The organism is uncultured Chloroflexus sp., from assembly GCF_937951745.1.
Classification (GTDB): domain Bacteria; phylum Chloroflexota; class Chloroflexia; order Chloroflexales; family Chloroflexaceae; genus Chloroflexus.
This window is the reverse complement of record NZ_CALFBQ010000056.1, coordinates 1-57,671: the sequence shown is the minus strand read 5'-3', so window position 1 is coordinate 57,671 and position 57,671 is coordinate 1. Positions and strand designations below refer to the sequence as shown.

At 57.4% G+C, this 57,671-nt stretch carries 49 protein-coding genes and 3 tRNA genes (1 of these 52 running past the window's edge); 24 read left to right on the top strand and 28 right to left on the bottom strand.

All coding sequences use genetic code 11. The annotated features are described in order from the left end of the window. The 6 genes from Q1A59_RS13605 to Q1A59_RS13580 form a co-directional block, all read right to left on the bottom strand. Nucleotides 1–1,156, bottom strand: partial view of a 2-oxoacid:acceptor oxidoreductase subunit alpha gene (locus Q1A59_RS13605; protein ID WP_299645123.1) — the 5' portion only. Its footprint begins 668 nt before the window's first position; only the first 1,156 of its 1,824 coding nucleotides appear in the window; the start codon lies at nt 1,154–1,156; its stop codon lies beyond the left edge, outside the window. 129 nt (nt 1,157–1,285) lie between these two features. After that, complete coding sequence (locus tag Q1A59_RS13600) at nt 1,286–2,029, bottom strand: peptidylprolyl isomerase (RefSeq protein WP_298402110.1); 744 nt, start codon at nt 2,027–2,029, stop codon at nt 1,286–1,288. 507 nt (nt 2,030–2,536) lie between these two features. Next, nucleotides 2,537–3,436, bottom strand: a complete 900-nt coding sequence (locus tag Q1A59_RS13595) for a UV damage endonuclease UvsE (protein WP_298402109.1) — start codon at nt 3,434–3,436, stop codon at nt 2,537–2,539. Between the two features lie 560 nt (nt 3,437–3,996). After that, nucleotides 3,997–5,220, bottom strand: coding sequence for a tetratricopeptide repeat protein (locus Q1A59_RS13590; RefSeq protein ID WP_298402108.1), 1,224 nt, complete (start codon nt 5,218–5,220; stop codon nt 3,997–3,999). A 66-nt stretch (nt 5,221–5,286) separates the two neighbouring features. Then, nucleotides 5,287–6,039: a ribonuclease PH gene (gene rph, locus Q1A59_RS13585; protein WP_298482526.1), complete on the bottom strand. Its 753-nt coding sequence runs from the start codon at nt 6,037–6,039 to the stop codon at nt 5,287–5,289. A gap of 70 nt (nt 6,040–6,109) precedes the next feature. Continuing rightward, a complete protein-coding gene (locus Q1A59_RS13580) occupies nt 6,110–6,709 on the bottom strand; it encodes a DNA-3-methyladenine glycosylase (RefSeq protein ID WP_298402106.1) in 600 nt (199 codons plus the stop codon). A 368-nt stretch (nt 6,710–7,077) separates the two neighbouring features. Here Q1A59_RS13580 and selB point away from each other — a divergent pair, with 368 nt between their 5' ends. Both selB and Q1A59_RS13570 read left to right on the top strand, forming a co-directional pair. Beyond that, nucleotides 7,078–8,925 (top strand): selenocysteine-specific translation elongation factor, encoded by a 1,848-nt coding sequence (gene selB / locus Q1A59_RS13575; protein ID WP_298402105.1) that lies wholly within the window; start codon nt 7,078–7,080, stop codon nt 8,923–8,925. 107 nt (nt 8,926–9,032) lie between these two features. Next, nucleotides 9,033–10,217: a zinc-dependent metalloprotease gene (locus Q1A59_RS13570; RefSeq protein ID WP_299645122.1), complete on the top strand. Its 1,185-nt coding sequence runs from the start codon at nt 9,033–9,035 to the stop codon at nt 10,215–10,217. A gap of 54 nt (nt 10,218–10,271) precedes the next feature. Here Q1A59_RS13570 and ligA read toward each other — a convergent pair whose 3' ends face one another. Then, the gene (gene ligA / locus Q1A59_RS13565; RefSeq protein WP_298402103.1) at nt 10,272–12,317 is read right to left on the bottom strand and encodes an NAD-dependent DNA ligase LigA; all 2,046 of its coding nucleotides are present in this window, start codon (nt 12,315–12,317) and stop codon (nt 10,272–10,274) included. Between the two features lie 500 nt (nt 12,318–12,817). Between ligA and Q1A59_RS13560 the strand changes: the two genes are divergently transcribed. The 3 genes from Q1A59_RS13560 (at nt 12,818) to erpA (ending at nt 15,420) form a co-directional block, all read left to right on the top strand. Further along, on the top strand, nt 12,818–13,030 hold the full coding sequence (locus tag Q1A59_RS13560; RefSeq protein ID WP_298402102.1) for a hypothetical protein: 213 nt from the start codon (nt 12,818–12,820) through the stop codon (nt 13,028–13,030). A gap of 65 nt (nt 13,031–13,095) precedes the next feature. After that, complete coding sequence (locus Q1A59_RS13555; RefSeq protein WP_298402100.1) at nt 13,096–14,859, top strand: heme o synthase; 1,764 nt, start codon at nt 13,096–13,098, stop codon at nt 14,857–14,859. Between the two features lie 114 nt (nt 14,860–14,973). Further along, complete coding sequence (gene erpA, locus Q1A59_RS13550) at nt 14,974–15,420, top strand: iron-sulfur cluster insertion protein ErpA (protein WP_298402098.1); 447 nt, start codon at nt 14,974–14,976, stop codon at nt 15,418–15,420. 27 nt (nt 15,421–15,447) lie between these two features. On the opposite strand, the gene Q1A59_RS13545 is transcribed toward erpA, so the two are convergent. The 7 genes from Q1A59_RS13545 to phnD form a co-directional block, all read right to left on the bottom strand. Continuing rightward, nucleotides 15,448–16,080, bottom strand: coding sequence for an FmdE family protein (locus Q1A59_RS13545; protein ID WP_298402096.1), 633 nt, complete (start codon nt 16,078–16,080; stop codon nt 15,448–15,450). A gap of 198 nt (nt 16,081–16,278) precedes the next feature. Continuing rightward, the gene (locus tag Q1A59_RS13540; RefSeq protein WP_298402094.1) at nt 16,279–19,533 is read right to left on the bottom strand and encodes a molybdopterin-dependent oxidoreductase; all 3,255 of its coding nucleotides are present in this window, start codon (nt 19,531–19,533) and stop codon (nt 16,279–16,281) included. Between the two features lie 41 nt (nt 19,534–19,574). Further along, nucleotides 19,575–20,717, bottom strand: a complete 1,143-nt coding sequence (gene nrfD, locus Q1A59_RS13535; protein ID WP_298402092.1) for an NrfD/PsrC family molybdoenzyme membrane anchor subunit — start codon at nt 20,715–20,717, stop codon at nt 19,575–19,577. Between the two features lie 11 nt (nt 20,718–20,728). Beyond that, on the bottom strand, nt 20,729–21,685 hold the full coding sequence (locus tag Q1A59_RS13530; protein WP_298402090.1) for a 4Fe-4S dicluster domain-containing protein: 957 nt from the start codon (nt 21,683–21,685) through the stop codon (nt 20,729–20,731). Nucleotides 21,686–21,966: 281 nt separating this feature from the next. Beyond that, the gene (locus tag Q1A59_RS13525) at nt 21,967–22,608 is read right to left on the bottom strand and encodes a response regulator transcription factor (RefSeq protein WP_298402089.1); all 642 of its coding nucleotides are present in this window, start codon (nt 22,606–22,608) and stop codon (nt 21,967–21,969) included. Next, on the bottom strand, nt 22,583–24,061 hold the full coding sequence (locus Q1A59_RS13520; protein WP_298402087.1) for an ATP-binding protein: 1,479 nt from the start codon (nt 24,059–24,061) through the stop codon (nt 22,583–22,585). The genes Q1A59_RS13525 and Q1A59_RS13520 overlap by 26 nt, the downstream gene beginning before the upstream one ends. Continuing rightward, complete coding sequence (gene phnD, locus Q1A59_RS13515) at nt 24,058–24,981, bottom strand: phosphate/phosphite/phosphonate ABC transporter substrate-binding protein (protein WP_298402085.1); 924 nt, start codon at nt 24,979–24,981, stop codon at nt 24,058–24,060. The genes Q1A59_RS13520 and phnD overlap by 4 nt, the downstream gene beginning before the upstream one ends. 238 nt (nt 24,982–25,219) lie before the next feature. Between phnD and Q1A59_RS13510 the strand changes: the two genes are divergently transcribed. Next, nucleotides 25,220–26,176: an arsenic resistance protein gene (locus Q1A59_RS13510; RefSeq protein WP_298402083.1), complete on the top strand. Its 957-nt coding sequence runs from the start codon at nt 25,220–25,222 to the stop codon at nt 26,174–26,176. A gap of 22 nt (nt 26,177–26,198) precedes the next feature. On the opposite strand, the gene Q1A59_RS13505 is transcribed toward Q1A59_RS13510, so the two are convergent. The 4 genes from Q1A59_RS13505 to Q1A59_RS13490 form a co-directional block, all read right to left on the bottom strand. After that, nucleotides 26,199–26,954, bottom strand: a complete 756-nt coding sequence (locus Q1A59_RS13505; RefSeq protein ID WP_298402081.1) for a sulfite exporter TauE/SafE family protein — start codon at nt 26,952–26,954, stop codon at nt 26,199–26,201. A 257-nt stretch (nt 26,955–27,211) separates the two neighbouring features. Next, nucleotides 27,212–28,267 carry a permease gene (locus Q1A59_RS13500; RefSeq protein WP_298402080.1) on the bottom strand — a complete coding sequence of 352 codons (1,056 nt, stop codon included), beginning with the start codon at nt 28,265–28,267 and terminating at the stop codon, nt 27,212–27,214. Nucleotides 28,268–28,511: 244 nt separating this feature from the next. Further along, nucleotides 28,512–28,745, bottom strand: coding sequence for a thioredoxin family protein (locus Q1A59_RS13495; protein ID WP_298402078.1), 234 nt, complete (start codon nt 28,743–28,745; stop codon nt 28,512–28,514). Between the two features lie 2 nt (nt 28,746–28,747). Next, nucleotides 28,748–29,110 carry a helix-turn-helix transcriptional regulator gene (locus Q1A59_RS13490; RefSeq protein WP_299645121.1) on the bottom strand — a complete coding sequence of 121 codons (363 nt, stop codon included), beginning with the start codon at nt 29,108–29,110 and terminating at the stop codon, nt 28,748–28,750. A 528-nt stretch (nt 29,111–29,638) separates the two neighbouring features. On the opposite strand from Q1A59_RS13490, the gene Q1A59_RS13485 reads away from it, so the two are divergent. Further along, nucleotides 29,639–30,067 carry a MerR family transcriptional regulator gene (locus Q1A59_RS13485; protein ID WP_298402074.1) on the top strand — a complete coding sequence of 143 codons (429 nt, stop codon included), beginning with the start codon at nt 29,639–29,641 and terminating at the stop codon, nt 30,065–30,067. Between the two features lie 39 nt (nt 30,068–30,106). On the opposite strand, the gene arsJ is transcribed toward Q1A59_RS13485, so the two are convergent. Beyond that, a complete protein-coding gene (arsJ, locus tag Q1A59_RS13480; protein ID WP_299645120.1) occupies nt 30,107–31,411 on the bottom strand; it encodes an organoarsenical effux MFS transporter ArsJ in 1,305 nt (434 codons plus the stop codon). Then, a complete protein-coding gene (locus Q1A59_RS13475; RefSeq protein WP_298402070.1) occupies nt 31,408–32,415 on the bottom strand; it encodes an ArsJ-associated glyceraldehyde-3-phosphate dehydrogenase in 1,008 nt (335 codons plus the stop codon). The genes arsJ and Q1A59_RS13475 overlap by 4 nt, the downstream gene beginning before the upstream one ends. A 201-nt stretch (nt 32,416–32,616) precedes the next feature. Between Q1A59_RS13475 and minC the strand changes: the two genes are divergently transcribed. From minC to Q1A59_RS13445, 6 genes are all read left to right on the top strand, one after another. Beyond that, nucleotides 32,617–33,279 (top strand): septum site-determining protein MinC, encoded by a 663-nt coding sequence (gene minC / locus Q1A59_RS13470; protein WP_298402068.1) that lies wholly within the window; start codon nt 32,617–32,619, stop codon nt 33,277–33,279. 9 nt (nt 33,280–33,288) lie between these two features. Next, on the top strand, nt 33,289–34,089 hold the full coding sequence (gene minD, locus Q1A59_RS13465) for a septum site-determining protein MinD (RefSeq protein ID WP_299645119.1): 801 nt from the start codon (nt 33,289–33,291) through the stop codon (nt 34,087–34,089). 15 nt (nt 34,090–34,104) lie between these two features. Continuing rightward, nucleotides 34,105–34,380 (top strand): cell division topological specificity factor MinE, encoded by a 276-nt coding sequence (minE, locus tag Q1A59_RS13460; RefSeq protein WP_298402064.1) that lies wholly within the window; start codon nt 34,105–34,107, stop codon nt 34,378–34,380. A gap of 184 nt (nt 34,381–34,564) precedes the next feature. Further along, nucleotides 34,565–35,719, top strand: a complete 1,155-nt coding sequence (locus Q1A59_RS13455; RefSeq protein ID WP_299645118.1) for an AI-2E family transporter — start codon at nt 34,565–34,567, stop codon at nt 35,717–35,719. A gap of 10 nt (nt 35,720–35,729) precedes the next feature. Next, complete coding sequence (gene era, locus Q1A59_RS13450; RefSeq protein ID WP_299645117.1) at nt 35,730–37,136, top strand: GTPase Era; 1,407 nt, start codon at nt 35,730–35,732, stop codon at nt 37,134–37,136. Between the two features lie 229 nt (nt 37,137–37,365). Then, nucleotides 37,366–38,814 (top strand): serine/threonine-protein kinase, encoded by a 1,449-nt coding sequence (locus tag Q1A59_RS13445; RefSeq protein ID WP_298402058.1) that lies wholly within the window; start codon nt 37,366–37,368, stop codon nt 38,812–38,814. Between the two features lie 45 nt (nt 38,815–38,859). On the opposite strand, the gene acs is transcribed toward Q1A59_RS13445, so the two are convergent. The 4 genes from acs to Q1A59_RS13425 all read right to left on the bottom strand — a co-directional run bounded on the left by acs (nt 38,860) and on the right by Q1A59_RS13425 (nt 45,028). Beyond that, entirely contained in the window at nt 38,860–40,794 is a 1,935-nt protein-coding gene (acs, locus tag Q1A59_RS13440; RefSeq protein WP_298402056.1) for an acetate--CoA ligase, read from the bottom strand. A 218-nt stretch (nt 40,795–41,012) separates the two neighbouring features. Beyond that, nucleotides 41,013–42,911 carry a propionate--CoA ligase gene (gene prpE / locus Q1A59_RS13435; protein WP_298482534.1) on the bottom strand — a complete coding sequence of 633 codons (1,899 nt, stop codon included), beginning with the start codon at nt 42,909–42,911 and terminating at the stop codon, nt 41,013–41,015. Between the two features lie 126 nt (nt 42,912–43,037). Beyond that, nucleotides 43,038–43,859 (bottom strand): universal stress protein, encoded by an 822-nt coding sequence (locus Q1A59_RS13430; protein ID WP_298402052.1) that lies wholly within the window; start codon nt 43,857–43,859, stop codon nt 43,038–43,040. 8 nt (nt 43,860–43,867) lie between these two features. Continuing rightward, the gene (locus tag Q1A59_RS13425; protein WP_298402049.1) at nt 43,868–45,028 is read right to left on the bottom strand and encodes a hypothetical protein; all 1,161 of its coding nucleotides are present in this window, start codon (nt 45,026–45,028) and stop codon (nt 43,868–43,870) included. 94 nt (nt 45,029–45,122) lie between these two features. Here Q1A59_RS13425 and Q1A59_RS13420 point away from each other — a divergent pair, with 94 nt between their 5' ends. Beyond that, on the top strand, nt 45,123–45,611 hold the full coding sequence (locus Q1A59_RS13420; RefSeq protein WP_298402047.1) for an MOSC domain-containing protein: 489 nt from the start codon (nt 45,123–45,125) through the stop codon (nt 45,609–45,611). 69 nt (nt 45,612–45,680) lie between these two features. Here the strand turns inward: Q1A59_RS13420 and Q1A59_RS13415 are convergent, their stop codons facing one another. Then, a complete protein-coding gene (locus tag Q1A59_RS13415; protein ID WP_299645116.1) occupies nt 45,681–46,553 on the bottom strand; it encodes a universal stress protein in 873 nt (290 codons plus the stop codon). Nucleotides 46,554–46,578: 25 nt separating this feature from the next. Next, nucleotides 46,579–47,055: a hypothetical protein gene (locus Q1A59_RS13410; protein ID WP_298402042.1), complete on the bottom strand. Its 477-nt coding sequence runs from the start codon at nt 47,053–47,055 to the stop codon at nt 46,579–46,581. A 193-nt stretch (nt 47,056–47,248) separates the two neighbouring features. Here Q1A59_RS13410 and Q1A59_RS13405 point away from each other — a divergent pair, with 193 nt between their 5' ends. The 7 genes from Q1A59_RS13405 (at nt 47,249) to Q1A59_RS13375 (ending at nt 55,079) form a co-directional block, all read left to right on the top strand. Further along, nucleotides 47,249–48,502 carry a glucose-1-phosphate adenylyltransferase gene (locus Q1A59_RS13405; RefSeq protein WP_298482536.1) on the top strand — a complete coding sequence of 418 codons (1,254 nt, stop codon included), beginning with the start codon at nt 47,249–47,251 and terminating at the stop codon, nt 48,500–48,502. Between the two features lie 35 nt (nt 48,503–48,537). Continuing rightward, on the top strand, nt 48,538–49,779 hold the full coding sequence (locus Q1A59_RS13400) for a glucose-1-phosphate adenylyltransferase family protein (protein ID WP_299645115.1): 1,242 nt from the start codon (nt 48,538–48,540) through the stop codon (nt 49,777–49,779). A 147-nt stretch (nt 49,780–49,926) separates the two neighbouring features. Further along, the gene (locus Q1A59_RS13395; protein WP_298402036.1) at nt 49,927–51,114 is read left to right on the top strand and encodes a class I SAM-dependent rRNA methyltransferase; all 1,188 of its coding nucleotides are present in this window, start codon (nt 49,927–49,929) and stop codon (nt 51,112–51,114) included. 41 nt (nt 51,115–51,155) lie between these two features. Further along, nucleotides 51,156–52,364: a glycosyltransferase family 4 protein gene (locus Q1A59_RS13390; RefSeq protein WP_298402034.1), complete on the top strand. Its 1,209-nt coding sequence runs from the start codon at nt 51,156–51,158 to the stop codon at nt 52,362–52,364. Nucleotides 52,365–52,405: 41 nt separating this feature from the next. Next, nucleotides 52,406–53,500 carry a chorismate synthase gene (aroC, locus tag Q1A59_RS13385; protein ID WP_298402032.1) on the top strand — a complete coding sequence of 365 codons (1,095 nt, stop codon included), beginning with the start codon at nt 52,406–52,408 and terminating at the stop codon, nt 53,498–53,500. Next, nucleotides 53,493–54,095, top strand: coding sequence for a hypothetical protein (locus Q1A59_RS13380; RefSeq protein ID WP_298402030.1), 603 nt, complete (start codon nt 53,493–53,495; stop codon nt 54,093–54,095). Before aroC ends, Q1A59_RS13380 begins: the two co-directional genes overlap by 8 nt. Nucleotides 54,096–54,110: 15 nt before the next feature. Then, on the top strand, nt 54,111–55,079 hold the full coding sequence (locus tag Q1A59_RS13375) for a prephenate dehydrogenase/arogenate dehydrogenase family protein (RefSeq protein WP_298402028.1): 969 nt from the start codon (nt 54,111–54,113) through the stop codon (nt 55,077–55,079). Between the two features lie 200 nt (nt 55,080–55,279). Here the strand turns inward: Q1A59_RS13375 and Q1A59_RS13370 are convergent, their stop codons facing one another. Both Q1A59_RS13370 and Q1A59_RS13365 read right to left on the bottom strand, forming a co-directional pair. Continuing rightward, on the bottom strand, nt 55,280–55,543 hold the full coding sequence (locus Q1A59_RS13370; RefSeq protein WP_298402026.1) for a hypothetical protein: 264 nt from the start codon (nt 55,541–55,543) through the stop codon (nt 55,280–55,282). Continuing rightward, nucleotides 55,540–57,090, bottom strand: a complete 1,551-nt coding sequence (locus Q1A59_RS13365; protein ID WP_299645114.1) for a hypothetical protein — start codon at nt 57,088–57,090, stop codon at nt 55,540–55,542. The genes Q1A59_RS13370 and Q1A59_RS13365 overlap by 4 nt, the downstream gene beginning before the upstream one ends. Nucleotides 57,091–57,385: 295 nt before the next feature. On the opposite strand from Q1A59_RS13365, the gene Q1A59_RS13360 reads away from it, so the two are divergent. The 3 genes from Q1A59_RS13360 (at nt 57,386) to Q1A59_RS13350 (ending at nt 57,649) form a co-directional block, all read left to right on the top strand. Then, nucleotides 57,386–57,475: transfer RNA gene (locus tag Q1A59_RS13360), tRNA-Leu, on the top strand. Between the two features lie 7 nt (nt 57,476–57,482). After that, nucleotides 57,483–57,557 (top strand) — tRNA-Val (locus tag Q1A59_RS13355). Between the two features lie 16 nt (nt 57,558–57,573). After that, nucleotides 57,574–57,649 (top strand) — tRNA-Phe (locus Q1A59_RS13350). Nucleotides 57,650–57,671: the final 22 nt, after the last annotated feature.

Sequence of the window (57,671 nt, the reverse complement as noted above, 5' to 3'; positions counted from 1 at the left end):
TCCCCAGATCAAGATCACTCAGCACAAAGACCGGCGTTTGCAAATATTCGGCCAGATCGAAGGCAAGCTGAGCGTCGCTGTAGCACTCTTCCATCGTGCCCGGCAGCAAGACCACGTGGCGCGTGTCGCCGTGCCCCAGATAATAGACCGCAAGCAAATCACTCTGCGCAGTGCGGGTCGGCAGGCCGGTCGAAGGGCCAACCCGCTGCACATCCCAAATCACTGCCGGAATCTCGGCAAAAAAGCCAAGCCCGGCGAACTCGGTCATCAACGAGATGCCCGGCCCAGAGGTAGCGGTCATCGCACGTGCGCCGGCCCAACCTGCGCCGATCACGATTCCCAGCGCAGCAATCTCGTCTTCGGCTTGGACGATAGCGCAGGTGGTGCCATCGTCAGCCGGGCGCAGACGCGGGAGATAGCTCTCGAGCGATTCAATCAAGCTGCTGGAAGGGGTGATCGGGTACCACGCCACCACACCAACGCCGCCGGTAATTGCGCCGATTGCGGCGGCAGTGTTGCCGTCGATCAGCATCATTCCGGTGGTGGCCTGCATCCGGGTGACCCGGAAACGGTGATAGGCTGGCGAGGCGGTGTTGGTGGCCCACGCCTGCGCTGCCCGGATCACAGCCAGATTCAGCGCGATTGCCGATGATTTGCCGCGGAACTGGTGTTGCACGGCTTTGGCCAAAGCGGCATCTTCGATGCCTAACAACGCTGCCAATGCGCCGACGTACACCATATTCGCAGCATACGGGCGCAGGTGTTGGCTCACTCCCACCTGATCGAGGATCTGGCGCACGGGGAGCGCGACCGGGCTAATGTCAGCGCGCTGTGGCTGCCATGGCCCATCAGCCGGATAGAGACAGATCCCGCCCGCTGGTAATTGAGCGAGATCATCGTTGGCCGTGCGCGGGTTAAACGCCACCAAAATCGGCGTCGTGGCGGGGCGAGCGGTATAACCGGCTTGGCTCACCCGTAGCGTATACCACGTCGGTTCACCTTGGATGTTGGAAGGAAAGAGGTTTTTGCCAGAAACGGGAATGCCCATCTGAAAGATGGCCCGCATCAGCACCATATTCGCCGTCTGGCTGCCGGAACCGTTTACCGTAGCGGCAGTGATGGCGAACTCGTTGACAATCGGTTGGGGGGATTGCATAGCCTCCTCGCAGCGCAAGCTCGACATTGAGCGATAGGGGTATTATACGAGGGAGAGGCAGGTTGTGGCAAGGAGCGGCGTTGCTTGGCAACGCCGCTCCGGGAGAGGCTTGACGCTGCTTGCGTTTCGCTATGACTCGGTAATCGTGATGCCCAGAATCGTCTCACCCGGCGTCGCTAGATCGGCTGGATTGCTCGGATCGCGCAACGGGATGCCGTCAACGATCTCTTGGCCCTGAATGACGCGGCCAAAGATGGTGTATTGCTCGTTGAGCCATGGGGCTGGCGCGGTGGTGATGAAGAACTGCGAGCCGGCACTGTTAGGGTCAGACGAGCGGGCCATAGCGACGATGCCGGGTTGGTCGAAGAGAATTTTATCGGTAAACTCAGCCGGAATTGAGTAGCCGGGGCCGCCGGTGCCATCGCCGCGCGGATCGCCGCCTTGGGCCATAAAGTTCGGCAGCACGCGATGCCACGTCAACCCGTTGTAGAAGTTCTGGCGGGCGAGGAAAACGAAATTGTTGACCGTCTGCGGGGCAATGTCGGGCAATAGCTCGATCACAATCTCGCCGCGGGGAGTATAGATGGTCGCAGTGTACTTCTTGGCCGGATCGATCGTCATTGGCGGTGGGCTGTTGTATTGGTAGGTGGTCGCGGTTGGCATAACCTGCCTTGCGCTTGCTGCCGGCATGGGCGCAGCGGTAGGCGCAGCGACGGTTGGGAGCGGCGGTGTGGTTGGCGCTGGCGCGGCGGCTGGCGGCGCTGCCCGGCTGATCAACAAACCGGCGACGAGGCCAAGGATCAGTAGCAGAATGGCGATGGCTACAATGCCAGCCAATGGGTTAGGGGCTGAAGATGGACGTTGTGTGCTCACAGTACACCTCAATGCAATCTGCGTCTGTCGCAGGCATTATACTGGCGAGTAGGCAGGCGTGACAAGTGCCGTAATCTTGAAGGCAAGACTTCTATCATTGTGCGGGGCGTGGGCTTTTGTCATTGCGAGGGGTGCGAAGCCCCCGTAGCAATCTCCTGCTTTAGCTGAAGATATGCCTGAGTGGATCACTCTCGCGCAGACCAATAGCTTGCAAGTCCTCTTCTGACCAGCGGGAGGAGGGGAAAGGGGGCAACCGGATTCCGTCGTAGGTGCAGCGTGAGCAAAGGCGCGGAGGACGATCAACGCAAAGACGCGAAGAGCGTAAAGGGTTGGGGAGCGGGTAAGGATCTTTCCGCCTCTCCACTCCTCTCTCCCACCGCACGGTGGGAGAGGGGGGCCGGGGGTGAGGGCCAGCAGCCTGCGCAGCGGGCTTCGTAAGCGTAGTTCCCATTGATATCATACGTTCTGCCCGTCCTTATTCTCTGCTGAGAGGGCAGGAAGGTTACTTCACCCCACCCGCTCGGCCCATTCCGGCGCAGAGCGCGCGAGGTCGTGGCGCAAGCGCAGCAGCGCTAAATCGCCGGCTTTGGCTTCGATCATCAGATCGAATGGCGGTAAGCCACGACTGGCCGCGAGCAGCTCGATGGCGTCGCGGGTAACGATAAAATCGGCGTGCTGGCCGGATCGGGGCGGCAGCACCCGCGTCGTGCCGTTGCGCCCCGGCAAGAGGTAAGCTTCGCTGCGTTGGCTGCTTAGATGCACTTCGGGACGCACATTGCGCGGCCATGTGGCAAGGCAAAGCCCCAATGCAACGGGCAAGCTCCACTGATCGGGGTTGTGCAACTGGAAATGGAGGTAGTCGAACACGATGGGCGCGCCGGTGCAGGTAGCTAGCCCAAGCAGGGCGCGTAACGAGGGGCCGGTAGTGGTGTGCTCGATGGCGGTGCGCCAGTGAGCATTGGCCGATAGGGCTGACCAACGGCGGGTAAATCGTTCGAGTGCGGGATCATCGCCGGCGCCAGCATGGATTACGAGGGTGTGGTTCGTTGTGTTGGGCTGATCGAGTGCCGCCAAGAGTTGTGCCGCGCCTTCAATGGCAGTGATTGTGCCGGCAGCCGTAGCTTCATCGGGATGGCTAAGACTCAGCGCTGGATCGAGGTGGATCCCAAGTCGCAAATTGAGTGCCGCAATCCGATGGCCGAGCAGCTCGATCTGCGCTTGGCAATCTGCCAGATCGGCCGCTGTGATGGGGCACGGCAGGGCAAAGCGGTAGAACCGGATGGCATAGCGTTCAAGGTGGCCGAGCATATCGCTCAGGTGCGTGAGTGCGATGCTGAGGTGGGGCGGCGAACCGCCGGCAAGGCCGGGTTGGTGGACGGTGCGGACAGCGAATCCAAGCCGGATCATAGTGTGCTGAAACAATAAAACAACAAACGGTTGCGATGCGTTCCGCCGTAGCCGTGATCTGGATCATGTCTGGCCGTTTCGCCTCGTCATAGCGAACCCCGCGTTGTTCTCAGTGAGATCCATCGCAACGTTTCCAATTCCTTCCGCCATAGCCGTGATCTGGGTCATGTCTGGCCGTTTCGCCTCGTCGTAGCGAACCCCGCGTTGCTCTGATCGTGATCCATCGGCAAGCGGCTATGATGTATCAGCGTGTGGGCATGCAATGGCGATGGCGTAGTACCCCTGCACTAATCTCCTGTCAGTTCAGCCACCATCTCTGTGTGGCTGGCATCTTCTCTGCACAGCCGTTCAAACGCATTCCATCGGAAGCCTAAGCATGGAAGCGTATCCTGAGATAAGTATAGACCATTTGTTCTAGTATGTCAAGGGCGGTTTGCGCAGGGCTTGAAGCAGCTTAGCAGCGCGCCATGCCAGCGCACCTCGCTGCGATGACGCGCGCGATTCGGTGGGCTGTTGCGCTCCGCCGCAGTCGAACTCTGCGACGAGTACGTTCCTAACCTCTACAACAATCCATTGATCGCCAACCGGCGGTGGTGGCGGGTGTAATAACGAATTTGGCGCGGCAGGTTGTCTTCGCCCGGTAGCGATTGCACGCGGTGTACTAACCGTCCAGCAATCTGGTGAATCCGGGTGGCCCGCTCTGACGGCGGTAGGTGGGATAGTTCGGCCTCCCACGGCATGGTGCATTTACCTTCCACCACCACGCCAATGATTTCAGGCAACAATTTGCTCTGCCGCGTCCAGTTGAGTGCAAGGCAGAAACCGGGGCCGGGGGCGGGCAGTCGTTCGCGGGTGAGAGTGAAGAGATCGGCGGAATTCCCCACTGCAATCGCAATCAGAATCGGTGCGGTCGTTTCAGGCAGGCGGTGGAGGTTGAGCAGCGGAATGTCGAGCAAGGCGGCCAGCGCGGCGGCGAGCGGTTTGCTGGTGATGTCGGGTGCGGTGATGCCACCCAAGCGCCAGTTGCTGCTCCGCGCTAAGGCGATGAAACGGTAGAGGGTGCGGGTGACATCATCCTCGCTCAGGTGATAGTCGGCTAAAGGGGCAATGATGATCCCGTCGTCGGTTGCCGAACCAAGGCAAATGACACCCTCATGCACGTAAAGGTCATCTTTGAGACCGGTGGTCGTATGAAACTCGCGCCGCCGTTCGACGCTCTGCAAGCTGGCCAGCAATTCAAACTGTGCGTCGGAAGTTGGGGCGAGCGCCAACGCTTGTTGCCACGCTTGTTGTGCTTCATCATAGCGCTGCAACTGAAACAGGCAGCGGCCCAGCAGATGAAAGACGGCCCAATCATCGTAGTAGCGTTGGCGTGGCGTTTCGAGCAGGGCCAGCGCCGTCGCGTACTCGCCACGCGCCGCGTGGATGTAGGCCAGTTCGAGTTGGGCGGCGGCGTCGCCGGGGTCAAGTTCGAGGCAGCGGCGAAATTCACGCTCGGCTTCGTCGTAGCGTTCAAGCTCGATCAAGACGTAGCCGAGGTTGAAATGGGCAAAGTAGTCGTCAGCCAGATTGGCAACAGCGGCAAACTCTTCGGCGGCTTTCGCCAGCAAGCCTTGCTGCTGGTAGTGGAACGCCAGCGCATTGTGCGCATCACGCAAGGTCGGGTCAGCGGCAATTGCCATACGAAAATGATCAACTGCCGCCAATGGGCGCTGGGTACGCTCAAAAGCTAATCCGTAGCGTAAGTGGCGACGACTGGCGACGCGTTTGGTCTCGTCGATCATTCTTAACCTCCTCGCCCGTTGTGATGGGCGACTGTTGCGAGCCATCACGTCGCATGCAGCATGCAGTTACGGTGCTGAGTTTCGGCTCACAGTGTTGTTGGGCAGAACGCTGGCCAGCGCCGCGGCCTGTGCGGCTAGAATCTGGCGGATACCGCGTTCGGCCAGATCAAGGAGCGCATCGAGCTGGCTGCGACTGACCGGTGTGCCTTCCGCCGTGGCTTGCACTTCGATGAATGCGCCCTCGGCATTCATAACGACATTGCAGTCGAGGGCGGCTTGGCTATCTTCTTCGTAACACAGATCGAGCAGCATCATATCTCGTAAGATACCGACGCTGACCGCGGCTACCGGGGTGAGAGCCGGCATGCTCTCGACGGCGCCACTGCGCACGAGATACTCAACTGCCAGCGCAAGCGCCACGTAGCCGCCGCTGATCGATGCGGTACGGGTGCCGCCGTCGGCTTGCAAGACATCGCAGTCAATCGTAATGGTGCGTTCACCAAGTGCGTTGAGATCCACCGCTGCTCGTAACGAGCGCCCGATTAAGCGTTGAATCTCTTGGGTGCGCCCGCTGGGGCCGTTGCGTTCACGACGGGTGCGCTGCAATGTTGCTCGGGGCAGCATCGCATACTCAGCCGTGACCCAGCCACTCTGCTGGCCGCGCATCCACGCCGGCACCCCGTCTTCGATTGTGGCAGTGCAGAGCACACGGGTGTTGCCATACGCAATCAGCGCCGAACCTTCAGCATACGGAGCGGCGCCAATCTCAATTGAGATAGGGCGCAATTGATCCGGCGCCCGGCCATCACTTCGCATCATACGCAACCATTTCACTCCTTCTTGTTCAGCATCATACCATACGCAACTACATCATACAACGTGCAATTGCTTAACTTTGCCGGATGGCGCGCCGGGTTTGCCAGAGGTACCAGCAGGCGACGCTGCGGTACGGTCGCCAGCGTTCACCGAGCGCAAACAGTTCACGGGGTGTTGGTATCCGCGGCAACTCATAGACCAGCCGCACGGCGTCGCGCAAGCCAAGATCGGCGGCGGGCAGCACGTCAAGCCGGCCCAACGCGAACATCATATAGATTTCCGCTGTCCAGCGGCCAATCCCTTTTACTGCCGTCAGTTGGCCAATGATTGTTTCATCGTCGAGCAGGGGAAAGTGGGCGAGTTCGAGGCGCCCGCTCACAATGTGTTCGGCAAGGTCGCGCAGATAGGCGCTCTTTTGCGCCGAGAGGCCGGCGGCGCGCAAGGTGCTCTCTTCAGCGGCAAGGATAGCTGCCGGCGTGAGTTCACCAAGCGCCGTTTCCAGCCGGTTGCGGATAGTGCGGGCAGCGGCGAGGGAGATTTGCTGGCTGATGATTGCATAGGCCAGCGTCACAAAGCCGTGGGGTTGTGGTTGGAGCGCAAATGGCCCGATCTGTTCGATCCACGACGCAAGGTGCGGATCAGCGGTACGGAGATGGTTGATCGCATGTTCCATACTGGTGTTGTTTTCCGGCCCCTACCCCAGCCTTCTTTGCGGGGCAAACAGAACATCTGTATTCTAGCATAGCCGCTTACCACTGGCAGGGAGGCTGGGCGATGCTGACAAAGCCCGTTGCGCGGGCTGCTGGTCCGCACCCCCTAGCCCCTCTCACCTCACGGTGAGCGAGGAGGTACGTTGTTTACCGCCGAGGGTGCAGCGTGAGAAAGGGAGTGGTGATGCCAACCCCCTTTGCGCTCTCTGCGTTCTTGGTACTCTTGCATTTGACCGCTCTGCGGCTTTGCTCGCTATCTGCTGATCTCGTGATTTTCACCGTACAATAGAATCAGCGTTATTGTTATCAATCTTGCCAGAATGGATCGCCAATGTTTGTTATCGGCACTGCCGGCCACGTCGATCACGGCAAATCAACCTTGGTCAAGGCATTAACCGGCATTGACCCCGATCGGCTGGTGGAAGAACAGCAGCGCGAGATGACGATCGATCTAGGGTTTGCGTGGCTCACTTTGCCGAGCGGGCGCGAAGTGAGCCTGATCGATGTGCCCGGCCACGAGCGGTTTATCAAGAATATGCTGGCCGGCGCCGGTGGGATCGATGTCGTACTGTTGGTGATCGCCGCCGACGAGGCGGTGATGCCGCAAACCCGCGAGCATCTAGCGATTATCGACCTGCTTGCTATCAGCCACGGGATCGTGGTGTTGAGCAAGATCGATCTAGTTGATGCCGAGTGGCTGGCGCTGGTGCGTGATGAGGTGCGGGCAACATTAGCCGGGAGCGCGCTGGCAACCGCGCCGGTCGTACCAGTCTCGGCCCGCACCGGCGCCGGGTTGGCCGAGTTGGTGCAGATGCTGGATCGGCTGCTTGAGACATTACCGCTGTGCAATCGGGCCAATGGCGCGCCGCGCTTGGCGATTGACCGCAGTTTTGCAGTAGCCGGCTTTGGCACGGTGGTGACGGGCGTGCTGCGCGACGGCCCGCTAAGCATCGGTCAAGAGGTTGAAATTGTGCCGCAAGGATTGCGAGCGCGGATTCGCGGCCTCCAGAGCCACCAGCGTCCGATTGAGCAGGCGCTGCCCGGCACGCGGGTGGCGGTGAATCTGGCCGGCGTTCACTACCGCGACGTTGGCCGGGGCGATGTGCTGGCTGTGCCGGGGACATTAACCCCGACCACGTTGCTCGATGCGCAGGTGCGGGTGGTGCGAGATGCGCCGCCGCTGCGCCACAATATGGCGCTCGATCTGTTTATCGGCAGCAGTGAAGCGCCGTGCCGGTTGACGTTGCTAGCCGCCGACGAGCTAGCTCCCGGCGAGGAGGGCTGGGCGCAGATCCGGCTGGCGAGACCGGTGGCGGCGGTTGCCGGCGATCGCTTCATTCTGCGCATTCCGTCACCGAGCCAGACGGTGGCTGGCGGCGTCGTGGTCGATCCGCATCCGCCGCGCCATCGCCGGTTTCGCGCTGATGTGATTGCGGCGCTGGCTCTCCGTATGCAGGGCAGCCCCGCCGAGCGCATATTGCAAGCGCTAGCCGATGGCCGTCCTCGCTTACGGACCGAGGTGATGGTTGCTGCCGGAGTGACTGAGGCCGAAGCGGCAGCGGCCTTGCCGCCGTTGCTGGCGAACGGGCAAATCGCCGTGTTCGGCAATGACGGATTGATCAGCACCTCTGGCTGGGAGTCGCTGCGTGCAACTTTGCGCGAGACGCTGGCGTCATACCACCAACGGTTTCCGCTCCGGCGCGGGATGCCGCGCGAAGAGGCGCGGCAGCGGCTACAAGTGTCGGCGCGGCTCTGGGCGGGGATACTGGCGACAGCGCTGGCTGAGGGATGGATCGGCATTGACGAGACTACCGTGCGGTTGGCCGATTTCGCGCCGCAACCCACCACTGAGCAACGGCGACAACTCGATCAGCAACTGGCGGCGATGGCTCGCACCCCGTATGCGCCGCCAACCCCTGATCTCGCCGGCGAGCTGCTTGCATGGGCGCTCGATCAGGGGTTGTTGGTGAAGATTGCGCCCGATCTCTACCTGTTGCCTGCCGCTTATGCCGAGATGGTGGCGTGGGTGCGGGCCGCGATCGAGACTCAAGGCAGCCTCACCGTCGCCCAACTGCGTGACCATTTCGGCATCTCGCGCCGCTATGCCGTTGCTCTGCTCGAACATCTCGACGAACGGCGGATTACGCGCCGCCAAGGCGATGAGCGAGTGTTGGCGTAGGAAATGAGACGATTGCACACGTAACAGTGGACAAACGTCCATGAACCGTGATAGACTCTGAGCAGTTATCCCAAATCATTGCAGCATCCATTGGAAAGGAGCTGGCATTGGCAAACAATCAAAACGATTTCCGCCGGTTTGGCGCTGCCCTCTTGTTAGGCATGGCCGCCGGTTTAGCGGCACGCTACTATTTCGAGGCGCGCGCGCGCAACGATAATCGCGTGCAGATCGGCCTGATCGACTGGGAGCAGGCCCGCCAAGCGGCATTGCGCATTTCGCAGTGGGAACAGGCACCGGTTGATAACCGCGCCTTTCGCCGCGAACAGTATGCGCGCATGGTGGCAATCAGTGAGCCGCTCATTGCGGATTATCTCGGCGTGCGCTTGCCCGAACCGGTCAGCCGGATCTTTGTCTTCGACCGGCGCGAATGGCTCGAAGCGAATATCATCTCGTTTAACCAGCTCTTCCGCCCGATCGAAGAGCTGTACGAGAAGAACGGCGGCGGGCGCGGCGCGCTGGGGATGGTTGTGAATAATGTAAGCAGCAAGCTGCTAGGGGTGCAGATCGGCGTCTTATTGGGCTACTTGGCCCAGCGCGTGCTTGGCCAGTACGATCTGAGCCTGCTCTCAGCGGAAGCGACCGGCGGCGCGCTCTACTTTGTCGAGCCGAATATTGCCCGCGTGCAGCAGCAACTCGGTCTGAGCGACGAGGATTTCCGGCTCTGGATCACGTTGCACGAAATGACCCATGCCTTCGAGTTCGAGGCGTATCCGTGGGTGCGTAGCTACTTTCGCGAACTGCTCGAACAGAATTTTGCTTTCATTAGCGGGCAAATGCTGAGCAGCGGTAACAGTCTGGTCGATATGCTTACACGGCTGCTGCAAGGGATCGGCAGCGGCCAGCACTGGCTCGAGACGGTGCTGACGCCTGAGCAGCGAGCGGTCTTTGACCGGATTCAGGCGCTGATGTCGATTATTGAGGGCTATGGCAACCATGTGATGAACGCGGTTGGGCGCCGGCTCTTGCCCAGCTTCAGCCAGATCGAACAGCAGATTGCTCAACGCCAACGTCAGCGCACACTGCTTGATCAGATGGTCTTTCGATTGACTGGTCTCGATCTGAAGCTGGCACAATATCAGCAGGGTGAAGCCTTTGTCAATGCAGTAGTTTCTGCTCGTGGGATTGCGTTTGCCAGCCGGGTATGGGAACGACCAGAGAATCTACCAACGCTTGACGAGATCCGCAATCCGGCCCAGTGGATGATCCGGATGGATCGGCAAGGTAGCTGGTAGGTCGCAGTGGATCGTAAGGGCGGATTTCAAACCTGCCCTTACGCTCATCGCTTATCACCTTTCACCAATCAACGCCAACAACCCAGCTTCATCGAGCACCGGGATGCCAAGCTGCTGCGCTTTAGCCAGCTTGCTGCCGGCATTAGCTCCCGCGACCACATAGCTCGTCTTTTTGCTCACGCTATCGGTCACTTTGCCGCCGTGGGAAACAATCAACTCGCTGGCCTGCTCGCGAGTCAGTGAAGGCAATGTGCCGGTGAGCACAAACGTCTTGCCGGCGAGCGCATCGCTCTGGCGTTCGCGTTGGGCGCCGCCATCCATCTCCACGCCGGCGGCGCGCAGCTTCTCGATCAACGCTCGATTTTCGGGCCGGGCGAAGAAATCGACAATACTCGCCGCCACCACCGGGCCAATACCGGGAATCTGCTCAAGCTCCTCTTGGCGGGCATTCATGATCGCGCTGAGCGAACCAAGCGCGTTCACCAAGGCTTGCGCCGCCACAGTGCCAACATAGCGAATACCCAAACCAACGATAAGCCGGTCAAGCGGGCGGTGGCGGGCAGCATCAATGGCGGCTAGCAAATTGGCGATCCGCTTCGAACCAAAACCTTCTAGCCCTTCAAGCTGTTCAGCTTTGAGATAAAACAAATCGGCCACATCGCGCACCAAACCGAGCTGCACAAAGAGTTCGGCCTGCTTTTCGCCCATGCCCACGATATCGAGCGCGCCCCGGCTGACAAAATGCTCAACTCGGCGCACCAATTGGGCTGGGCAGATACTAAAGTTATTGCAGCGCCATGCCGCCTCGCCGGGTTCTCGTTCGAGTGGCGAGCCGCAAGCCGGGCAATGGGTGGGGAACTGCCATAGCCGTTCGCTGCCATCGCGGCGAGCAACGACTGGCCCGACCACGTAAGGAATGACATCGCCGGCCCGCTTCACAATCACATAATCGCCGATCCGAATATCGCGCTGGGCAATATAATCGGCGTTATGCAGACTGGCGTTACGCACCGTCACCCCGCCGATCTGCACCGGTTCTAATTCAGCATTTGGCGTCACTACGCCAGTGCGGCCCACATTGACGGTAATATCGAGCAAGCGCGTGATCGCCTCGCGGGCCGGAAACTTCAAGGCAATCGCCCAGCGCGGATCGCGCCCCACCACACCGAGTTCGTTCTGCTGGGCAAAATCGTCGATCTTGATCACCATCCCGTCGGCTTCATAGGGCAACGAATCGCGCCGGGCCATCCACTCTTCACAATAAGCGAGCACCTCAGCGAAATCGGTAAAGCGGCGCGCATCTTGATTGACCGGAAAACCGAGGGTGCGTAGATAGCGCAGCGTCTGCCATTGGCTGGTCAGAGTCACGCCCTCGACCGGGCCGACGCCGTAGGCAAAAAAGCGCAGCGGGCGGGCAGCGGTAATGGCGGGGTCTTTCTGGCGAAGCGAGCCGGCGGCGGCATTGCGCGGGTTGGCGAAAATCCGCTCGCCGGCAGCGGCGAGCCGGTCATTCAGCGCCTCAAAATCTGCAGTGCGCATGTAGACCTCGCCGCGCACCTCAATGAGCGAAGGTAGATCCGCCGGCAGATCAGGGTCGCGTATGCCATCAAGCGGGTGCAATGTGAGCGGAATGCTCCCGATCGTGCGTAGATTAGCGGTCACATCCTCGCCAACCTCGCCATCGCCGCGAGTAGCACCTTGCACGAAGCGGCCATCGCGATAGGTCAGTGCAATCGCCAAGCCATCGATCTTGGGCTCGACCACATATGCGATCGCGGCATCGTTACCGAGCAGCCGCAGCACCCGATCGCGCCATGCCAGTAAATCGGTGGTGGTAAAGGCGTTGCCAAGCGATAACATCGGCTGGGGATGCTGCACTTTGGCAAACTGGCTGGCCGCCGTGCCACTCACGCGCTGGGTCGGTGAATCGGGCGTGATCAATTCAGGATGGGCCGCTTCGAGCGCGCGCAATTCGGCCATCAGTGCATCGTACTCGGCATCACTCACAATCGGATCATCGAGGACGTAATAGTGGTAATCGTAGCGGCGAATCAACGCGCGCAGCTCAGCAATGCGCTGCGCTACATCTAGTTGGCTCATCGGTAGCTCCATGGTCATAAGAGAAATCCGCCAAAGGTACTACTCAAAATGATGAAAAGGTAGTACCGTTGGGGGGTTGTGAGAAAGTAAAAGAACGGTTATAATACAAACACCCCCCCCACACGAGACCCGCTGGCAGATGCCAGAGGGTTTCGTGTTTCTGGCAATGAAATAATACGAACATCCGTGCATTATTCTAACACAACTTGGTGGGGTTCGATGCGAGCGCTCGCATTCTCGCGCAATATACCGCTCTTCATGATTCCTGCCCTTGCTGCCCTCTGCTAACCTTACATCAGTGTGCAGCTTGCTGACGCGCCGTAACGCCGGGCTACCAGACTGATAGTTAACGGATCTCAACCAAGAAAACTGCATCACAGCGCCTTAAAATCCGCTTCAGTGTCAAAACGTTCATTGTTGGGTGCGCAGACGCATGGTATAATTCCGCCAGTGTCATTCTCGTGAAAGAATCCACGAAATATCATTGGTTGAGGGTTACAATGTTAGCATGGTTTATTTTCTGGATCGCGGCGGTGATTGCAGTTGGCGGGCAAGTTCCCCTGATCGTGGCGGCGTGGCGCTTGTATCGCCAACCTTCGGCGGCGCCGGCCAATGTGCCGCGCAGCGATGGCCGGGCCGATCTCGGCTGGACGCTGGTGACCGCGTTGGGGACGCTAGCGTTGTTTGTGGCGGCGTATGCGGCGTTACCGTAGCGAATATCAACAAAACCGAATAATCCTTTACAGCATTCTCTTATTGGAGCATAGCGAGGATCGATATGGCGGCTCGTCATCTCGCGCGAATCTTGGTGATTGGATTACTCTTGACGTTGGCAACCATTGTTTCCGGTGCGCTGGTGACAATCTCGGCCAGCGCAACAGCTTGTCCATCGTGGCCGTTGTGCCTTGACGCGCTGAGCAGCGAAGCGAACCCGCTCGTGTGGATTTCGCTCGGTCACCGTCTCATTGTCTCGCTCGCGTTACTGGCCGTGATTGCCAGCACATGGATGGTGTGGCGCGCGCCAGAGACGCAGGGCGCGCCGCGTTGGACGGCGTTGGGCGCATTGGCGCTCTTTATGTTGCAGGCATTGGCCGGCGCATTGCTGGTTTGGGGTATGCCGGCGATGGTGGCCGATGTTTGGCACCTCACTGGCGCGCTGCTAGCGTTCGGCGCGCAGACGCTCACCTTTTTGTTGGTAGTCATTCCGGCCCAGCCGGCGACGGATCGGCTGGCCGGACGGGCGGCGCAGACCCAGCGTCGCTTGCGCGGGTTAGCGTCGTGGGGGGCAGCGGCGGCTGGTGTGGCGGCATTAGCGATTGGGGCGCGCAGTGTGGCCCCGGCGATCGAGATGGCAGCGGCTTTGCCGGCCAATAGCATGGGTGCATTGAGCTTTGCGGCAGCGTTAACCGGGTGGATGGCGGTGGAGGCGCGCTGGCGGTTGCACCCGGCTGCACAAACGTCGGTAGTGGCGCTGGCCTTGCCGCGCTATAGCCCGCTCTTGCCGGTGCTGGCCCTCGTGGCGCTAGCCGGTTTGTTCCTACCCACCGGCGGCCATTTGCTCAGCCTAACTGCCGCAACCCTGCTCTGGGCCGGCGCGTTGGCAGCAATTGTCATATTGCAGCGCGCGCCGCTCACCTTCACCACCACGACCGCCGTGGCTCGTCCCACACCGAAATGGCGCGAGGTGGTGGCCGATTATATCAGCCTGACTAAGCCCAAGGTCATCTCGCTGTTGCTGGTGACGACGTTGACCACGATGTTTATCACCGAAGCCGGATTGCCATCGTGGTGGCTGGTGTTGTGGACGATGATTGGCGGCTATTTGGCGGCGGGCGGGGCTGGCGCAATTAACTGTGCTTTTGATAGCGACATTGATATCAATATGGGTCGCACGAGCCGCCGACCGGTGCCAAGCGGACGGATCTCAGCACGGGCTGCGTTCATCTTTGGCGTGATCCTCAGTGTATTGTCGATCATTGTGCTCTGGGTCTTCACGACCCCGTTGGCCGCCTTTTTCGCTTTTCTTGGTATCATCTACTACGCCTATTTCTACACCGGTGTGCTTAAGCGCAGCACGTGGCAGAACATCATTATCGGCGGTGGTGCCGGCGCGATCCCGCCGCTGGTGGGATGGACGGCGGTGACCGGTTCGATCAGCCTGATGGCGGTGGTCTTGTTTGCCATCATCTTCTACTGGACGCCACCGCACTTTTGGGCTTTGGCACTGGTGAAGCAGAAAGATTATGCTCGTGCCGGTGTACCGATGTTACCGGTGGTAGCCGGTGAAGCTGAGACGCGCTGGCAGATTTTGGTCTATTCGGCGATTATGCTAGCAGTATCGCTATTGCCAGTGGCGATTGGAGCAATGAGCTGGATATACCTCGTCGGTGCCTTGCTGTTCGGTTTCCGCTTCCTGCGCGATGCGTGGGCCGTGTGGAAGGTAGGTGATCAGGCGGCAATTTGGGGCTTGTACAAGTATTCGTTGCTCTATTTGGCGCTGCTGTTCGCAGTGATGGTGGCTGACCGGCTGATCCTTGGGTAAGGAGCTGGTTTACGAAAGCTGCGACTAGCAATTTGCGCTGACATGGTGTATACTTCATCTATCGAAGGAGATAGCCGCTCTGGCGGCTACGTAGTACGGTCAAGGAGTTCGTCCATGACGATGATTGGTGTCGATCAGATTGGTGTGCAATCGGCCACCCCCCAACCGCTGTTAATGATCAGCGAAGCGGCTTCTACTCGCTTGCTCAAGATGATGCAAGAGAAGCAACTTGAGGGTTATGCCCTGCGCGTCTTTGTCGCCGGCGGTGGTTGTTCGGGCCTCCAGTACGGCATGACATTCGATGATGAGGTGCGCGAGGGTGATAACGAGTTCTACGCCGGCAATCTGCGCGTGTTGGTCGATCCGATTAGCGCCAACTATTTGATGGGCGCGTCGATCGATTTTGTCGACACGCTAATGGGTGGCGGCTTCAAGATTGATAATCCGAATGCGGTATCATCGTGCGGTTGCGGCCATTCGTTCCGTGCCCGTGATACTGATTACAGCGAGGATGACGATGACGCACCGGTGGGTGGTGGGTGCGGTACCTGCGGGTACTAACTCGTGCTTGATGTTCGGCGCCACGGGTTACCCGTGGCGCACAACGTAGTATCTATCCCCCGCACAGGTGCGACATACTACTTGCCCATCGTAAATGACCTCACGGGCATTAATAATTTCCTCGCCGCAACGCTCACATGTGGTACGGATGCCGTTACGGCTGATTATTGCTTTCAAATCAACCGTTAATGTGACCGGTTGGGCCACGAGCAGGTCGGTTACCGGCATCAATTGGTATGCGATCAAGTAGGCATGCCAGCGGCTGCGAGCTTCGGGTGCATACTGATGAGCTAACTCTCGTGAGTTGGGTTTTGGCACCAGTCGCCACGCTTGGCCGGTGAGCGTATCAACAAACGTAGCTGCGACTTTTCCCTCGTCGATCAGCCGCATGGTTCGCCGTCCTAACCAGCAGCCGGTGGCAACACTTACGCCATCGGCAAAACAGCCGTCGGTCTCAACAAAGACATACAGCCGTTTGTTAGTTTGCGGTAGCTTCAACCCCAGCAGCTCACCAGCGTACATGCCCATCCGTGCGCCGAGTACTTGTCGTGGGCACAGGTGCCGATGCATTGCCGATGAACGGCGCAGCAATTCGGCGAGCGGTTCAGGTGCGATAAGCCATTGTAATGAAGTGGTGTCAAACTGCTCATCAACCGACACTGCCTATCCTCCCGGTGGTATTGCGCTCGATGCGGTACAGAAGTGTGCTATGTCTGTATCATACCAGATTATGCTTGTAGGTTTGCTAGGGTATGGATAGACAATCACTGGCTGAATACTGATGTTGTAATAGCGGCAGAACATAGAGGGGGCATAGCACTGCTATGTCCCCTCTCGGATTGGTAGCGGGATTGGCGTTTAGCCTACCTTTTCGAGTTTCACCTTCGAGTCGTAGAACACCGCACTCCCACCGACCAAATCGCTCAACGTTACATTCTTTAGCACCGGATCGACCCGCATTGCAGCGTTGGCATGCACACCGGTAGCACGACGTGGGTCTGCCGGAATGGTAACACCATCAATCACAATTTCACTGGCGCCACTAGCAAAATGACCCCAGCCAAGTGGAAACGCGATCACACCGGGGCGGATGCCCTCGATCACCTTCACCTTGCCGATCATCGGCTTGCGCGTGCCATTCTGCAGATCCCAGACACCTTCAGGGTTGCTGGCCGAGCTGATTCGCACGCGGTCACCGGTGCGCAGACCGAGCCGTTCGGCATCGATGCGGTTCATCAAGATCGCATTTTCCGGCATCAGTGCGAGTAGCCAGTAATCAGCGATGCCGCGCGCCTTGGCCATCATTACTTCTTTGTAGGTGATCAGGTGCAGATCATAGCCCTCGTCAACAATTGGCGTACCGTCGGCGGCTAGCCCGGCGGGAATGTAGGTGGGATATCCAAGCAGATGTTTACCGGTCATCGAGTTAATGGCACTGGCCGTCTTTTCTTGGTAGAGGTTGATCTGTTTGGCGTATGGATTGCCTGCCAAATGACCCTTCCAACCCTTCTCGTAAGCTTGATAGCGTCCGCCACGGTTAAGGACGTAAACGGTTTGCCGCCAGAGTTGCTCGTTGTCTCCCACTGCTGCGCGCCACTTGGCTTCGTCGAACACGCTTGGCGGTAGGAAGCGGCGGGCTTGTCGGAAGATTTCCAGCTCGTCATCATCAGCCGGTGGGACGCCGTCGCTACCATCTTCCTTTTCGCCGAAAGCGATATTTGCCGCCAGTTTGAGATACAGATGTTCGGGCCGGGTAAAGGGAATGCCTTCGCCGAAGCCGTTAGGCCCGAAGCCGGGCAGGTCAAGTCGCTCGGCGATAGCGAGCACGAGTGCCTCGAAGCTAAGTGGAATCTCTTCGCCGAAGACCTTGACAGTCGGCCAGTGAGGCAGGCTCATCGCCGGCTGGCGAATGTTTTCTACTTTCCACGGGACGCTCGGATGCGATCCGTGGAATTCCCAGCGTTCGAGGAAGCTCAGGTCGGGGAAGATGTAATCGGCGTAGGTGCTGGTTTCACCGACCATAATATCACTCGTGATAATGAGCGGGATCTTCTTGGGGTCGGCCAGTATCTCGATCACCGTCTGTGCCGCCGGCAGTGCATAGTTGATCGCCGACATATAGAACATTGCGACCTTAATCTGGTATGGGTACATGTCACCCATCGAGGGCACATCTTCCTGATAGACATCGGTCGCGAGCGGGAACCATGGTCGCCGTGCCGGATAGCCGTTAAACAGCGTCGATTTCTCGTAAGCGGTGTTGGTGCGCAGCAGGTCAATGCCGAATGGCACGTTGGCGCCATTGTTCATCTTTTCGATCAGGAATGGGCCTTTCGCCTTGCTACCCAGTCGGTCATAGGTGGTAGGCTTGATCAGACCACCACGATGGTCAAAATTGCCAATGAGTGCATTCAAGGTGTAGAAGGCGAAATTGGTGTAGAAGCCGTTGGTATGTTGCGATGCCCCGCGGTGGATGTCGGCGACGGCACGGGTGCCGTGACTGGTAAATTCGCGTGCGATAACGATAATATCTTCTTCCGTTACATCGGCGATCGCCGCCCACTCCGCGATCGTATGCACGCTGGCTGCTTCATAGATAATCTGCAAGCCACTCTTGACCTGAATTCCGTTAATCTCGGTATTCACCAGCAGATCACCCATCACCGGCACAGCTTCGGGGTTGTTCGGATCGATCGGGGTTGGTGTACCGTTGACGAGCGCGACGAAAGGATCGAAGGCGAAGTTGGTGCCATCGGTAGTGACGTACTGTTTCGTCTTCTTCCCTTCGGCATCGGTCGTTTCGACGACGGTTGTCAAACCGATTTCACTGGCGCGGAGGAACTTGCCCGGTGTACCGTCTTTGATCTTGACCAACCACGTTGCGTTCGTCCAGCTCGGTTCGCCAATGGCAGTAGCGGCAGCTCTGTTAGCAGCGGCGAGGAAGGTGGCGTTATAGCGCTGTTGCTCAATGATCCAGCGGATCATCCCCATCGCGAAGGCGGCGTCGGTTCCCGGCTTAATCGGGAACCACTTCCACGCTTTACTCGCCAGTTTGCTCAGGCGTGGATCGAGGACGACGTACCGCATGCGGTTGTTAATCACACCTTGCGTGATACGGGGTGATTGTGGCGTCGGGCCATAATTGGCCTCGAAGTGATTAGTGCCGACAAAGATCACAAACTCAGCATTCCCCAAATCGGCTTGCCAGTAGAACTTTTGACCACCGGTGAATTTACCGGTTGCCGGATCAAACTGTTCGCTCATAGCCTTACCAGTGAAGTAGAGCGAACCTTGGCAAACCGTCGTGTGGCCGTTGGCATTGACCGAGCCAAAGCCACTCTTGACGAACCGCTGCACTAAGTCACCACGTCCGTTCTTCAAGCGTCCCCAAATGAAGGCGAATTGGTTATTCTTTGGCCCTAAATCAGGATGATCGGGGTCGATCAATACATCGAGATGCTCGGCAAAGTCACGCTTGAACTGCTCGACTAGTGCGGGCTTCTCTTCGGGCTTAGCAGCGAGAATATTGTTCACTGCGGCGGCCATCGCTTTGGCCAGCTTTGCATCTTTGAGCGCATACAGTGCGCGTAACCCTTCGACCGGCCCTTCACCAAACAGATCGCCGCCTTCGACGATCTCGGTAATCGCCTGCTCAAAGTCAATTGTAATCCATTGACCGGCTCCGCGTGGTGTCCCCGGTTTGCGCTTGAGCACTTTTGTCAAGCGGTACGGATCGTAGGCGGTCTGGATACCGGCCTGTCCTTTCGGGCAGAGCGCACCATCAATTGGCCCGCTAGCACTAATCGGGGTTGTATAGGGCAACGGCGGCTCCATTGTCCAAGGGCTGTAGGGATTGCCTTCAAGTTTAGCGGCCACACCATCGAGCAACTTGACCTTGAGGCCACAGCCGGTATTGCACTGCAAACAAACGGTTTGGATCGAGTTAGCGGCATCGACCAGCGGCAGATCGATCGGTTCACCGCGCGAGAGGCTCGCGAGCGGGCCGCAGCCGGCCAAAGCAGCGCTGCCGCCGAGTAACGCCGAAACCTTGAGGAAATCGCGCCGGCTCATGCTCGATCCAGTAGGCGTTGAGGTGTCGTGCTGTCGTTTCATATCAACACTCCTGTCGTATCGCAGGTGTTCTTGCGCTATGACTAATCGGCTGCACCGGCAGATTTGACCGGACGGCTAAAGAGTGGTAAGCGATCGGCACCTATAACGAAGCCAATGGTAGCGGCACCGACAATGCCAGCGGTCACTGCCCATTCCATCAGGCTTGGGCTATAAGTAAAGCTCAGGTGCGGGCCGTGGAAGGCTTCACCTAGACCTCGCAGTTCGGGGAGGGAGAGAGCCGGGAAGATAATGTTAGCGCGGGCTACGGCCAAGCCGAGCAAGACACAGACGCCCATCAGCCCGGCAGCAAAGCCGTTGTTCCGTATCGGCGTCGTTAAGACGATCAGTGGCAGTAGCATACCAAGACCGATTTGCAGCAACCAGAAGGCCCAACCGTAGGGGCCAAACAGCACCAGATTGATTGCCTCGGCGCCGTGACTGCTATTCTGGTAAAGCGCCTGCGAGACATCAGTCCACAGATAGTACCCTTTGACCAGTAGCAGCACCACCAGCCCTAACCCCAATACATGCAACTGTTGCGAACGGCGCGGATCGTGTACCGGGCCAAACCAGCCGATGGCGATCAGCATCAGGGCAACGCCAGAGGTGAGGTTAAAGACAGGAAATTGGGCCGGCAAGTTGCTGACATGCCAGCTTACCCGGTTCTGGTTGACACCAAGCAATGCTCCGATACCACCGCTGAGAAAAATTGCTAACACGAGACCAACGACCATGATCGGCTTCAGCCAGCGTGAGGGTTGGGGGCGGAAGCTGAGCCAGAGGCTGACGATGATGATGATGAGAAAGATTGTATACCCCCAGACCAGTTGCGCCATTACTGCCCCAAAATTGGGCTGGAGGTAGACTTTCCAAATCCGCGTCATATGACCAAGATCGAGACCGATAGCAGCTAGACCGGCCGGCAGGGTGACCAATGATCCCCACAGGGCCATCCGGCCACTGCCACGGAATAATGGCAATTCAAACAACAGATCGAGGGTCGCCAGCATAAAGCCGCCGGTGGCAACGCCGGCAAAAAACATATAGAGTGCCACCCACAGCCCCCATACCACATACGAGCCGTAGTTGGCGTTCATATGTCCATAGACAAACCGATCGTACAATCCCCACATGCCGATGAGCAGGCCAAGGGAGCCAACCACATAGAGGAGTCGTTTTAGCATAGGTCTGCTCCTCACTGCAAATAATACACACGCGGCTCAGTACCAAGTTCTTCTTTCAACCGCATCACATTCGGCTTTGCGATCAATTCGCTGACGAGGCTTTCGGGATCGTTCGCGTCGCCAAAGAAGGTTGCCCGCCCGATACACGTCGTTACACAAGCCGGTAATTCACCATTCAGCACGCGATGCATACAGAAGTGGCATTTGCGCACATTGCCCACTGGCGAATCGTGTGCGTCGTGACGAGCGTGCAGTTTCCCGTACTCAAACGTGCTCACCTGCTCGTAGCTCACTGCTTGCTCGGCCCCAAACATTACGCCGGAGGTAGTCGTATTGGCAGTGTAGGTATAGCCAAAGTCGAAGGTTCGAGCACCGTAAGGGCAAGCGGCGATGCAGGCGCGACAGCCGATGCACTGCTCATAATCAACCGCAACGACGCCATGCTCGTTCGTGTATGTGGCCGAAACAGGGCAAACGCTTGTGCAGGGTGGATTATCACACTGCATGCATGGTCGAGGGATAAAACGGCGGCTTACATTGGGATACCGTCCGATCTCTTCTTCCAGCACGGGGCGATAGACTACGCCGGGAGGTAGTTTGTTTTCAGCGACGCAGGCAATCGTGCAGCCGTGACAGCCAACGCAGGCACGCAGGTCAATTACCATCACCCAGCGTCGTTCATTGACCGGCTTAGTGAGGGCGCGCAACAAATCAGTGCGCATCCGTTCGAGGAGATCGACCGGTGTCCCGTTGATGTTTGCAGCCCGCAACCGGGCAATTTCGGCCTCATACGCTGCCAATGCCTCTTCGGGAGTTAAAACGTCGATCGATTCGTTCGATTTCCCGGTTGCGGCTGGGATGCTTGCTTGCACCGAAGCTGCTGCCAGCGCACCAGCGCCAGCCACCAGCGCGCCAAGCAAGCCACGCCGACTGACCGGGGTGAGCGGAATAGTGGGTTGTCGAGACATAGGCTACGCTCCTCGTCACTCGCAGATTACCGCTAACCGTACTGTATGACGTTTCTTGTGCTAGCGGTAGCAGGAAAAATGTGGTACTGTCAGGGTCGTTGTCAGGATTTTCCCGACAACGGTGAGACATCGCGATAATGAATGGACGAATCGCGGCTTATCGCCCGCTCGCATGTCCGACGACCTGCACGGGCGGGCGGTAAGTATGCATAACCGGAACGAATGAACAGTCTTTCAGCGCATCCGTTCGTTGCCGATGGATTGACCGGCTGTAAGATAGGTTATGTGGGGGCGAGCAAGTTGTGGTCGAGCGCAAACTGGACAAGCGCAGCTCGTGAGCGGAGGCCGAGCTTTTCCATACCGCGGGTACGGTAGGTTTCGACCGTTTTGGGGCTGAGGTTCAACTGGCTGGCAATTTCGGCTGCGGTGTAGCCACGTGCAACCAATACCAATACCTCTCGCTCGCGCTCGCTCAGGCTTTCCCATGGATTAGTCGGTTGTGGTTGTGGCAAGATATCCTCGAGCAAGCGACGGGTGAGGGCGGGATGGATATACAGCTCGCCGCGTAATACTGCGCGAATCGCTGCAATCAACTCAGCGTCAGCAGCACGCTTTAAAACATACCCATGCGCACCGGCAGCCAGTGCTTGTCGCACGTAGCCCTCGTCGTCGTGCATTGTCAATACGAGGATACGAGCCTGTGGCGCAGCCGCTCGCAACGATTGAATGGCAGCAAGGCCACTACTGTTGGTCAAGCTCAGATCAAGGAGGATAAGGTCAGGTTGGAGAGTCGTTGCCTGCGTAATCGCAGTGCGTGCGTCTTCCGCTTCACCAACCACAACCATATCAGGTTGAGATTCGAGCAACAAGCGTAATCCGGCACGCAAGACTGCGTGATCATCGACCAACAGAATGCTGCTCATGACGCTCCTCATTTGTTGCTGGCAGGGGAAATTCGACATAAAGAGTTGTACCACTACCGGGTGCTGACTCAATGATCAACTGACCGTTCAACAATGCTGCCCGCTCGCGGATTCCATTCAAGCCGAGATGACCATCACCGCTGAGGCTAGCCGGATCAAAGCCACAGCCATTATCCTCAATAATGGCACGTAAGTGGCCATTCCGCCGCTCAATCACCACGCTGGCCGTTGTCGCGTGAGCATGACGGATGACGTTGGTCAGCGCTTCTTGCACAATCCGGTAGAGTGCAGTTTCGAGCGCCGGATCAAGCCGTTCATCGGTCAAGTCGGGCATGGCCAAATCAATCGTCAATCCGCTCCGAGCGCGGCAATCGGCAACGTAGCGTTGAATGGCAGCAGCTAACCCTAAATCGTCGAGCACGCTAGGTCGCAATTGGCGGGCGAGTGCGTGCAAGTCATGTAACACCTGCCCGACAATCCCACGCAGATCATCAACCTGCCGACGCAGTTCAGGTGAATGATGGCGGTCGGCAAGTGAACGCAAACCAATCAGGAGAGAAGTGAGGGCTTGGCTTGTGCTGTCGTGGAGTTCGCGGGCAATTCGCTTTCGCTCCTCTTCTTGGGCGGTAATAATCTGGGTCACATACTGTGCTCGCATCTGCTCGCGTTCGGCGCGTTCACGTTCGGCCTGTGCTAGCGCTTCACTCATCGCATTGAACGCATCGGTCAGCTTGCCAATTTCATCGTTCGCCCAACGTTGGGCGCGCCGACTAAAATCGCCGCTGGCTACCGCTTTGGTCAACTCCACTAATTGTAAAATTGGACGGGTAAGGATCCACGTTAGCAAGGCGGCAGCCGTGATCCCAACCGCCGCTGCCATAATGGTTGTGATGAGCAACTGACCGGTCACGGCGGCAACTGTTTGCTCACGGGTTGCTAACGATAAACCAACACGAGCGATACCGGCCCGCCCATCGAAGATCGGCACGGCAATATCCCAAATATCGCCTTCATCGGTGGTTAATAGCACACTGCGGTGATGTTCATTCGCTGTCACCGTGTTGGCATCGCGCAAGCCTACGGGGAAGCCGGTGCCGAATGTATGAGCAATGATCGTGCCTTCCGAGTCGATCACGAAGGCATAGCGGAGGTCGGGGTTATTAGCTTGCGTGTCGCGCAAGAGACGAAACAAGCCGTAGTAATCACGCATTAAGGTGAGATCGGTCGCGCGGGCTGCCATATCACGCGCAACTGCAACCGAGTGTTCGTAGGCTTGGTTGGTAAGCGTTTGTTCGAGTAACAGCCGCACTTCAATCGTTGCTGCTACTCCTATCAGCACCACCAACCCTAGCACAATGCCAAGAATCTTCGCTCGAATGTTGACTGCGCCAATCACTTGCCAGATGACCGCAGCCCATCGTCGCAGCCAATGTTGTCCATGCACTGTGTTCATGGCGACAACCGACTTACTCGTGACCGTACAAGCCGTGCGCTGGCATAAGCCACATCATCAATCATTACAAACCGGTCAACGCCCAGCGCCGTCAACGCCTTCTGCGCCAGCGGCAATGGATCATCAGCCATGCCGAGAAAAATGTTCTGCAATTCGGCACGTAACTGTGGGCGTACACCCGGCCCGACCACAACCGGCGGAATGCCAAACGGCGGCGAGGTGTGAATGACCTTCACTTTCGTCGCCAATTCTGGGTCACGCGCTAACGCAAACTCGAACACAAGACTATCAACCGCTGCACCGTCAGCTAGTCCGTTTGCCACTGCTTCAATCGCTTTATCGTGGGTGTAGGTAAAGAAAATATCGTGAAAAAATGTTTCTGGTTCGTCACCTAACTCATTCACCAACACGGTGGGGTAAACCCGTCCGCTAAATGAAGTCGGATCAGTGAAGGCAAACACCTTCCCACGCAAATCGGCCATCGTCTGTGCCGGACTAGTTGCTGGTACAATCAAGAGAGAGTGATATGTTGTCGCCTCATTAACTTGTGGCGCTACCAGTAAGCTCATCCCATAGCGGTCGCGGCCATCGATATAGGCGCTGGTGCAAACGAAGGCAACATCGACCTCGTTGCTCCCGATCAGTTCATTGGTTTCGCTGTAGGTGCGACGTTGCACGAGCACCACTTGCCGGCCAAGCTTCGCACTGAGATAGTCGAGTAGGGGTTGATAGCTTTGCACTGTACCTTGTGGTGAGATGACCGACGCCACCGATACGCGGAGCGGCGGTGACGTCACCGGTGTCGGCATTGGCAATGGCTGCAAATCGTTGAGCCGGATCATTGGCGCTGGCGTTGTTGAGACGCTGCATGCGCCGAGAAGAAAGATAGTGAGAATGATGAGACTAAGACGCTGCGCCATAGCATCCTCAAATTGGTCTGTCTGCTGCCTGAGAGTGTCACAAAGGGAAAGGTGATCGTGTTCTGCCGGCTAGCACGAACCCTACCTATATTCTTTGTGACAAAAGGATCGTACCATGCGCGGTTGGGTCGCATTAAAAAAAGTTCGCAACTGATAGTGAAGGTTAAGATATGCTGCACGGCAAATCGCTCACATGCAGTTGCATCGTTGTCTACCCTGAAGCGTGGAGTATGCCATCGTGACAGTCTCTCGTCTTGAACGCTATCAAGCTACCATCTACCTTATTGCCATCGCCGCTGGGCTTGCTATTGGTCAACGTTGGCCTATCTTAGCTCCCATCGCGGATCAAGCGCTCTGGCCGATCTTGGCTCTATTGCTCACCGTCACCTTCCTCCAGATCCCGCTGCTGCACCTGCGCGAGGCGTTAGTTGACCGGCGATTGGTGATCCTATTATTTGTTGGCAATTTTGTGCTCATTCCGGGTATCGTCTGGTTACTCCTCCACTGGTTGCCGCCTGAGCCGGCGTTGCGGCTAGGGGTAGCACTCGTCTTGGTAGTGCCCTGTACCGACTGGTTTATCGCCTTTTGCCATCTTGGCGGCGGTGACACCGCGCGGGCATTGGCGGTCACACCGCTGTTGCTGATTGGGCAAGGGGTTCTTTTACCGTTGTATCTCTGGCTCATGCTTGATCTGACGACACTCGATGTGATTGCCGGCTTAAATATTTGGCCGGCGCTACTGATTATCTTGGTTCCGCTACTCGTTGCGATTAGTGGTGAGCGCTGGCTCGAAGCCCGGCCAGAGCGACAGGTGTGGCGGCAACGAAGTGCTGGGCTGACTGTGCCCCTGCTAGCATTGGTAGTGGGTGCAATTGCGGTATCGCAGGCTCAAGCGGCAATGGCGGCGCTCGCGGTTGTCCCGGTGGTGACACCGGTATTCGTTGTCTTTCTCTTCATCGCGACGCTGCTAGCCTACCTATTGCACCGGCTAGGCCGCTTACCGACTCGGTCAGGCCGGGTGCTGCTGTTCAGTTTCAGCACCCGTAACTCGTTTGTTGTGCTTCCGCTAGCGCTCAGTTTGCCACCGGGCTGGGAAGTGGCGGCACTCGTGATTGTGGTGCAGTCGTTGGTCGAGTTGATCGGGATGGCGGTGATGGTGTGGGCCGGGCCACGGTGGGTGATACCTCCATCGTAGAAGGTACAGTACTGCTGCGCCCCTACCCCACGACCAACAACCACGCTCGCTGCAACGCCAACGCAATCAGTGCCGCAGCAAAGATGCGAGTCAAGGTCAGACTTTTAACCCGCCGCGCCATAAATGCAGCGCCAGCTTGCGCTCCGAGTAAAGCCGAGATAGAGGTCAAGATTAACAGCAGCCAGTCAAACCGAGCGTCAAGCAAATGGGTTGCAAACGCTGAAAAGGAGGGTAGAGTGACAATTACCGCGTTGGTTGCCGCAGCGATGCGGGCAGTGTAACCCAGCAGCACCAGTGTCGGCATCATGAGAAAACCGGGACCGACCCCCAAAAAGCCAGCGAAGACCCCGATGACAGCGCTTGCGAATCCGGCCTTGACCCGTGTCGCATCACTAATAGCGCGTGGTTGGCTGTCGTCTTGTGTCGGTGGAAAGGCCATGCGGTAGGCGAGGAACACTAGTACCCCGACATAGATCCACCAGATGGTGGTTGTCGGGACAAATTGTAAGAGCCATACCCCGATTGGTGCAACAATGGTGGTAATGATCAATAACGGAAGAGCAGTGCGCCAATCGACCATCCCTTTGCGCGCTAGGGTAACTGCGCTGGCAATGGCAGTGATGCCGTTGAGCCACAGTGAGAGCGGCATAATTTCGTGCTTGAGTTCAAGCCCAAAGAGGCCAAGAACCGGTGTGGCGACAAATGCTACACCGAGACCCATCATTCCTGATAGAAACGACAATCCAAACAACAGTATGGTCAGGATGAGATAGAACATCGCTAGCCTCGCTCTGCTGTACAAGTGGCTTGAGGGATCGTTGTAACATCTTGTCGGAGGTATAGCATCTCATTGCTATCCGTAGCTGATTGCTCATTGTGTGAATCGGGGCAATACCCATCATTGCACCTTTCTTCGCCTCCTTCAGCGTAGTTCTAGGAGCCAGATCGTTGCGTGCGAGTCGTTAAGCGCACTGTACGTATTATTCCGTTACAAGCAGAATGCCCTTCCCCGCAAGGGGAAGGGCAATTGTACTGCTAGCTCGCCATCACCACATTAAACAAATACCCTACCAATACGATCCCGCTCGCCACAACGCCGACAAACACGGCAATCAATTGCGGCTTCAGCACGCGCCGTAGAATAATCATTTCAGGCAAGCTGAGCGCTACCACCGCCATCATAAACGCCAGTACCGTCCCTAGGGCCGCACCCTTTGCCATCAATGCCTGCACGACCGGAATAACGCCGGCCGCATTCGAGTAGAGCGGCACACCTAAAGCAACACCTGCCGGTACCGACCACCATGCCTCACGACCGAGAATGCCGGCGAGCGCATCCTCTGGTACGTAGCCGTGAATTCCGGCACCGATCGCGATCCCGATCACGACGTATAACCACACTTTGCCCACAATCTCGCGGGTATTCTCCCACGCACCGGCAAACCGCTCGGCCCACGTTGGGTTCTCTAGCGCGACTGTACCGCCGCCGCCTTTGATCTGCCAAACGAACTCTTCGACGTAGCGTTCTAGCTTGAGCCGCCCAATAATGATCCCGGCCACAATGGCTACGCTCATCCCAGCCGCGAGGTAGAGCAACGCTACCTGCCAACCAAACATGCCGAACAGCATCACCAGCGCGACTTCGTTCACCATTGGCGCGGCGATCAGGAACGAGAAGGTCACACCAAGCGGGATGCCGGCCTCGACGAATCCGATAAAGAGTGGTACTGCTGAGCACGAGCAGAATGGCGTCAGGACACCTAATCCGGCAGCGAGGATATTGCCAACTCCCTCACGTTTGCCACCTAGAAAGGCACGGGTACGCTCGGGGCTGAAGAATGAGCGAAAAGTGCTGATAACAAAGATCATCCCGCTCAAGAGTAAAAGGATCTTCGGCACATCGTACAGAAAGAAGGCAACCGCCTCGCCCAAGTGTGAGCCTTCGCTCAGGCCGATGACATGGTACGTCAACCAGTTGGCCAGCGGCTGGATCAGGTTATACGCAATCAGCCAGCCGATGGCAGCAGTGATTACAATGATCCACGCCTGCGTGGAAGAACGGCGTGAGGGGGTAGTGAGTGTTTGCTCCATCGAATTCCTCCAATCGAAAGAAGCAGTGCGAGCAGGTAAGCATCTCTGTCAGCACAAAACCCACAAGATGCCTTCGCCTTTCGCCGATAGCTCGCACTGACAGCGTGCATCACAAGTATGCAAAGTTTTGCATATATTGTTCAAAGAAAGATCGGGCTATGCTGCCCGATTCGGTCATGTAGTTCTTGCAGACATTGAGGTTAGATGTGCAAACTGGCTAGGTCTGCGCATCGTTCCCTGACTATCACTTCAACCAGCCGGCAATCTCCTCTTCCGAGGGGATGCGACCGGCGGCGACTAATACATCATTGACGACTAATCCCGGCGTGCGCATCACATTCCAGCGCATAATTTGCGCGTAATCGGTTACTTTCTCGATCTCCGCCTCCAGTTGGTGCTTCTGGATCACATTGCGCACCCGCTCTTCCAGTTTGCGGCAGTTTGCACATCCCGGCCCTAATACTTTGACATTGACCATGATTACACTCCTCGTTCCAGTAGCACAATAGGTGTTGCACAACGCGGACATGAACACCCTGCCGATAACGGTAACGTCGATTCGGATTCACCGGCTAGGGCGCGAGCCATATCGAGCAGGTCTAGCACCTCATGGCGGATGATGCGGTAATAGATATTCGGCCCCTCACGCCGGTCGCTGATAAAACCGGCCCTGCGTAAGACAGCCAGTTGTTGCGAGACATACGCTTGCCGTAGACCCAAGATCGCTTCGATATGGCAGACGCATGCCTCACCGTTGCGCAATATTTCGAGAATTTGGATGCGCACCGGATGCATCAGCGCTTTGAACAGGCGAGCCTGTTTGTCGGCAGTGGTGTTCTTCATGTCTGCTATTGTATGCGATTTTTTGAATATCATCGTTAAAATATCACAACCGAACGGTTGTAGCACTTTAACTGTTCACCGCTAGAGTGGGGCGTGTTTTCTGTGACGGTTGTCGCGAGGGTGATACTCGGCAGGGGGTTTCAAGGGTGACCGTCACCTGTAGTCGTTCAGTTCACGACGGTTGTCGGTGGCTGGATGACAGTATGTCATTATCGGCAATCCGTAAGTGAAAGCCCCCGCAAGGGCTGGGGTGCGGCAAGGACGCACGGGACGACGAATGAGCCTCTCTCGCCCTAGCAGGGCGAGGGGCGAGAGAGGCGCACAATAGGTAGGCTACAATGGCAGTTTTGACGAACGTGCCACTCCTGTTTACAATCAGTTTATGCAGAAAGCAACTCAATCTACGCTACTCGGTCATCATTATCTCTTTACTGTAGTTTGTGAAGTAACAGAGAACACATTTCTTAATCATCTCGCTTTAGGTAGACTTTCCGATAATTTGTAATGATTATGCAACAGAACATCACTATGCGTATCAGCGATCTCGCCCGCCAAGCTGGTGTGCCGGCCAAAACCATCCGCTACTACGAGCAGATCGGTCTCTTACCGCCACCACGTCGAGCCGAAAATAACTATCGCCTCTACACGCCAGAGACCACCGAGCGCCTGCGCTTTATTGTCAGTGCCCGCAGTTTAGGCCTATCACTGCGAGCCATTGCCGCCATCCTTGCGCTCAACGATCACGGCGAACCGCCGTGCGCCGCGATGCTTGCCACCATTGATCGCCAGATTGCCGCAATCGAGCAGCGAATTACTGATCTCAATGCGCTACGCAACACGCTGATCGCGTTGCGCCAGCAAGGTACTCGCACTGCAAAGCCGTGGGAAGATTGTATCTGCGCGTTGGTGCGCGATAGCGCGAATGTTGGGGTTGCCGCCGAGGGTGGAGACGCGTGATACCACCTCTTCACCCTCGGTGGAATGGACATGCAAGATCTACTCTCCGGCCACTTTCCACTCGCCAGTAACGACTCGTACCGGCGTCGGCAGCCGGATTGAGAGGAGGCCGGCCAAGAACACAAACCCGGCTGAGGCCCAGAGACAGGCGATTAGGCCGCCATAGAGGCTGCTCTGCATACCCCATTGGTAGAGCACACCCGATAAGACGGTGCCGGCTAGTCGGCCTAATGCGTTCGCCATGTAATAAAAACCAACATTCATCGCCACCTTGGCATCGTCGGCGTAGGCCAGAATAAGGTAGCTATGCACTGCCGAATTCAGTGCAAAGACGATGCCGAAGGCGAGAAGACCACCAACTACCGCGAGAGTGGGGGCAAGACCGGCGCTAAGTGCGAGTGCGATACCGACCGGAAAGGCAGCGAGTGCAAAGGCTAACCACATCGCGGTACGTCCGTCAGGTGCGCGGGCACCGGCGACCCGCCGTCGGATGAGAGCCGGTGTAGCCGCTTGCACAAAGCCGTAACCGATCGTCCATGCTGCCATGAAGCCGCCGGCGAGCCAGAAATCCCAGCCGAGCACTGTGATGAAGAAGACCGGCAACCCGACGACGAACCAGACATCACGCGCACCAAATAGGAAAATCCGAGCAGCAGCCAGTAGATTGACTGCTCGGTTAGGCGAAAACATCTGCTTGAACTTGGCTTTCCTATCGGCAACGCCGAGATCGCCGCTAATGGCGCTAACGGCACCGATCAGCGCGGCTAGAACCAGTGCGGCCAGCACCAGCAGGGCGGTCTGGAAACCGAGCAGGCTGAGCAGCAGCGCACCGACAAAGAAGCCTAACCCCTTAATCGCATTCTTCGAGCCGGTTAAGATGCTCACCCAACGGTAAAGCTGACCCTCGCCCTCACCGGCAACGAGCTTCACGGCACTCTTCGACGACATCTTGGTCAGGTCTTTCGCAATACCCGACAGCGCCTGCGCTGCCATCACGTAGGGCACGACCAGCAGTGAGGGTGGGGCGAACGCCAGCATACTCAGTGCAATCAGTTGTGTCGCTAGCCCAAGAAACAGGGTCGCCTTCAAGCCAAACCGCGCACCAAGGTAGCCACCGAACAGATTGGTGATCACGCCGAAGATTTCGTAGAAGAGAAAGAGCGACGCAACTGCAAATGGTGAGTAGCCAAGCTGCGCAAAGTAAAATAGCACCAGCATCCGAATTGCGCCGTCGGTGAGGGTGTCGGCCCAATAGGCCGCCGTTACCAACAGATAGTTGCGCCGGTCAGCACGCCGCTGCTCGGCAGCCGTAGCTGCCGGAGTTACCGATTGTACCGGTTTCATAATGCCATCGCTACCTTTCGCGCTAATTCGACGTACCGATTGGCGTAGCCCCACTCGTTATCGTACCACGCATAAATCTTGACCTGTGTGCCATCGGTGACCATGGTACACAACGAATCGATAATCGCCGAGTGGGGATCGGTGACAAAATCAATCGAGACCAGTGGGCGGGTTTCGTAAGCGAGAATACCCTTGAGTGGGCCTTCGGCAGCGGAGCGCAGCAACTCGTTTACCTCAGCAACAGTCGTAGGGCGTGCGACCTCAAATACGCAGTCGGTCAGCGAAGCATTGAGCAACGGTACTCGCACCGCTTGCCCATCGAGCTTGCCCTGCAATTCAGGGAAAATCATCCCAATCGCCGTTGCCGAGCCGGTGGTCGTCGGCACGAGCGAGAGGCTTGATGCTCGCGCTCGCCGCAAATCTTTGTGAGGCTGATCATGCACGCTCTGCGTATTGGTTGAGCTATGAATCGTTGTGATCATCCCATGGCGAATGCCAATTCCCTCGTGAATAACCTTCACTACCGGCGCCAAACAATTGGTTGTACACGAGGCAGCCGTTAGCAGATGGTGACGGGTTGGGTCGTACCAATGATCATTGACCCCCATCACAATATTGAGTGCCTCACCCTTCACTGGCGCCGCCACAATCACCTTCTTGACGCCAGCAGCGAAATAGGCCGCCAATTGCTCGGGAGTGCGAAACTTCCCCGTCGCTTCTAGTACAATCTCGACCCCCGCCGCAGCCCACGGCACAGCAGCGGGGTCTTTGATCTGACTGTAACCAATCGGCTTCCCATCTATCAGGAGCTGATTGCCCTCACCCTGCGCCTCGTGGCTCCAGCGCCCATGCACCGAGTCGAAGGTGAGGAGATGCGCTGCAACCGCTGCATCGCCCCCGATCTCGTTAATATGGGCAAACTCTAATTCAGGCCATCCCCACGCTGCCCGCAATGCCAGCCGTCCAATCCGACCGAAGCCATTGATCCCCACCCGTACCGCCATAGAACCCTCCTGTTTTATCAATTCATATTGATGCAATTGTACGCGATATACGGATCCATGGCAAGATGGGTTGAATAACCGTAGAGCCGCACGACCGTGCGCCTCAGCCCTTGTAAGCAAAATTTCTGGCTAAAGCGCGACAACATGCCCTAGCTATGCTATAATTGCCAACAATTGTACGTTCTATATGGTAGTATGGCCATGAGCGACTTGATCACGATCAAAGGCAGCCGCGATGGATTACGGCTTCGTTTAGACGCCACCGCTGCATGGCCGGAGTTACTCAGTCGGCTCGATCACCATCTTGGTGAACGGCGTGGCTTCTTTCATGGCGCCAGTCTTGTGATCGACCTCGGCGATCGTGAGGTGTCACCAGAACAGTTAGACGAAATGTTGGCACTGATCCGCCAACATGGTGTGCAAGCAACTGCCATCGATTCATCAGATCGCGTGACCCGTGCCGCAGCTCGGACGGTAGGGCTAACAGCACGGCCTTTACCGCGCTACTCCGAACCAGCGCCTGTGGTCGAGGCTGAGGCACTATTGATGATGCGCACCCTCCGATCGGGGCAGGTGTTACGCCACACTGGCCATATTACCTTGATCGGCGATGTAAATCCGGGGGCCGAGATTATTGCCGGCGGAAGTGTCGTTGTCTGGGGGCGGTTGCGCGGGTTGGTGCATGCCGGTGCGTTAGGTGATAGCAGCGCTATTATCTGTGCGCTTGAATTGAATCCAACCCAGTTGCGGATTGCTAATTTAATTGCGCGCGCACCAGATCGCGATAAAGTCAGCCGGCCAGAATTCGCGCGAGTGGTTGCCGGCGAGATTGTGGTTGATGGATGGGAAACATTCAAGCGCTAGTGGGGTGTTATGGGCCGAGTCATTACCGTCACTTCGGGTAAAGGTGGCGTTGGCAAGACGACGACGACTGCGAATCTTGGCACAGCGCTTGCGATGCGTGGAGCGCGCGTGGCCGTCGTAGATGCCGATATTGGCCTACGGAACCTTGACGTAGTGATGGGTCTTGAAAACCGCATCGTGTACGATCTGGTTGATGTCGTTGAGGGGCGGGCACGGTTGCGCCAAGCCTTGATTAAAGATAAACGCCTCCCTGAATTGTGCTTGTTACCCGCCGCCCAGACTCGTGATAAAGACGCGGTAAATGCCCAACAGATGATCGATCTGACCAATCAACTGCGCAACGAGTTTGATTTTGTGTTGATCGATAGCCCGGCTGGGATTGAAGCTGGTTTTCGCAATGCCATTGCTGGCGCCGATGAGGTCATCATCGTCACTACACCTGAAGTATCGGCAGTGCGCGATGCTGATCGAATCGTCGGATTGGTTGAAGCGGCTGAAAAAGGCCCGCCCTCGCTCGTTATCAACCGGATTAAGCCCCGGCTTGTGAGTCGTGGTGAGATGCTTTCCGTTGAAGATGTGCTGGAATTGTTAGCAATCGCATTGCTCGGTATTGTACCTGAAGATGAGACGATTGTGATTGCGACCAACCGTGGCGAGGCTGCGGTTTACGATCCCAGTTCGCTTGCCGGACGCGCGTATATCAATATTGCCCAACGATTAGCCGGCGAAGATGTGCCGGTTATGGCGATCCCTGATCAACAGGGTATGCTCGATCGACTGCTCGGCCTGTTTAGGCGGCGACGAACATAGCGGAAAGGAGTGCCTGTGTCATTTCTGAATGGCCTTTTCGGTCGAAAACGCGACTCGAGCGCCGAACTGGCCAAGCAACGGCTGTTGACGGTGCTGATCGACGACCGCTACAAATTGACGCCTGAGATGATGGCACAGATGAAAGCCGATCTGGCTGAAGTGCTCAAGCGCTATTTGCCGGCAATCGATCCCGATCAGATCGAAGTAACCCTCAGCCGAGGTGAGGCCCACGATCTGCTCAAGGCCGATGTGCCGCTCCGCCGCGCGGCGGATAGTCAGCAGCATCGGTAGCCGCTTCGTCTGCTGGTGTCGCTATAATGAAGGGCGACGAATCGTTATGATTCGTTCGCCCATTTCATGTCGTGTCGAGGTGCTGTGCCAACGCTGTAAGGGACGCTCCTTCGTCCACAGTGCTCCTTGGAGTATTAGTATTGCGCTGCTCGCGTATCCCATATCGAAACACAGGAATATCATCATGGACACTGAATCCCGCCCAATCCGGTTTTCGTATCAAGCTAAATGGATCAGCAGTGCGATAATTGTGGCGCTGGCGATTGTATTAGTCATGGGGGTTTCCCATATCCTACCACCGTTTATCGGTGCGATTATTACTGCCTACTTGTTTAATCCGTTGGTTGGTTGGTTGCATCGCCGCACCCGCCTTGGTCGCGCGCTCTGGATTGTTGTGCTCTATGTCGTTGCTGGGTTGGCGCTTTACAGTCTCTTTACCGCGCTTTGGCCGCGAATTGTGCAGCAGAGCCGCGATTTGGCCGCAAATGCGCCCATCATCATTCGTGAGTTAACGGTCTTTTTTGAACAGAATCAGTCGGTTCAAGTCGGTGATTTTGAAATTAGCCTTTTGCCACTTGAAGCACAGATTATTGGGGTCGTTCGCGATATTGCCGGTTGGTTGAGTGGCAATGTGCCAAAAATTGTCTTTTCAGCCCTCGAGAGCGTCATTTATTTGTTGGTGTATTTGATTATTACCTTTTATCTGCTACTACAGGCACCCCAGTTGAAGGAGTGGGTGTGCAAGCTCATTCCAGCACCATATCGGCGCGAGATCGGTTATCTTGGCTATCAGATCGATCGGGTATTTAGTGCCTATATTCGCGGTCAATTGATCTTGATCGTCATTATGTCGGTGTTACTCTATATCCCGCTCTCGATCTTGCAAGTACCATACGCGCTCGTGATTGCCGTTGCTTCTGGGGTGCTTGAAATTTTGCCGATTATTGGGCCGTGGTCGGCTGCCGGGATCGCAATGACGGTAGCGCTCTTCCAGCCGGTGACACCGTTTGGGCTTTCAAATGTGGCATTGGCCGTCTTGCTCGGTATTATCTACTTTGTCTTGCGCCAGATCGAAGACCATTTCATTATTCCAAATGTGATGGGACCGCTGGTTCGTTTGCATCCCGGTGTGGTGATCTTTGCGATTCTGGCTGGTGGGGCGCTGGCCGGCGCGTTTGGTCTCTTTGTTTCCATCCCGATTGCGGCCACGATTCGAATTTTGCTTAGTTATATCTATCGGAAGTTGACCGATCAGCCTGAACCGCCATCTGATACTGATCGTCCATTGACGGTTGCTCAGCCTGAATCGGTACCCAGTGAAGTAGCGCTTGGTTCATAAGGATAAGGCAATGAAGTATTGTTCGCTTGATCACGATGCCGGTACGCTGTACTTCTACTTTACTGACCTAGAAGAGGGTCAGGCGACGGCAGTAATGGAATACCCTGCCCATCTCTTGCTCGATGCGCAAGGGGCGATTGTTGGCTGCCGGATTGATCTCGATGATGAGGTGGTTCTCAGTCAGCTCGATCTAGTGCTTGAAGGGCCGTACAATTGGCTTGATGGTCAGTATGGTTATCTGTACGTCCGTATTACCGATGAAGAGCCGGTGGAGGTGGTGAAGCTTGATGATTCGGCTGTACTTGATCTTGATGACGATGATCTGGTGCTAGGGATTGAGCTGATGTTACCAGAAGAGTGGCGCACGCCGGAACGATTGGTGCGTTTGGCGCCACTGCTAGTTCCCTTCGATGATGAGCCGCTCGCTGGTGAGGGGCCGGTCGTGTTTGGCCCAACGTTTGCTGCGGCTGAGGTAACGGCAGAGCCAGAGCCGCCAATGGCGGAGGCAACCATCCCGCTCGATCAGTGGCGCTCAGGTTTTGTCGCACTAGTCGGGAAGCCAAATGTTGGCAAGAGTACGTTGCTCAATGCGTTGTTGGGCGAAAAGGTGGCGATTGTCTCACCCAGACCGCAAACGACGCGCGTGCCAGTACGCGGCATTCTCTCGCGACCGGGCGAGCAGATCATCTTCATCGATACTCCCGGTATTCACGAACCTAATCACCGGCTGGGCAAGTTGATGGTCGAATTGGCTGAACGCACGTTACCCAATGCCGATGTTATCTGCTTTATGGTCGATATTAGTCAGCCGCCAAGTCGACTCGATCGGATGATCGCGCAACAGGTGCAGCGTGCGCGTGGTCACAAGCTGCTGGTGCTGAATAAAGTCGACCAGAAACCACGCCAGCCCGGTGCCGATTACCTCCCTGCCTACCGCGCGTTGGGTGAATGGGAGATGGAAATTGCCATCTCGGCCCGACGGCAACTCGGTTTGGCTGCTTTGCTCGGCGAGATTAGCGCACGTTTGCCGGTAGGCCCGCCACTCTATCCGCTTGACCAGATTACCGACCAGAGCGAGCAACAATTGGCTGCCGAATTCGTGCGCGAAAAGGCACTCTATTATCTGCAACAAGAGGTGCCGCACGCCATCGCGGTTGAAGTGGAAGAGTGGATTGAAAAAGAGACAGCAACCTACATCCGTATGACAATTAATGTCGAGAAAGAGAGCCAAAAGGGGATCCTGATCGGCGCCGGTGGTAGTATGCTGAAAAAGATCGGGAGTGCCGCGCGGCTTTCGATTGAGCGTATGCTGGGCCGTCCGGTTTTCCTCGATCTGTGGGTGAAGGTGCGTCCTCATTGGCGCGATGATCCGTCGGCGTTAGGGTGGTTGGGCTACCGAGCGAAGAATTTTCTCTGATGATTTCAACCCATCCATCGCACTGCAAATGAGTGCGTGAGACAGGATGTTAGGGTTGCAGGCTCCACAAATGTCTTGGCATGCCCTACATCTCCTGCACTAGCCGCAATTGTGCAACTTTGCCGCCGATACGTGCGTATCATCACGTAGACTGACCTACGACGCTATTGCAAGGTTTGCCGTTACGATGGCTCCCAACCGCTCGCCACATACAACAACACGGAGTACTATGGCTGAGGTGACTGAAATCCTCTGCCCCATTTGCCATAAGCCGAACCTGCGGCGAGCACGGTTCTGCCAGCATTGTGGTCACGACGTTATTCTCAATAACGATCAGCCCACTGACCATCGCCGCTATGTTATTACCCGGATTATTAAACGCGGCGGGCAGGGTGCGGTCTACGAGGGTATTGATCAAGACGGCAATATCTACGCCATCAAAGAAATGCTCGACCGGTTCGCCGATCCGAAAGAGCGGGCCGAAGCGGTTGAGCGGTTTAACGCCGAAGCGGAATTGCTCCAGCAGCTTCGCCACCCGCGCATTCCTCGCGTCTACAGCCATTTTACCGACGAGGGTCGCCATTATCTAACCATGGACTTTATTCGCGGCGAGGATCTCGAGCAGATCATTGAACGCGAGGGTCGGATCGACGAGCAGCGGGTGTTGCGCTGGGCCGACGAAATCTGTGATGTGCTGAGCTACCTGCACGGCAAGGGGCTGATTTACCGCGATATGAAGCCCTCGAACGTGATGATCGAGCCGAGTGGCGATGTCAAGCTGATTGATTTTGGTATTGCCAAAGTCTTCAAGCCCACTGAACGTGGTACGCAGATCGGCACGCCGGGGTATGCACCGCCCGAGCAGTATCAAGGGTTGGCAACGCCACAGTCAGATATCTATGCGCTAGCAGCAACGCTGCATCACCTGCTGACCGGACGCGATCCAACCCAAGAGATGCCTTTCTCGTTTCCGCCAGCGCGTGCGCTGGTGCCGGAAATCTCTGAGCGCACCAGTGCTGCGCTCGAAAAGGCGTTGCAGAAGGTTGCCAAAGATCGCTTTGCGACGATGGATGAGTTTCGCGCGGCGCTGATCCCGCGTAGGCAATCGCAACCGGCTCAAGTGCGGGTTGCGCCAGCGTCGCAGCCAGTACCGGTGCCGGCGCGACCGGCTAGCTCTGCACCAGTCGCATCGGTTCCTGTTCACCTACCGCCGCCGATGCCGGTTCCACCGCCGTCGACGCCGATGGCGGCGTCGTTACCATCCCAGCCGGCGCACCGTCTGCTCGGTCAAATGATGGTGGTAATCGTGTTGCTGGGGTTGATTGCCATGACCGTATTCAGTGGGTACGTGCTGGTAACGCGGCCCACGTGGGCCGAGCCATTCCTTGCGCCGATCGTTGGTGGCCGTAGCCAGCCTGCCCCCCTCACCGGTCAACTGCAAACGATCGAGTACGAGCTTGAAGTGACCGTTGCTGAAGGCACTGATGAGCAGGGTGTGCTTACCGCCTTTCGCGAAGCGTATCGCGCGCGGGTGCAACGCGAGTACGGTACGCATGCACAGATCAATCCTAGCATTCCGATCAGCTACGTCGGTCAGCCGAGGCAGATTAGGCAAAGCAATGGTCAGGTAACGTACCAAGCGCGACTGACAGGCCGGGTATGGGTGGCAGGGCCATAGAGGCAGAGAGGGGCGACGCATTCATCGCCCCTCTGGTATTTCGTATTACTCTTCCAACGTAGACACATCGCCTTCGGGCAGCCCCAACGCGCGGGCGCGTAGCACACGACGCATAATCTTGCCCGACCGCGTCTTGGGCAGTGAGGTGACAAACGTAATCGAGTCGGGGCGGGCAATCGGGCCAAGCTCGTGGCCGACGTGAGCGCGCAGCTTCTCTTCCAGATCGTGGCTCGGCTCGAAGCCGGTGCGTAGGATAACGAAGGCGTGGATCGCGTTACCCTTCACTTCGTGCGGTAAGCCTATCGCGGCAGCTTCGGCCACTGCCGGGTGGCTGACCAATGCACTCTCAACTTCGGCGGTGCCAAGGCGGTAGCCCGACACCTTGATCACGTCATCGAGCCGTCCGATGACCCAGATGTAGCCATCTTTGTCTTTGCGTGCGCTGTCGCCGGCAGCATAGTACGGCGGTACCTTCTGCCAGTACCCCTCAACGTAACGTTGCGGATCGTAGAGGATTGTGCGCATCATCCCCGGCCATGGTGTCTTGATCACCAGCAAACCGTCTTCATCCGGCGCGCAAGGGGTGCCATCTTCATGCACCACATCAACCTCGATACCGAGGAACGGACGGGTAGCCGAACCGGGTTTGAGCGGTACCGCCGGGGTCGGCGTAATCATAAAGTGGCCGGTCTCGGTCTGCCACCACGTATCCATGATTGGGCAGCGGTTATGGCCGATCTTCTCGTAGAACCATTTCCACGCTTCGGGATTAATCGGTTCGCCAACCGAACCGAGCAGGCGCAACGTGCTGAGATCGTGACGCGAGGGCCAGAGGTCGCCAAAGCGCATCAGACCGCGGATTGCGGTCGGCGCGGTGTAGAGAATCGTAATCCCGTGCTTGGCGACCATACTCCACCAGCGATCGGGGTAGGGATAATTGGGAGCGCCCTCGTACATAAACGAAGTAGCGCCATTGATCAACGGTGCGTAGACGATAAACGAGTGGCCGGTAATCCAGCCGGGGTCAGCGGCGCACCAGTAGCGATCTTCATCTTTGATGTCGAAGACAAACTTGAGTGTGGTATAGGTACCGACCATATAGCCGCCGTGGGTATGCACCACACCCTTGGGCTTGCCGGTGGTACCGGAGGTGTAGAGGATAAACAGCATATCCTCGGCGTCCATCTGCTCGGTGGGGCAGTAACCATTCGCGATCGGCAGACCAAGCAGATCGTGCATCCAGAAGTCGCGGCCCTGCTCCATCGGTACGCCATGGTTGGTGTGGCGGAAGACGAGACAGGTTTGCACGGTGGGAGTACGGGCCAGCGCCTCGTTGACAATCTTCTTCAGCTCGACCACCTTGCCGCGCATATAGCCGCCGTCGGCGGTGATCAACACCTTGCTCTTAGCGTCGGCCAAGCGATCGGCAAGGGCCGCTTCCGAAAAGCCGCCGTAGACCACGCTATGAGCCGCGCCGATCTTGGCGCAGGCCAACATACTAAACATCAGCTCAGGGATGCGGGGCATGTAAATGGTGACAATATCGCCCTTCTTCACCCCCATGCTCTTCAGCACGTTGGCAATCCGCGACACTTCATAATTGAGCTGGTAGTAAGAATAGGTACGCTGGCTACCATCCTCTCCTTCCCAAATCAGGGCCAGCTTGTTCTTGCGCCATGTCTTGAGGTGGCGGTCGATCGCGTTATGAACGATATTGGTCTTGCCGCCGACAAACCACTTGTAGAAAGGCTTATTGCTGTCGTCGATTACCTTCTCCCACGGCTGGTACCACTCCAATTCACTCGCCATATCAGCCCAGAATTCCTCGCGGTGGGAGATCGTCCACTGGTAGAGTTCATCGTAGGAACTTAAGCCTTTCTTACGGGCGTAGGCCATCACGTTCGATTGCTCAACCAGCGCCGGATCGGGATAGTACATCTCGCTGGTGTCGGGCAGCGCCACATCGCGGGTCTCGGTCATGAGTCGAACCTCCTTGTTGCGTGTCTGCGCGGCTATAGGTTGTCACAGCGGATACAACGATTATAGGCGTTGCCGCGCCGGTATGTCAAACCAATGCTATGTGGATATTTTCACGATAGCGAACAATTGTGAGCAGAGATTAAAGATCCGGTAAAGTTTTGCACAATCATGGCACGGGCGCGCCATGCAATGCGCTGCTAAGTGGCGCGCCATAGCGACTAGAGATCACCGCGCAGCAACTCGATCGCTTCGCGCACCATATCGACCGTGGCATCGTCTTCGATCGTGCTCAGGTCGCCAATATTATCGCCTTGATACACAGCCCGGATCACGCGGCGCATGATCTTGCCCGATCGCGTCTTGGGCAGCATACTGACGAAGTGGACGGCTTTCGGCGTCGCGATAGGGCCGATCCGCTCACGCACCAGTTGCCGGATTTCATTCGCGATATCGTCTTGCATTTGGGGCGTGATGTGTTGTTTAAGCACTGCGACAACGAGCACATCTTCACCCTTCAGCTCATCGCGCACGCCGATCACGCTCGCTTCGGCCACAGCGGGGTGTGCCGAGACCACCTCTTCGATCTCGCGTGTACCAAGGCGGTGACCACTGACATTTAGCACTTCATCGGCCCGACCCAGCATGAATAGATAGCCATCTTCATCTTGGATCGCGTAGTCGCCGGTCATATAGAGCAGCTTGTCTTTGAAATGGCTCCAATAGCCCTTCACAAACCGTTCGTCGTCGTTCCACAGCGTGAGCAGCGTGCCGGGAGGCAGCGGGCCATGCTCGACGAGAAAACCCTTCTCGCCGGGAGGCACCCGGTTACCGTCAGCGTCAACCACTTCGAGGCGATGGCCGAAGGCCGGCTTGGTCGGCGAGCCGGGCTTGATTGGCAGCAGCTCGACACCAACCGGGTTGGTCACCATCGGCCAGCCGCTCTCGGTCTGCCAGTAGTGATCGATTACCGGCACGCCGAGCGCTTGCGTTGCCCACTCGTAGGTCGGCGCATCGAGCGGTTCGCCAGCAGCGTACAGAATCTTGAGCGAGCTAATGTCGGCGTCGCGCATCCACTGCGCGGGGAACTTGCGCAGCGCGCGCAGCGCTGTCGGTGCGGTGAAGACGTGGGTGACGCCGTACTTCTCGATCACCCGCCACCAGACGCCGGGATCGGGGTGGTCGGGCCGGCCTTCGTAGACCACGGTGGGTACGCCTTTAAGCAAGGGCGCGTAGACGATGTACGAGTGGCCGACCACCCAACCGATGTCGCTCGTGCTCCAGAAGACATCGCCGTCGCCGCAGTTGTAGATAGTGCTCATGCTGGCGTAGAGCGCCACCATATAGCCGCCAGTATCACGCACCACTCCCTTGGGCTTGCCGGTGGTGCCGGAGGTGTAAAGGATGTACGAAGGATCGGTGCTGGCCATGCGGGCCGGCTCGATGTACCGCTCGCCGCGTTTGGCGAGCTGCTCGTACCAATCGAGATCACGCCCCTTCTTCAATTCGACCGGGATGATCCCGCGGTTGAGCACGAGCACATCGCGCACGCTATCGGTATTGGCTTCGTCGAGCGCCTTGTCAACTACCTCTTTTAGGGGCACCGGCTGGCCCTTGCGCATGCCAGCATCGGCGGTGACGATCAACACCGGTTCGGCGTCATCGATCCGTGAGGCAAGCGACGTGACCGAGAAACCGCCGAAGACCACCGAGTGGATGGCGCCAATGCGCACACAAGCAAGCATCGCAAAGATCGCTTCGGGCACCATCGGCATGTAGATGATCACCCGATCGCCTTTGCGCACGCCGAGGTTGTGGAACAGACCGGCCAAGCGGTTTACTTCACGGTATAGCTCAAAGTATGTGAGCGTGCGCGATTGCCCGGTCTCGGCGCTTTCCCAGATGATAGCGGCCTGCCCGCGTTTGCCGCCGAGGGCATGGCGATCAACGGCGTTGTAGCAGAGGTTCGTCTCACCACCAACAAACCAGCGTGTGAATGGGGCATTGCTGTTGTCGAGCACTTTATCCCATGGCTTAAACCAGTGCAATTCAGCGGCGAATTCAGCCCAGTATCCTTCGGGGTCTTCGATCGATCGGCGATAGATGGCTTCGTAGCCCACAGCGATCCTCCTCTGCGAGTGTACGCATCCTATGCAAGGGAGACAAATGATTGACTTATTATACCATTGTTACATGAGAGATGAAATTGATTATAAAGGTATTCGTTGCAAATACTGAGAGAGAAACTACAACGATTGTTGCCGCTGGATAACTAACACCGGAATTGGACTACGATCAAGCAAGTCGCGGGTAACATCTTGCAGTGATAAGCGTTGAAGTGCGCGTAGCCAGCTTTCTGTCGGTGTTTGGTCATCGAACGTGACCTGATGGCTGCCGATGACCAATACGTCGTGGTATTTGCATTCGGCTAATACGGTGTCTTCGACCAGACCGCGTGCCACTTGCAAGCGAGTTCTTACCCCTAGATCGTTAAAAGTTGCCGCCAATTGCTGTAACACACTTGCAATTGATTCATCAAGGGGCGATTGCTGGGTGAAGCTGTCGAAGTAGACGGGTTCTTGGGAGGCGACGTGCAGGATGGTCACCTCAGCTTGGCAAGCGCGGGCAAGTTGGCTGACTAGCGGTACACAACCGAGCGATTGCTTGCCACCGGCGCTGGCGATCACGATCCGACGGATGGGACTTATTCGACCTTGCACACGTAGAAACGGGATTGGCAGTGAACCCAGCATAGTGAACTCGAGTTGCCGTCTTGGCCAGTTCATTGGTGTTGCGCGTGCGGTAAAGGCCGGCACGATGACAAGATCAGGTTGTTCAGCTTGGACGGCAGTGAGGATCGCAGCAGCAAAGGAGTGCTCTTGACTCCAGCGGCGGATATGAATTGCTGGGCTGGGCTGGAAGTGGCCGATCGCATCATCAAGCATTGCTGCCTCGTCAGCCCGCGCAATAAGGGTTAATCGTTGCGCTAATGTCGTAATGAGCGGCGCTGCAAACGTGATCAGATCGGCCCGTTGTAAGCTATTGCCAACGTAGAGCGCAAGATGCATAGTTGCTGTTACCACCTTACGAAGAGTAACCAGATCGGTACAATCAGCATCAGGCCGAGGAAGCCAATCAGGCGTGGCGTAGAACTAACGATAAATTCTTGTAAGCCGAGCAATGCGTGGGCAAAGAGTCGGTAGAAGAAGAGTAAGGCCAATAGCGAGAAAAACGCGACGCAGAGCATCTCAACCAGCACAATGGTGAACGCTGCTGCACCGCCGACAATCAGGGCCGCCACCAGTGTGTCGATAAAGGTGGTGATATTCGCGCCCATAATGTAGGGCAAGGCATTCTCGCGCCGAATGATGCCGCGCACCGTGAGCGGTACCAGCATCGATAACGATACCGATACCGAGAGTGTAAAGGAAGTAATGGCAGCACCGAGCAGAAACATCGCCCATGGCCGATAGAGCAACTGGCCGGCTTTGCCGAATACCGACTGCCCGCCGGGAATGTCGGGAATAGCGCGGTCAAGCAGGCTAAATGCGCCGAGCAGTCCTAGTGCGCCTACGATCAGAAGTGTCCATTCGGGCAAGATGCTGGCCAAGATGGCAACGAGTGGATCGACGACGAGGTCGATCACCGAGCTAAGCGGGCTAGTAGCACTCGCCGAGATCACGCCGACGAGTTGCGAGCTAAGTAGCCAGTACCCCAGCGCTAGTGCCGGTAGATAGATCGCGGCGGTTGTTAATAACGCCAGTACGCCGATAGAAACGCTCGCCGCGCGGCGGTGGCCGCGCAGGTGGTAGAGAAAGCCGACAAAGAGCACAATGAACGAAGCCCCTAGCCGCGAACCGGTAATCATCGTAAAGGTTTGTAAGCCGTCGATTGTGCCTGAGGCAAAAAACGCTACCGCGACGGCGGCAACCGGTGAACCGCTTAGAAAGATATAGGCCAGCAGCCAGCCAAAGCCGAGGGCATTAGCTGTTGACGAAATATCAAGCCACGCGATCAATATCCTCCCGTAGCCAGCAGCGCCGCGTTTGAGCAATTCGAGCGCCAGCACGAAGGCGAGGAGGCCAGTAAGCGCATATCCTACGCGGTATATCATCATGCGCCAACGGGTATGATGGGGGGCAGACAGCGCTGGTTCGAGTAATTCAGGTTGTCCGATAACTTTTGTTTCGCGAACGGTAGGAGCGGCTGTTTGGGTTGGTTTCTTGAAAGGTTCCATGGCATTTCCTTAGCCGACAAACCGTTGGCGCAGAATAGGGTTGTAATCTTGATATAATAGCCGATAGCAACTGGCTTGAGAAGAGGTAAATGCCATGAAATCAGAGGGCAATCAGGGGAAAGTAGCATCCATTAATGTCAACCCCACCGGTGGTGTACCGAAGTATTCGGTGCCTGCTGCCGAGATCACAATCGATGGTGTGCGCGGCGATTACCAACGCGACCGTGAACATCACGGCGGGCCGCGCCGCGCCGTCTCGCTCTATTCCGTCGAGCGGATTGCAGCGTTGCAAGCGGAAGGCCACCCCATTGCGCCGGGTACAACCGGTGAGAATCTGACCATTATCGGTCTTGATTGGGATCAACTGGCAATCGGCGACCGCTTGCTAATCGGTTCATGGGTTGAACTCGAACTTACCGACTACACCACCCCCTGCAACACGATCGCCGGTTCGTTTCAACGCGGTTGGTTTAGTCGGATCAGTCAGCGTCTCTTTCCCGGCTGGAGCCGGCTCTATGCGCGGGTGATCAGCGAAGGCGAGGTGCGTGTGGGTGATCCGGTGATTCACCTGCGGGCCGAATGATATGGGAAGAACAGAGGGGCATCCTGCTGTATGCCCCTTTGGACACTCCAGACACGTTGCGGTAGGTGCCTACGGACGCACGGCCAAAACCGGGATCGGGCTGGCGCGGATAACCTTATCGGCGGTGCTGCCGACCATGATTCGTTGCCAACCACCTTGCCCGCGGGTCGCCAACGCAATCGCATCGACCTGCAACTCACGGCTAAGCGTGAGCAACGCGCGCGCCGGTTGTTCGGCAGCGCCAACCGCAATATCGGCGGGCACGCCTTGGGTTTCGAGCCGGCTGGCGATCTCTTGCAGATACGCCTCAATCTGCCGTTTCTGCTCAGCATCGTTCGCTTCATCACTTCGCCGGCGACGTGTCATCACCCGCGCGAAGATCAGCCGCGCACCATCGAGCGATGCTAACGCTTGGGCATGCGGCAACACCTGTTCAGATAGCGTAGAACCATCAAGCGGCACGAGGATGCGGCGCAGTGGTTGGGCTGCCCGTTGCGCCGGTTCACCCGGTCGCATCAACCAAAGCGGCGTATGCGTCAGCCGTAGGAGTGATTCAGCGACGCTTCCTAACCAAAAATGTTCGAACCCGCTCCAACCATGGGTCGTCATCACGATCAGGTTAGCTTGAATCGCTTGGGCGTGTGCGGCTAAGGTCTCGGCGATCTCGCCTTCGAGCAGGGTCGTTACCGTGTGAACGCCCTGCATCACCGGCGCGGCAGCAATCTGTTCGAGGTAAAACTGCTCGTGCTGGGTCGCAAGTGATTGCAATTCGGCATCAATGATCGGCAACGTCTCGATCACGATTGGCGTCAGTGAATTGGGGTAATGGACATGCACCAGATGCACCGTTGCATTCGCCGCACGCGCTAGCCGGGCAGCGGCAGCCAAGGCTTCCTCGCCAACCGGCGAGCCGTCAAGTGGAACGAGAATAGTACGAAACATGGCGCGCCTCCTTATGCCGGTCATACTAGCGAAAATCGATCCGGATCAATCGCCATTGGTCATTCTCTTTTTGCAACCGCGCTGAAAATGCTTGGCTCGAACCATCAGCGTAGTTCAACTGGCCGGCAATCTCGGCGGTTGTGCCTTCTAAATCACTCTTGATATTGAAACTGTTGAGAGAGACGCTGCTGACCTCACGGAATAGTTGGCGATTGGCAAACAGCCGTTCCAGATCATTGCGTGAAACGACGCTCTGCGCTGAATCGGCGAAGAGGGCGAGCGCAGTATCGGGATCGTTGCGCCTTCCGGTATTCATAAACTGCTTGATCACTTGCTCAATCGCCTGTGTTTCACCCATCACCCCGGTAAAGATGCGCCAACCGCCAAACACGAACAGGCCGCAGCAGAGTACGATGGTGAGCACGATGATCGCAACGCCCATCAATACCCAACGTTTCCATCCGGTCGATTGCGGTTGGGTAGGGGAGGGGTAGACCGCCATGTTAGACTCCTGCATCCATGAGATAGTTAATAATTAGCTGTATGATAGCAAACCGCTGGCAGCCGTCTAGAGCATGGTCGCGAATTGTTAGGCGGTAATTCGCAACTTAAGCAATCAGCGCGCGTTGCGCGATTGTCCGCTTAGGTTTACAATCCATAGCGTAGCCGGATCTTAGCAATGTTACGGGAGGCGTATGCGTATTATAGCGATGATCATGGCAGGCGGCGAAGGTACGCGCCTCAGTGTGCTCTCAGAAAAGCGCGCGAAACCATCAGTGCCCTTCGCCGGTAAGTTTCGCATTATCGATTTTACCCTCTCGAATTGCGTCAATTCCGGCATTTTCGATGTGGCAGTATTGACGCAATACCGGCCCCATTCGCTCAATGAACATATCGGGATCGGCAAGCCGTGGGATCTTGACCGGGCGCGAGGCGGGGTACGGTTGTTGCAGCCGTATCAAGGCCGGCGCGATGAGTCGTGGTACCGGGGCACGGCTGATGCGATCTATCAAAATCTGAATTACATCCAAGAACGCCGCGCCGATCTGGTGCTGATCCTGTCCGGTGATCATATCTACAAGATGAACTACAACGACATCATCGACACCCATTTGCGCAAGCGTGCTGATCTGACGGTGGCGGTGATGGAGGTGCCGATTGAAGAGACCGATCGGTTTGGGATTATGACTACCGATGAAAACGATCGGGTGATCGAGTTCACCGAGAAGCCTAAGGCGCGTGATAAGGGCAATCTTGCTTCGATGGGGATCTACGTCTTCAACGCCGATATCTTGATCCGGCGGCTGTCGGAAGGCGGCCCTGAGAAGCCGCGCATCGATTTTGGCAAAGATGTCATCCCGGCGATGGTGGCTGAGGATCGGGTCTTTGCTCACCGCTTTAAGGGCTATTGGGTTGATGTCGGCACCATCCAATCGTACTGGGAAACGAGCATGCAACTGCTCGATCCCTCGCTTGAGTTTGATCTGTTTGACCCGAATTGGCTGATCCGCACGCGCAGCGAAGAGCGCCCGCCAGCCAAGATCGGGCCGCAGGCGCGGGTTACGCAGTCGATCATCTGTAACGGCTGCACTATTCGCGGCACGGTCGTGCATTCGGTGCTGTCGCCGGGGGTGTATGTCTCACCGGGGGCAATTGTCCGCGATAGCGTGGTGATGAACGATACGTGGATCGGCCCCGGCGCGGTGCTTGATCGGGTGATTGTTGATAAGAAAGTAGTGGTCGGCGCCGGCGCTCGCCTCGGTTTTGGCGATGATCTGACGGTGCCGAACCGCAAGCAGCCCGATAAGATTAACACGGGGATTACAGTGGTCGGCAAAGCGGCCCACATTCCGGCCGGCATAACAATCGGACGCAATGTGGTGATCAATGCCGATCGCGACGCCGAGGATTTTCCAGCCGGTGATGTGCCTTCTGGCGAAACGATCTGAATGGGCGCAGCAACGCTGTGCTGAATGGAGTTGTTATGCTGCGAACGTTGGTCATGATATTAGCCGGTGGCGACTCACCGGCGCTGAGCGTGCTGACCGCGGAACGCACCGAGGCGGCGGTGCCGTTTGGCGGTAAGTATCGGATTATCGATTTTGCGCTCTCGAACTGCGTGAATTCTGGTCTCTACAATGTGGCGGTGCTTACCCAGTACCGCCCGCGCTCGCTGCACGCCCATCTCGGTGTTGGCCGCCCGTGGGATCTCGACCGCGCGCAGGGCGGTTTGCGTTTGCTCCATCCTTCGCCGACTCCCGACGGCGGCGGTTGGCAGCGCGGCACGGCTGATGCGGTGCGCTACAATCTTGATGTGGTTGAGGATCAGCCGGCTGATGCCGTGCTATTGTTGGCCGGCGATCACATTTATAAAATGGATTATCGCCCGCTGCTCGAATGGCATGAAGAGCGCAGGGCCGATCTGACCATGGCGGTGCGCAGCGTAAGTCCGCACGATGCCCATCGCTACGGGATCGTCTCGGTCGGTAGCGATGGCCGGATCGATCGATTTGTTGAGAAGCCGCGCCGTGCCGACTCAAACCTCGCCTCAATGGGAATCTACGTTTTCCGCAAGCAATATCTGATCGACCTGCTCCGCTCGACCGATGCGGTCGATTTTGGTCGCCATCTGTTGCCTAACATTGTTACCAGCGCCCGCGCCTTTGCCTACAATTTCCAAGGCTACTGGGCCGATGTTGGCACGGTACAGGCCTATTACGAAGCCAATTTGGCCCTGTTAGCCGAAACGCCGGCACTCGATTTGTACGATCCGGAGTGGGTTATCCATACTGTCAGTTCTGACCGGCCGGGGGCCGAGATCGGTGTGCAGGCGCGGGTTGAGAATAGCTTGCTGAGCGATGGCTGCCGGGTATATGGTACCGTGATCGGGTCGGTGTTGTCGCCGGGGGTGGTGGTAGCGCCGGGAGCAGTCGTGCGCGATTCGGTGGTGCTCGGCGACGCGGTGATTGAGGCGGGTGCTGTCCTCGACCGTTGTATCGTCGATGAAGGGGTGCGGATCGGTGAGGGTGCGGTCGTTGGTGAAGGTGAGGATAATACCCCTAACGCCGAAGCGCCAGAGCGGCTCAATACCGGTTTGACCCTTGTCGGTTTGAAAGCGCATATTCCCCCTCAGACACGGATTGGGCGTAATGTGGCGATCCGCCCGCGCACGCAGCCGGCTGCGTTCCCTGCCGATGGCTGCGTGCCAAGCGGAGCGACGATTTGAGGGGCAACGTAAAGGTGCAATGGCGCAAGGTCGAGAGAGACTCATGTTGTTTCTGAGGGGCTACGCTTGTTGACAACCCGATGAAGCATAGTGGCTGATCGGAATTGCCCTGCGTCTCTCTGCGATATTCATATATGTTGGTTCATTATGCCGTCACTTGCCGACATTACCATCGATCCTGCGATTCGCGCACGGCTGCAACAAGGCCATCCGTGGGTCTACCGCAACCATCTGATCGGCACCGAACGGCTGCGTTCCGGCCAGTGGGCGCGCGCCCGTTGCGGCGGGTTGACCGTCTACGGCCTTTACGATGAACAGAGTCCGATCGGACTACGGATCTTCAGCCGGAATGGCCCGCCCGATCAGGCGTGGTTCCGCGAGCGAGTTTGGGAAGCATGGGAGTTGCGCGCACCAATCCGTGCGAGTGGACAGACAACCGCGTACCGCTGGGTCTATGGCGAGGGTGATGGGTTACCCGGCATTGTGGTTGATCGCTATGGCGATTACGCCGTGATTCAGACCTATGCCGAAAGTGTGCAGACCTTGGCACCGGCCATTGCCGCCGCCCTGCGCGCCGTCGATCCCGAATTGCGCGGCGTCGTGCAACGTCCACGTCTCCACGACGACAATGAGAGCGAAGCGCAGCCGGTGTTGTTGTGGGGTGAATGGCCGCCACGCGATTTGGTGGTGCAAGAGAATGGTCTCTTCTTTCAAGTTGATATGCTGTATGGCCAAAAGACCGGTCTTTTTCTCGATCAGCGCGACAACCGGCGCACCGTCGAGGGTTTCGTAGCCGGCGCGAGCGTGCTCAACTGTTTTGCCTACACTGGCGGGTTTTCGCTCTATGCGCTGCGGGGTGATGCGGCTGAGGTGGTGAGTTGCGATGTCGGACGCGGACTGGCTGAAGCAACGGCTGCCAATCTCGCCCTGAATCGGTTGCCGGCGGAACGCCACCGGTTCGAGACGGAAGATTGTTTTGCCTTGCTCGATCGGTACGCCAAAGACGGGCGCACCTTTGACGTGGTGATTCTCGATCCGCCGAGTTTTGCTCGCGCGCGAGCTAGCCAGCACGCCGCGTTGCGGGCCTACGTGCGCCTCAATGCGCTCGGGATCCGCTGCGTAACGCCCGGTGGTATGCTGGTGAGCGCCAGTTGCACTGCCCAGATCGGCCCTGAACACTTCCGGGCCTTGCTCGGCGACGCGGCAGCGCAAGCGCATCGCCGTCTGCAAATTATTCACGAGGCCGGCCAGCCGCTTGACCATCCGGTGCCGGCTGGTTTCCCTGAAGGACGCTACTTGAAATTCATTGTTGCGCGCGTACAGTCGTTAGTGTAAGGCGATGTCGGTTGCGCCTTGACTATGCTATAATTTTGACTATGCAGGTACTTCAGATTTCGTGGGAATACCCTCCTCATATAGTAGGCGGTCTGGGCCGGCACGTCGCCGATCTCGCGCCGGCGCTCACCGATCATGAAGTAACAGTTACTGTCCTTACACCGCAATTACGTGGCGGTGAGACGTTCGAGCGCCAGCACAATCTCACGATCTGCCGAGTTGCGATCCCGCCGTTCGATACCGACGATTTCCCTAGTTTTGTCCGTCATGCTGGTCGTCACCTTGAACACGCCGCGCATGCACTCTTTCCCGGTGGCAGGCCCGAACTCATTCACGTCCACGATTGGTTAACCGCTGAAGTAGGGATTGCGCTCAAACACCATTGGCGAGTGCCGTTAATTGCAACCATTCACGCGACCGAGCGAGGGCGTGGCCGGGGTGATATCAATGGCCATCGATCACAGCAGATTAACGATCTCGAGTGGCGGCTCACGTATGAGGCGTGGCGGGTGATTGTCTGTTCGCACTTTATGGCTCACCAAATCCGCGATTACTTCGCAACCCCCCCTGATAAGATCGATGTCATCTCGAATGGCGTCCATATCCCGCCGCAACCCTTCGCCACGCCGGCTGACTGGGTGTCGTTTCGGCGCCGCTTTGCCGCCGACAATGAGTCGTTAGTGATTTTTGTTGGTCGGTTAGTATACGAAAAGGGCGTGCATGTGTTGCTAGAGGCTTGGCCGCGCGTGCTTGCTGAAGTACCGGCTCGGCTAGTCATTGCTGGCGCCGGTAGTTTGCTCGACGATCTGAAGCAGCGCGCTACTGAGTTGGGAGTTCCGGTCGAATTTCTCGGTTTTATCAGTGATGAAGACCGTAATCGGCTATACGCGGTCGGTGATGTTGCCGTCTTCCCTTCGCTGTATGAGCCGTTTGGGATTGTGGCACTAGAGGCGTTTGCTGCCGGCTGCCCGGTAATCGTTTCTGACGCTGGCGGGTTGGCCGAGGTCGTGCAACACGAGCTGAATGGGTTGGTGGTTCCGGCCGGCGATGCGGGGGCGCTTGCCAATGCGCTGTTGGCCAGCCTGCACGCCCCCGCCGAGTCACGCCTGCGCGCGGCGCGGGGGGCGGCGCTGGCCCGCGCGTACTATACGTGGAATCGGATTGCCGGCGAGGTCAAAGCAGTGTACGATCGCGTATGGACGGAGTGGAAAGCTGGCGCGTGGGGCAAAGAGATCATGCGCCGGGCATAAGTGACGCAAAGGCGTTGCGGTGTTATTGGCGGAGTATACAGATGCCCGGAAATAGTTTTGGTCACGTTTTTCGCCTAACGACATGGGGCGAGTCGCACGGCCCGGCTGTTGGTTGCACTGTTGATGGCTGTCCGGCCGGTTTGCCGCTCGATGTGGCCGATATTCAACGCGAACTCGACCGTCGTCGTGTCGGCCAGAGTCGGGTTAGCTCGCAGCGGCGGGAAGCCGATGAAGTGCAGATTCTCTCTGGCGTGTTCGAGGGCCGCACGACCGGTACGCCGATTACGATGGTGGTTTATAACACCGACGCGAAGTCGCACCATTACGAGAATATCAAAGATAGCTACCGGCCCGGTCACGCCGATTATACGTGGGACGTGAAGTACGGCTTTCGTGATTGGCGCGGCGGTGGTCGTTCGTCAGCGCGCGAGACAATCGGGCGCGTGGCCGGCGGTGCAATTGCACGCAAGCTGTTGGCAACGGTAGGGGTGAAGATTGTGGGCTATACCCTGCAACTGGCCGATCTGCGCGCCGAGGTCTTTGACGAAGAGGAGATCGAGCGCAATATGATGCGCTGTCCCGATGCGCGGGTTGCAGCGTTGATGGTCGAGCGGGTCGATCAGGCGCGGCGCGAACTCGACTCGCTGGGTGGGATTGTCGAAGTGCGGGCGCGTGGTGTACCTCCCGGCCTCGGCGAGCCGGTCTTTGATAAGTTGCAAGCCGATATTGGCAAGGCGATGTTCTCGATCCCTGCGATCAAGGGGGTTGAAATCGGTGAAGGGTTTGGCGTAGCGATGCTGCGCGGCTCGCAAAATAACGATCCGTTTATTCGTCGTGACGATGGCACAATCGGCACGGCTTCCAACCATCACGGCGGTATCCTCGGCGGTATTTCCACTGGTGAAGAGATTGTCGTGCGACTGGCCGCCAAACCGCCGGCCAGCATTGCTCGCCCGCAACAGACGGTGGATCGCGACGGTAATCCGGTGACAATCGAGGTGCATGGCCGTCATGACCCGACCGTGTTGCCGCGGTTGGTGCCGGTGGCCGAAGCAATGCTGGCGCTGGTGCTGGCCGATCATCTGTTGCGTCAGCGCCTTGCCCGCGTAGCGTGGTCAGAGCAGAGCGATGGCTGAACACGAGCCGGTTGAGTCGCCAACGCGCTGGTTGCCGGCGCTCGGTCTGCTGGCGGGGTTGAGTTGGGCGCTCGTGATTGGGATGGTCATCAGCGCTGAATTGGCGCGCGGGCCAAACCTGCTGTCGCCGATCCATCTCATCTTTCATGGTCTGGCCCTCATCACCGGCATCCTGACCTTCTGGCCGTTGGAAAAGTGGCTAGGTCTAGCTGGTCTCACGGTGGAAGGGACGCTGGGAGTATGGTTATTGCTCACCGCCATCGCGATTATACCGGCCCCAACCGGCACCCTGCTTGACCCGCCGGATACGCCGGTCTATGCGCTGATCCTGTTTGCTGTGTTTCTCAGCGCAGCCGCGATCGCGCGCCCGGTGATTGCTGTGCTGAGCCGGCGCTGGCTGGCGCTCAAGGCATGGGCGCGCGACAACCGGCGGGTGCGGCGCGAGTCGTATGAAGCCGGCATCTTTGTCACCGCGGCGCTGGCCTTAGCTGCGCTCCGTGCGCTCGACCCGATCAAACTGATTGCGTTGGCGGTGATTGTCGTGTTGGTTGAGATTATCTTCTTGTCGTTGATCGGCGTAGAACCGGCGGGGTAGGAGAAGAGGAAACCCATGATCCGCATTGCTATCATTGGTCTCGGCTTGATCGGCGCCTCGCTCGGCATGGCGTTGCGCAACGCTGATCCCAAAGAATCGCCGCTTGGCCCGCTTGAGGTGATTGGATTTGATCGCGAGCCGCGCGTGATTCGCGAGGCGAGGGGGCGGTTGGCAATTGACCGTGAAGCGCGCACGCTAGCTGAAGCGGTGCGTGAGGCGCAGATGGTGGTAGTGGCGACTCCGGTGCGGGCAATGCAAGAGGTGTTTCGGGAATTGGCTACCTCTGTGCCTGCCGGTGCAGTTGTTACAGATGTTGCAAGTACGAAAGCGCAGGTCTACCGCTGGGCCGTCGAACTCCTCCCCCGCACGGTGAGTTTTGTCGGCGGGCACCCTATGGCCGGGCGCGAGAAGTCGGGGCCAGCCGCCGCCGATCCCGATCTCTTCCGCGAAGCGATCTACTGCCTGACAACGACCGGCGATACCGCGCCGCAGGCCGTCGAAGCGGTTGAGGCGTTGGTACGCGCGGTGGGGGCGAAACCGTACTACATCGACCCCGAAGAGCATGACGCGTATGTAGCCGGTATCTCGCATCTGCCGCTGCTGCTCTCAGTCGGCTTGGTGACAGCCACCGGCACAAGCCCGGCATGGAAAGAGATGGCCCCACTGGCTGCCACCGGTTTCCGCGATGTCTCGCGTCTCGCCTCTGGCGATCCGCAGATGCAGCGTGACATCTTGCTCACCAACCCGCACGGTCTCAGCCGCTGGATCGACGAGCTGATCCGCTTTCTCGTCACGGTGCGCGAACAGATCAACGCCGGCGATGTCGCGGCCATCGAGCAGATGCTGCAACAAGCCAAAGCCACCCGCGATGCATGGCTGGAGAGCAAGCCGCACTTGCGCCCCGGCGAAGCCGATTTTCATGCCATGCCTACGGTTGAACGGCCAAGTCTGCTCGGTTTCCGCTTACCAAAGCGGGAGAAGTGATCGAGTTAGGATGGTTGCCGCAGCCGGTATTGCTGTTGAGAAATGCTTCAAGGCTGTAGCGGCCTTCATCCGCCTTCGGCTGTGCGCAGTCAAAGGCGGATAAAGGTGTGCTCATGCTCGTTAGTGATACGTGTGGTTGGTTGCAAAACGCTACTCTTACCACTTTGTTTTTTGATCCCTTATCACCAGCTAGACGGCGATCACCGTGCCACGAACGGTATGTAGAGCAGACTATCCGGTGAACCCCAAAACCCGCCGTACAACGTATAGCCGCCACCAATGGCTACACCTGCGTCAGCTTGTCCGATGGTGCTGCCGAGCGTGTAGCCGCTGCCGGTGCTAAAAGTGGCGCCGCCGCCGTCAATCGTATACCACACAATGCTGTACCCGCTCTGTGCGGCAACGACTCCGATCACCAAACTGATCAGAAGTGCCAACAGACCAACTTGAATCCATCGCTTCATCGTTGGCCCTCCACCGTAGGATCCAGTGGCAATGGTGAAGCTAGGGTTTGGTTACTGCTCAGCGAGGGAGACAAGCTATACGCTTCCGGCGCAAGATATAAACCGCGTTCAGTAACTGGTTTGACTACTTCCGTCGCCACAGGATGCATGCGTAGATAGGGATCGTTGCGGGTAGCAGTGACCTCCCATGACACCTGTGCGCCGGCTACACCACCGGCAATGCGGAACAGATTGCCGGTAATTGGCTGAGCTACATGCAAGTTGGGCATTGCTGCGCCGATCGGAGTGAGTTGGTAAAGAAACGGCTCAGCATTGATCGCGGCAAAGTAGTCTGGGAGCGTGACGATTGCGGCGCCAGTGGCATCGAGAGTGACGATGCCATTATACACATTCTGAATAACGGGTCCTTCTTGGGCAAAGTGGTAGAGATACTTATTGGCGGGATCGAGAGGATGATCGATGACAAATGTCTTTACGCCAGTAGCCTGCAAATTGCCGATCACCCGCACGCCTTGCCCGCCCGCAAAATGGGCGGCATAGCCATTTGGACTCACCACCTCACCGCGCACGCCGTAGGTTGTGCCGCTGGTAGCGGTCGCTTGCCCAAGGACACCGGTACCGCTACTATAAGGACTCTCACCCCACACCCCAATCGAGAGGCCAAGTGTATTGGACAGCACCTTTCCATAGACGCCGATCCCGCGCCCTGATGTGCCGAAAACGCCAATTCCGCCATCTACATGTTCGCCCCATACGCCGAAGCCAGTCGCGTTGCTACTGCGATTAATGCCCCGCATACCACTTGTTGATAATACGGATGTAGGCGTAGCTTCACCGAGCACACCGGCAGCGTCTAGGCTCGACGATCGCGTTACGCCATAGACACCAATTGCCGGGCCGTTCGTCGCCCAAGCCTCACCGGTGACACCTTTGCCGTTGCTACTGGCGGTAAGGCCAAAGACTCCTACGGCGTCACCGCTACTAGCGCTTGCAAATCCGGCTACGCCGCGACCGTTTGGGCTGTCGCTGCGCCCATATATGCCATACGAAAGGCTGCTAGTAGTTGTATTGTACGCGAATATGCTGCTGTTGTCGCTGACATCGCCTACTATCTGCGCCCCCGGTCGCAAGCTAAGCGCATAGGGCACTGCGGTTAAGGGTTGCCGTGGGGTCAGGCTCGTGTATGAACCGCTGCCAGTAGGGCAGCGCACGGCGACGCCGAGCCAGCGCGCTTGTCCGATAAAGGCATTGCTGCCGAAATCTAGTGCCGGGATAGTAAACAACCCACCGGTGACGTTTACAGCATTGACTGTCACCGTTCCCAGTGCGGTGTCACCACTCGCGCTATCCCACAGCGTAAATTGAAAGTCACACACACCTTGTACTGGTGCGCCATCTTTGCTTAGGCGACCTTGATAGGTAAATGCTGTGCCAGTATTTGTTGCCAACATCGCCCCGCCGGGAATACCCGGTTGGGCTTGCGCGATAGTGACCGCCAACGCAGCAACCAGACCGATAATGACGACGTTCGACCATTGCCGTTGCATACGCTCCTCACCTCAATAGTATCCTATGCCATGAATCTCACGCTTAACCGTCTCAACGGATGCAGACCACGCTTTACCGTTGCTTGTGTGGAACGTAAGCGAAACGGCTGACTCGGCTCTATCATCCTAAGCCGGATAGATGAGGGAGAGCTAGCGTATGCCATTGCGATTAATTCGTGACAAGCGCAGAGAAAGCACCTATCATGATAATGATGCAACCCCGCCAACGCAAGGATGTTGTTAGTCCTAATTTGACAAGCGGGCCATCATTTCGTATAATAACGAGGCGTTGAGCGCCCAGGTGGCGGAATTGGCAGACGCGCTAGGTTGAGGGCCTAGTGAGCTAACCACGCTCGTAAGGGTTCAAGTCCCTTCCTGGGCACCATACGTCGGGGCGATTAGCTCAGCGGTAGAGCACCTCGCTTACACCGAGGGTGTCGGCGGTTCGAACCCGTCATCGCCCACCATTGTTAACGGTGGCGAGCCAAGATAGCTCAGTTGGTAGAGCATCGCACTGAAAATGCGAGGGTCGCCGGTTCAAGTCCGGCTCTTGGCACCACAATACGTAACACCCGCTCTGC

Coding starts and splice junctions, on each gene's coding strand:
- Q1A59_RS13595 (WP_298402109.1), bottom strand. CDS start 3,436: ATGATCCGGCTTGGATTCGCTGTCCGCACCGTCCACCAACCCGGCCTT.
- Q1A59_RS13590 (WP_298402108.1), bottom strand. CDS start 5,220: ATGATCGACGAGACCAAACGCGTCGCCAGTCGTCGCCACTTACGCTAC.
- rph (WP_298482526.1), bottom strand. CDS start 6,039: ATGATGCGAAGTGATGGCCGGGCGCCGGATCAATTGCGCCCTATCTCA.
- Q1A59_RS13580 (WP_298402106.1), bottom strand. CDS start 6,709: ATGGAACATGCGATCAACCATCTCCGTACCGCTGATCCGCACCTTGCG.
- selB (WP_298402105.1), top strand. CDS start 7,078: ATGTTTGTTATCGGCACTGCCGGCCACGTCGATCACGGCAAATCAACC.
- ligA (WP_298402103.1), bottom strand. CDS start 12,317: ATGAGCCAACTAGATGTAGCGCAGCGCATTGCTGAGCTGCGCGCGTTG.
- Q1A59_RS13560 (WP_298402102.1), top strand. CDS start 12,818: ATGTTAGCATGGTTTATTTTCTGGATCGCGGCGGTGATTGCAGTTGGC.
- Q1A59_RS13555 (WP_298402100.1), top strand. CDS start 13,096: ATGGCGGCTCGTCATCTCGCGCGAATCTTGGTGATTGGATTACTCTTG.
- erpA (WP_298402098.1), top strand. CDS start 14,974: ATGACGATGATTGGTGTCGATCAGATTGGTGTGCAATCGGCCACCCCC.
- Q1A59_RS13540 (WP_298402094.1), bottom strand. CDS start 19,533: ATGAAACGACAGCACGACACCTCAACGCCTACTGGATCGAGCATGAGC.
- nrfD (WP_298402092.1), bottom strand. CDS start 20,717: ATGCTAAAACGACTCCTCTATGTGGTTGGCTCCCTTGGCCTGCTCATC.
- Q1A59_RS13530 (WP_298402090.1), bottom strand. CDS start 21,685: ATGTCTCGACAACCCACTATTCCGCTCACCCCGGTCAGTCGGCGTGGC.
- Q1A59_RS13525 (WP_298402089.1), bottom strand. CDS start 22,608: ATGAGCAGCATTCTGTTGGTCGATGATCACGCAGTCTTGCGTGCCGGA.
- Q1A59_RS13520 (WP_298402087.1), bottom strand. CDS start 24,061: ATGAACACAGTGCATGGACAACATTGGCTGCGACGATGGGCTGCGGTC.
- phnD (WP_298402085.1), bottom strand. CDS start 24,981: ATGGCGCAGCGTCTTAGTCTCATCATTCTCACTATCTTTCTTCTCGGC.
- Q1A59_RS13505 (WP_298402081.1), bottom strand. CDS start 26,954: ATGTTCTATCTCATCCTGACCATACTGTTGTTTGGATTGTCGTTTCTA.
- Q1A59_RS13500 (WP_298402080.1), bottom strand. CDS start 28,267: ATGGAGCAAACACTCACTACCCCCTCACGCCGTTCTTCCACGCAGGCG.
- Q1A59_RS13495 (WP_298402078.1), bottom strand. CDS start 28,745: ATGGTCAATGTCAAAGTATTAGGGCCGGGATGTGCAAACTGCCGCAAA.
- Q1A59_RS13490 (WP_299645121.1), bottom strand. CDS start 29,110: ATGAAGAACACCACTGCCGACAAACAGGCTCGCCTGTTCAAAGCGCTG.
- Q1A59_RS13485 (WP_298402074.1), top strand. CDS start 29,639: ATGCGTATCAGCGATCTCGCCCGCCAAGCTGGTGTGCCGGCCAAAACC.
- arsJ (WP_299645120.1), bottom strand. CDS start 31,411: ATGAAACCGGTACAATCGGTAACTCCGGCAGCTACGGCTGCCGAGCAG.
- Q1A59_RS13475 (WP_298402070.1), bottom strand. CDS start 32,415: ATGGCGGTACGGGTGGGGATCAATGGCTTCGGTCGGATTGGACGGCTG.
- minC (WP_298402068.1), top strand. CDS start 32,617: ATGAGCGACTTGATCACGATCAAAGGCAGCCGCGATGGATTACGGCTT.
- minD (WP_299645119.1), top strand. CDS start 33,289: ATGGGCCGAGTCATTACCGTCACTTCGGGTAAAGGTGGCGTTGGCAAG.
- Q1A59_RS13455 (WP_299645118.1), top strand. CDS start 34,565: ATGGACACTGAATCCCGCCCAATCCGGTTTTCGTATCAAGCTAAATGG.
- era (WP_299645117.1), top strand. CDS start 35,730: ATGAAGTATTGTTCGCTTGATCACGATGCCGGTACGCTGTACTTCTAC.
- Q1A59_RS13445 (WP_298402058.1), top strand. CDS start 37,366: ATGGCTGAGGTGACTGAAATCCTCTGCCCCATTTGCCATAAGCCGAAC.
- acs (WP_298402056.1), bottom strand. CDS start 40,794: ATGACCGAGACCCGCGATGTGGCGCTGCCCGACACCAGCGAGATGTAC.
- Q1A59_RS13430 (WP_298402052.1), bottom strand. CDS start 43,859: ATGCATCTTGCGCTCTACGTTGGCAATAGCTTACAACGGGCCGATCTG.
- Q1A59_RS13425 (WP_298402049.1), bottom strand. CDS start 45,028: ATGGAACCTTTCAAGAAACCAACCCAAACAGCCGCTCCTACCGTTCGC.
- Q1A59_RS13420 (WP_298402047.1), top strand. CDS start 45,123: ATGAAATCAGAGGGCAATCAGGGGAAAGTAGCATCCATTAATGTCAAC.
- Q1A59_RS13415 (WP_299645116.1), bottom strand. CDS start 46,553: ATGTTTCGTACTATTCTCGTTCCACTTGACGGCTCGCCGGTTGGCGAG.
- Q1A59_RS13410 (WP_298402042.1), bottom strand. CDS start 47,055: ATGGCGGTCTACCCCTCCCCTACCCAACCGCAATCGACCGGATGGAAA.
- Q1A59_RS13405 (WP_298482536.1), top strand. CDS start 47,249: ATGCGTATTATAGCGATGATCATGGCAGGCGGCGAAGGTACGCGCCTC.
- Q1A59_RS13400 (WP_299645115.1), top strand. CDS start 48,538: ATGCTGCGAACGTTGGTCATGATATTAGCCGGTGGCGACTCACCGGCG.
- Q1A59_RS13395 (WP_298402036.1), top strand. CDS start 49,927: ATGCCGTCACTTGCCGACATTACCATCGATCCTGCGATTCGCGCACGG.
- Q1A59_RS13390 (WP_298402034.1), top strand. CDS start 51,156: ATGCAGGTACTTCAGATTTCGTGGGAATACCCTCCTCATATAGTAGGC.
- aroC (WP_298402032.1), top strand. CDS start 52,406: ATGCCCGGAAATAGTTTTGGTCACGTTTTTCGCCTAACGACATGGGGC.
- Q1A59_RS13380 (WP_298402030.1), top strand. CDS start 53,493: ATGGCTGAACACGAGCCGGTTGAGTCGCCAACGCGCTGGTTGCCGGCG.
- Q1A59_RS13375 (WP_298402028.1), top strand. CDS start 54,111: ATGATCCGCATTGCTATCATTGGTCTCGGCTTGATCGGCGCCTCGCTC.
- Q1A59_RS13370 (WP_298402026.1), bottom strand. CDS start 55,543: ATGAAGCGATGGATTCAAGTTGGTCTGTTGGCACTTCTGATCAGTTTG.
- Q1A59_RS13365 (WP_299645114.1), bottom strand. CDS start 57,090: ATGCAACGGCAATGGTCGAACGTCGTCATTATCGGTCTGGTTGCTGCG.